At 57.6% G+C, this 55,050-nt stretch carries 52 protein-coding genes; 37 read left to right on the forward strand and 15 right to left on the reverse strand.

The genetic code is table 11. The features are described from left to right. Positions 1–83 precede the first annotated feature (83 nt). Entirely contained in the window at positions 84–734 is a 651-nt protein-coding gene (locus ACP151_RS02645) for a YggS family pyridoxal phosphate-dependent enzyme (protein WP_424977289.1), read from the forward strand. 29 nt (positions 735–763) lie between these two features. On the opposite strand, the gene ACP151_RS02650 is transcribed toward ACP151_RS02645, so the two are convergent. Together ACP151_RS02650 and ribA are read right to left on the reverse strand one after the other, a co-directional pair. Continuing rightward, the gene (locus tag ACP151_RS02650) at positions 764–1,273 is read right to left on the reverse strand and encodes a L,D-transpeptidase family protein (RefSeq protein ID WP_424977290.1); all 510 of its coding nucleotides are present in this window, start codon (positions 1,271–1,273) and stop codon (positions 764–766) included. Further along, a complete protein-coding gene (ribA, locus tag ACP151_RS02655) occupies positions 1,273–2,361 on the reverse strand; it encodes a GTP cyclohydrolase II (protein WP_424977291.1) in 1,089 nt (362 codons plus the stop codon). The genes ACP151_RS02650 and ribA overlap by 1 nt, the downstream gene beginning before the upstream one ends. A 173-nt stretch (positions 2,362–2,534) precedes the next feature. Between ribA and ACP151_RS02660 the strand changes: the two genes are divergently transcribed. After that, on the forward strand, positions 2,535–3,221 hold the full coding sequence (locus ACP151_RS02660) for a response regulator transcription factor (RefSeq protein WP_424977292.1): 687 nt from the start codon (positions 2,535–2,537) through the stop codon (positions 3,219–3,221). A 229-nt stretch (positions 3,222–3,450) separates the two neighbouring features. Next, positions 3,451–4,239, forward strand: coding sequence for an exodeoxyribonuclease III (gene xth, locus ACP151_RS02665; protein ID WP_424977293.1), 789 nt, complete (start codon positions 3,451–3,453; stop codon positions 4,237–4,239). Between the two features lie 74 nt (positions 4,240–4,313). Here xth and ACP151_RS02670 read toward each other — a convergent pair whose 3' ends face one another. Continuing rightward, complete coding sequence (locus ACP151_RS02670) at positions 4,314–4,835, reverse strand: DUF6653 family protein (RefSeq protein WP_424977294.1); 522 nt, start codon at positions 4,833–4,835, stop codon at positions 4,314–4,316. Between the two features lie 74 nt (positions 4,836–4,909). Between ACP151_RS02670 and ACP151_RS02675 the strand changes: the two genes are divergently transcribed. Genes ACP151_RS02675 through ACP151_RS02685 form a run of 3 tightly spaced genes read left to right on the forward strand, consistent with a single transcriptional unit; the run spans position 4,910 to position 6,693 of the window. Next, positions 4,910–5,836, forward strand: a complete 927-nt coding sequence (locus tag ACP151_RS02675) for a tetratricopeptide repeat protein (RefSeq protein ID WP_424977295.1) — start codon at positions 4,910–4,912, stop codon at positions 5,834–5,836. 27 nt (positions 5,837–5,863) lie between these two features. Next, positions 5,864–6,508, forward strand: coding sequence for an LON peptidase substrate-binding domain-containing protein (locus ACP151_RS02680; RefSeq protein ID WP_424977296.1), 645 nt, complete (start codon positions 5,864–5,866; stop codon positions 6,506–6,508). Continuing rightward, positions 6,505–6,693, forward strand: coding sequence for a Trm112 family protein (locus ACP151_RS02685; RefSeq protein ID WP_424977297.1), 189 nt, complete (start codon positions 6,505–6,507; stop codon positions 6,691–6,693). The genes ACP151_RS02680 and ACP151_RS02685 overlap by 4 nt, the downstream gene beginning before the upstream one ends. 24 nt (positions 6,694–6,717) lie before the next feature. Here the strand turns inward: ACP151_RS02685 and ACP151_RS02690 are convergent, their stop codons facing one another. Beyond that, complete coding sequence (locus ACP151_RS02690; protein WP_424977298.1) at positions 6,718–7,944, reverse strand: FAD-dependent monooxygenase; 1,227 nt, start codon at positions 7,942–7,944, stop codon at positions 6,718–6,720. A 110-nt stretch (positions 7,945–8,054) separates the two neighbouring features. Here ACP151_RS02690 and ACP151_RS02695 point away from each other — a divergent pair, with 110 nt between their 5' ends. The 4 genes from ACP151_RS02695 (at position 8,055) to ACP151_RS02710 (ending at position 14,478) form a co-directional block, all read left to right on the forward strand. After that, a complete protein-coding gene (locus ACP151_RS02695) occupies positions 8,055–9,386 on the forward strand; it encodes an amidase (RefSeq protein ID WP_424977299.1) in 1,332 nt (443 codons plus the stop codon). A gap of 109 nt (positions 9,387–9,495) precedes the next feature. Next, positions 9,496–10,674, forward strand: a complete 1,179-nt coding sequence (locus ACP151_RS02700; RefSeq protein WP_424977300.1) for an aminotransferase class I/II-fold pyridoxal phosphate-dependent enzyme — start codon at positions 9,496–9,498, stop codon at positions 10,672–10,674. Positions 10,675–10,789: 115 nt separating this feature from the next. After that, positions 10,790–13,813 (forward strand): DNA translocase FtsK 4TM domain-containing protein, encoded by a 3,024-nt coding sequence (locus ACP151_RS02705; protein ID WP_424977301.1) that lies wholly within the window; start codon positions 10,790–10,792, stop codon positions 13,811–13,813. Positions 13,814–13,893: 80 nt separating this feature from the next. Further along, positions 13,894–14,478 (forward strand): LolA family protein, encoded by a 585-nt coding sequence (locus ACP151_RS02710; protein WP_424977302.1) that lies wholly within the window; start codon positions 13,894–13,896, stop codon positions 14,476–14,478. Between the two features lie 204 nt (positions 14,479–14,682). On the opposite strand, the gene ACP151_RS02715 is transcribed toward ACP151_RS02710, so the two are convergent. Beyond that, positions 14,683–15,270, reverse strand: coding sequence for a lytic transglycosylase (locus ACP151_RS02715; RefSeq protein ID WP_424977303.1), 588 nt, complete (start codon positions 15,268–15,270; stop codon positions 14,683–14,685). A gap of 325 nt (positions 15,271–15,595) precedes the next feature. Between ACP151_RS02715 and hspQ the strand changes: the two genes are divergently transcribed. After that, positions 15,596–15,922 carry a heat shock protein HspQ gene (gene hspQ / locus ACP151_RS02720; protein ID WP_424977304.1) on the forward strand — a complete coding sequence of 109 codons (327 nt, stop codon included), beginning with the start codon at positions 15,596–15,598 and terminating at the stop codon, positions 15,920–15,922. 29 nt (positions 15,923–15,951) lie between these two features. Here the strand turns inward: hspQ and ACP151_RS02725 are convergent, their stop codons facing one another. The 3 genes from ACP151_RS02725 to ACP151_RS02735 form a co-directional block, all read right to left on the reverse strand. Further along, the gene (locus ACP151_RS02725; RefSeq protein WP_424977305.1) at positions 15,952–17,526 is read right to left on the reverse strand and encodes a gamma-glutamyltransferase family protein; all 1,575 of its coding nucleotides are present in this window, start codon (positions 17,524–17,526) and stop codon (positions 15,952–15,954) included. A gap of 307 nt (positions 17,527–17,833) precedes the next feature. Beyond that, the gene (locus ACP151_RS02730) at positions 17,834–18,283 is read right to left on the reverse strand and encodes an ATP-binding protein (RefSeq protein WP_424977306.1); all 450 of its coding nucleotides are present in this window, start codon (positions 18,281–18,283) and stop codon (positions 17,834–17,836) included. Positions 18,284–18,318: 35 nt separating this feature from the next. Beyond that, positions 18,319–18,663, reverse strand: coding sequence for an STAS domain-containing protein (locus ACP151_RS02735; protein WP_424977307.1), 345 nt, complete (start codon positions 18,661–18,663; stop codon positions 18,319–18,321). Between the two features lie 95 nt (positions 18,664–18,758). Between ACP151_RS02735 and ACP151_RS02740 the strand changes: the two genes are divergently transcribed. The 20 genes from ACP151_RS02740 to ACP151_RS02835 all read left to right on the forward strand — a co-directional run bounded on the left by ACP151_RS02740 (position 18,759) and on the right by ACP151_RS02835 (position 46,393). Continuing rightward, a complete protein-coding gene (locus tag ACP151_RS02740; RefSeq protein WP_424977308.1) occupies positions 18,759–19,931 on the forward strand; it encodes an acetyl-CoA C-acyltransferase in 1,173 nt (390 codons plus the stop codon). Positions 19,932–20,025: 94 nt separating this feature from the next. After that, the gene (locus tag ACP151_RS02745) at positions 20,026–20,481 is read left to right on the forward strand and encodes a GAF domain-containing protein (RefSeq protein WP_424977309.1); all 456 of its coding nucleotides are present in this window, start codon (positions 20,026–20,028) and stop codon (positions 20,479–20,481) included. A gap of 198 nt (positions 20,482–20,679) precedes the next feature. Continuing rightward, a complete protein-coding gene (locus ACP151_RS02750; RefSeq protein WP_424977310.1) occupies positions 20,680–21,249 on the forward strand; it encodes a helix-turn-helix domain-containing protein in 570 nt (189 codons plus the stop codon). A gap of 9 nt (positions 21,250–21,258) precedes the next feature. Next, the gene (locus ACP151_RS02755) at positions 21,259–21,660 is read left to right on the forward strand and encodes a GFA family protein (RefSeq protein ID WP_424977311.1); all 402 of its coding nucleotides are present in this window, start codon (positions 21,259–21,261) and stop codon (positions 21,658–21,660) included. Further along, positions 21,653–22,024, forward strand: coding sequence for a GFA family protein (locus tag ACP151_RS02760; RefSeq protein ID WP_424977312.1), 372 nt, complete (start codon positions 21,653–21,655; stop codon positions 22,022–22,024). The genes ACP151_RS02755 and ACP151_RS02760 overlap by 8 nt, the downstream gene beginning before the upstream one ends. A gap of 15 nt (positions 22,025–22,039) precedes the next feature. After that, positions 22,040–24,487 (forward strand): GcvT family protein, encoded by a 2,448-nt coding sequence (locus ACP151_RS02765; protein ID WP_424977313.1) that lies wholly within the window; start codon positions 22,040–22,042, stop codon positions 24,485–24,487. A 45-nt stretch (positions 24,488–24,532) separates the two neighbouring features. Continuing rightward, a complete protein-coding gene (locus ACP151_RS02770) occupies positions 24,533–25,603 on the forward strand; it encodes a zinc-binding dehydrogenase (RefSeq protein WP_424977314.1) in 1,071 nt (356 codons plus the stop codon). Next, positions 25,600–26,496, forward strand: coding sequence for a homocysteine S-methyltransferase family protein (locus ACP151_RS02775; protein ID WP_424977315.1), 897 nt, complete (start codon positions 25,600–25,602; stop codon positions 26,494–26,496). The genes ACP151_RS02770 and ACP151_RS02775 overlap by 4 nt, the downstream gene beginning before the upstream one ends. A 19-nt stretch (positions 26,497–26,515) precedes the next feature. After that, positions 26,516–27,529 (forward strand): GlxA family transcriptional regulator, encoded by a 1,014-nt coding sequence (locus ACP151_RS02780; protein ID WP_424977316.1) that lies wholly within the window; start codon positions 26,516–26,518, stop codon positions 27,527–27,529. Between the two features lie 83 nt (positions 27,530–27,612). Next, positions 27,613–30,063 (forward strand): GcvT family protein, encoded by a 2,451-nt coding sequence (locus ACP151_RS02785; RefSeq protein WP_424977317.1) that lies wholly within the window; start codon positions 27,613–27,615, stop codon positions 30,061–30,063. 237 nt (positions 30,064–30,300) lie between these two features. Next, positions 30,301–31,419 (forward strand): DNA polymerase III subunit beta, encoded by a 1,119-nt coding sequence (gene dnaN / locus ACP151_RS02790; RefSeq protein WP_424977318.1) that lies wholly within the window; start codon positions 30,301–30,303, stop codon positions 31,417–31,419. A 63-nt stretch (positions 31,420–31,482) separates the two neighbouring features. Further along, positions 31,483–32,580, forward strand: coding sequence for a DNA replication/repair protein RecF (gene recF / locus ACP151_RS02795; RefSeq protein ID WP_424977319.1), 1,098 nt, complete (start codon positions 31,483–31,485; stop codon positions 32,578–32,580). 369 nt (positions 32,581–32,949) lie between these two features. Further along, on the forward strand, positions 32,950–35,367 hold the full coding sequence (gyrB, locus tag ACP151_RS02800; RefSeq protein ID WP_424977320.1) for a DNA topoisomerase (ATP-hydrolyzing) subunit B: 2,418 nt from the start codon (positions 32,950–32,952) through the stop codon (positions 35,365–35,367). 466 nt (positions 35,368–35,833) lie between these two features. Continuing rightward, on the forward strand, positions 35,834–37,609 hold the full coding sequence (locus tag ACP151_RS02805; protein ID WP_424977321.1) for an ATP-dependent nuclease: 1,776 nt from the start codon (positions 35,834–35,836) through the stop codon (positions 37,607–37,609). A gap of 6 nt (positions 37,610–37,615) precedes the next feature. After that, positions 37,616–39,049 carry a UvrD-helicase domain-containing protein gene (locus ACP151_RS02810; RefSeq protein ID WP_424977322.1) on the forward strand — a complete coding sequence of 478 codons (1,434 nt, stop codon included), beginning with the start codon at positions 37,616–37,618 and terminating at the stop codon, positions 39,047–39,049. Positions 39,050–39,158: 109 nt separating this feature from the next. Continuing rightward, a complete protein-coding gene (locus ACP151_RS02815) occupies positions 39,159–40,670 on the forward strand; it encodes an RNA-binding domain-containing protein (RefSeq protein WP_424977323.1) in 1,512 nt (503 codons plus the stop codon). Between the two features lie 308 nt (positions 40,671–40,978). Further along, positions 40,979–41,686: a hypothetical protein gene (locus ACP151_RS02820; protein ID WP_424977324.1), complete on the forward strand. Its 708-nt coding sequence runs from the start codon at positions 40,979–40,981 to the stop codon at positions 41,684–41,686. After that, the gene (locus tag ACP151_RS02825) at positions 41,683–43,647 is read left to right on the forward strand and encodes a Mu transposase C-terminal domain-containing protein (protein ID WP_424977325.1); all 1,965 of its coding nucleotides are present in this window, start codon (positions 41,683–41,685) and stop codon (positions 43,645–43,647) included. The genes ACP151_RS02820 and ACP151_RS02825 overlap by 4 nt, the downstream gene beginning before the upstream one ends. Next, complete coding sequence (locus ACP151_RS02830) at positions 43,644–44,618, forward strand: TniB family NTP-binding protein (RefSeq protein WP_424977326.1); 975 nt, start codon at positions 43,644–43,646, stop codon at positions 44,616–44,618. Before ACP151_RS02825 ends, ACP151_RS02830 begins: the two co-directional genes overlap by 4 nt. Before the next feature lie 2 nt (positions 44,619–44,620). Beyond that, positions 44,621–46,393, forward strand: a complete 1,773-nt coding sequence (locus ACP151_RS02835; protein ID WP_424977327.1) for a TniQ family protein — start codon at positions 44,621–44,623, stop codon at positions 46,391–46,393. 68 nt (positions 46,394–46,461) lie between these two features. Here ACP151_RS02835 and merA read toward each other — a convergent pair whose 3' ends face one another. Genes merA through ACP151_RS02855 form a run of 4 tightly spaced genes read right to left on the reverse strand, consistent with a single transcriptional unit; the run spans position 46,462 to position 48,851 of the window. Next, on the reverse strand, positions 46,462–47,889 hold the full coding sequence (gene merA / locus ACP151_RS02840; RefSeq protein ID WP_424977328.1) for a mercury(II) reductase: 1,428 nt from the start codon (positions 47,887–47,889) through the stop codon (positions 46,462–46,464). Between the two features lie 4 nt (positions 47,890–47,893). Next, a complete protein-coding gene (merF, locus tag ACP151_RS02845) occupies positions 47,894–48,139 on the reverse strand; it encodes a mercury resistance system transport protein MerF (RefSeq protein ID WP_424977329.1) in 246 nt (81 codons plus the stop codon). Positions 48,140–48,148: 9 nt separating this feature from the next. Continuing rightward, on the reverse strand, positions 48,149–48,445 hold the full coding sequence (locus ACP151_RS02850; RefSeq protein ID WP_424977330.1) for a heavy-metal-associated domain-containing protein: 297 nt from the start codon (positions 48,443–48,445) through the stop codon (positions 48,149–48,151). A gap of 10 nt (positions 48,446–48,455) precedes the next feature. Next, a complete protein-coding gene (locus ACP151_RS02855; RefSeq protein ID WP_424977331.1) occupies positions 48,456–48,851 on the reverse strand; it encodes a mercuric transporter MerT family protein in 396 nt (131 codons plus the stop codon). A 75-nt stretch (positions 48,852–48,926) separates the two neighbouring features. Here ACP151_RS02855 and ACP151_RS02860 point away from each other — a divergent pair, with 75 nt between their 5' ends. Next, entirely contained in the window at positions 48,927–49,358 is a 432-nt protein-coding gene (locus ACP151_RS02860; protein ID WP_424977332.1) for a MerR family transcriptional regulator, read from the forward strand. Positions 49,359–49,490: 132 nt separating this feature from the next. Here ACP151_RS02860 and ACP151_RS02865 read toward each other — a convergent pair whose 3' ends face one another. Continuing rightward, on the reverse strand, positions 49,491–49,763 hold the full coding sequence (locus ACP151_RS02865; RefSeq protein ID WP_424977333.1) for a hypothetical protein: 273 nt from the start codon (positions 49,761–49,763) through the stop codon (positions 49,491–49,493). A gap of 98 nt (positions 49,764–49,861) precedes the next feature. On the opposite strand from ACP151_RS02865, the gene ACP151_RS02870 reads away from it, so the two are divergent. Both ACP151_RS02870 and ACP151_RS02875 read left to right on the forward strand, forming a co-directional pair. Further along, entirely contained in the window at positions 49,862–50,017 is a 156-nt protein-coding gene (locus ACP151_RS02870; RefSeq protein WP_424977334.1) for a hypothetical protein, read from the forward strand. Beyond that, positions 50,014–50,205: a hypothetical protein gene (locus ACP151_RS02875; RefSeq protein ID WP_424977335.1), complete on the forward strand. Its 192-nt coding sequence runs from the start codon at positions 50,014–50,016 to the stop codon at positions 50,203–50,205. The genes ACP151_RS02870 and ACP151_RS02875 overlap by 4 nt, the downstream gene beginning before the upstream one ends. An 897-nt stretch (positions 50,206–51,102) precedes the next feature. Here the strand turns inward: ACP151_RS02875 and ACP151_RS02880 are convergent. Next, positions 51,103–51,909 carry a DUF3592 domain-containing protein gene (locus ACP151_RS02880; RefSeq protein WP_424977336.1) on the reverse strand — a complete coding sequence of 269 codons (807 nt, stop codon included), beginning with the start codon at positions 51,907–51,909 and terminating at the stop codon, positions 51,103–51,105. 73 nt (positions 51,910–51,982) lie between these two features. Between ACP151_RS02880 and ACP151_RS02885 the strand changes: the two genes are divergently transcribed. Continuing rightward, on the forward strand, positions 51,983–52,204 hold the full coding sequence (locus tag ACP151_RS02885) for a hypothetical protein (protein WP_424977338.1): 222 nt from the start codon (positions 51,983–51,985) through the stop codon (positions 52,202–52,204). 26 nt (positions 52,205–52,230) lie between these two features. On the opposite strand, the gene ACP151_RS02890 is transcribed toward ACP151_RS02885, so the two are convergent. Next, positions 52,231–52,797 carry a hypothetical protein gene (locus ACP151_RS02890; protein WP_424977352.1) on the reverse strand — a complete coding sequence of 189 codons (567 nt, stop codon included), beginning with the start codon at positions 52,795–52,797 and terminating at the stop codon, positions 52,231–52,233. A gap of 275 nt (positions 52,798–53,072) precedes the next feature. On the opposite strand from ACP151_RS02890, the gene msrP reads away from it, so the two are divergent. Then, positions 53,073–53,978: a protein-methionine-sulfoxide reductase catalytic subunit MsrP gene (gene msrP / locus ACP151_RS02895; protein ID WP_424977339.1), complete on the forward strand. Its 906-nt coding sequence runs from the start codon at positions 53,073–53,075 to the stop codon at positions 53,976–53,978. A 17-nt stretch (positions 53,979–53,995) separates the two neighbouring features. Next, the gene (gene msrQ / locus ACP151_RS02900) at positions 53,996–54,610 is read left to right on the forward strand and encodes a protein-methionine-sulfoxide reductase heme-binding subunit MsrQ (RefSeq protein ID WP_424977341.1); all 615 of its coding nucleotides are present in this window, start codon (positions 53,996–53,998) and stop codon (positions 54,608–54,610) included. The last annotated feature ends 440 nt before the right edge of the window (positions 54,611–55,050 follow it).

Here is a 55,050-nt window from a genome sequence, read left to right on the forward strand (position 1 = left end):
TTGGAACCCGCCCTTTTCTTTTGCCTCTTAACATTTCCCTGCAAACAGTGTTTTTTGCGGCCAAACAGTGATGAGGCCGGACCATGCCGCTTGTAGAGATCAAATCCAGAATTGCCGAGGCCGAAAACAATGCGGGCCGTGTGCCGGGCAGTGTGCAGCTGATAGCGGTGTCCAAGGTACAGCCGAACGAACGGGTTGAGGCGGTGCTGGAAGAAGGTCACCGGTGCTTTGGCGAGAACAAGGTGCAGGAAGCGGCAGGCAAATGGCCGGGTTTTGCCGCGCAGTTTGACGGCATTGACCTGCACCTGATCGGGCCGCTGCAAACCAACAAGGCGCGTCAGGCAATGGACTTGTTTGACAATATTCATTCTGTGGACCGGCCCAAGCTGGCCAATACGATTGCCCGGCTTGCGCAGGAACTGGGAAAGTGTCCGGGACTGTTTGTACAGGTGAATACCGGCGAAGAAGAGCAGAAGGCCGGGGTGATGCCGTCTGATGCGGATGCCTTTGTTGCCGAGTGCCGCAAGCTGGATCTGCCCGTGAGAGGGCTGATGTGCATCCCGCCGGTGAACGAAGAGCCGAGCCTGCATTTTGCGCTGTTGGCCAAGATCGCCGAGCGCAATGGCTTGCAGGGGCTGTCGATGGGAATGAGCAGCGATTTCGAAAAAGCGATTGCTCTTGGCGCGACGCATGTAAGGGTCGGATCGGCGATCTTTGGCGATCGTACGTACTGACTTATAGCTTTGCCTAAGGTCTGGAGGCGTCAGTACGCAGCCAGGTCTGGCACTATGACCCTGGTGCCAACCTGCACCCGTGACGCAATCCAGTGAAGGTCAGTTCTGGAAAAGGCGATGCACCCTTCGGTCGGGTAGCCGGGACGGCGCCATTGGTGGATGAAAATGGCTGATCCCCTGCCGGGGATCGCATCGGGCCAGTTCCAGTCGATGATCAGGATCAGATCATACAGCGGATCTGCCCGGCGCAGTTTTTCGTGGCTGAAAGCGCAGGGCGCCCGGACTTTCAGGTTATAGAAGTCATGGCCAACATCATCTGACCACAAATCGCCTGGTCCGATAGGTTCCGCCCAGGGGGCCGGGCGGGGTATCCGGTCGGGGCGGTAAAGCATGCCGGCAATTCTATGGGTGCCCACGGGTGTTGCGCCATCGCCTTCGCGTTTGTCTGCGGTTATGCCACCTTTCCCGATGGTGCATGGGACCACCCTGCCCCAAAAACGGACGCCGGTCGGTGTCAGGACCAGATCTGTGGGCGTCATTACAGCATATGTCCCGATTTGCGGGCCTTGGTGGCAAGGTATTGCTGATTGTGGGCGTTCTCCCCCACTTTCAACGGCACCCGTTCCATCACTTGAATGCCGGTTTTCTCCATCATTGCGATTTTGTTCGGGTTATTGGTCAGCAGCCGCACCTGCGAAAAGCCCAGCTCCTGCAGAATGGCCGAACCCAACCGGAAATCACGCTCGTCGTCTTCAAAACCCAGCCGGTGGTTGGCTTCCACCGTGTCAAAGCCCTGATCCTGCAGCGAATAGGCCCGCATCTTGTTGGCCAGACCAATGCCACGGCCTTCCTGGTTGAGATAGAGAAGAACACCGGCACCTTCCGCGCCCATCTGTGCCAATGCGCCGTGCAGCTGGGGGCCGCAATCGCATTTCAGTGAGCCGAGCACGTCGCCGGTGAAACAGGCGGAATGCAGTCGGGCAAGGACAGGCTTGGTTCGGTCCGGGCGGCCGATTTCCACTGCATAATGTTCTTCTGCACCGTCTTCTGGACGGAAGATGTGGAGCCGTCCAGCTTCCGCTGCCGTCATTGGCAGGCGGGCGGCAGCGACCGGGTGCAGCGGCGAGCTTTCGCTGAGAAGCGGAGCCGCGGTATTCCGGGAAATGGCGGTAAGCCCATGATTCGCGGCGAATTTATCGGCCTGGTCAAGCGGGATCAGGGCTGCGGCAGGCAGCAGCCGTGCGGATTTCACCAAGGCAATTGCCAGCCGGTGCAATTCTGAACTGCCGTCTCGCAAACTGGACAGCGGACCTTTCATTGGTGTGTTCAGATCGTTTGCCGGATCCGCCAGGGATTGAACCCAAGCCAGCCCCTCGGACATGGGAACATTCATCCGAGCAATATCCGTGTCATAAACCCGTGCCTTCAGTGTTTCTGCACGGCGGGCCGTCAGAGCCAAAGTCAGCGGACCCAGGGCGCGCATCTCTGACAGGCGTGTCTCTGTCAGCGTCTCCACGGCTATGGCCAACGCGGCCTCCCCGCCATTGGTTAAAACCACTGGCAGGCCCATGCGCAGATCGACCCGGGCGCGGGCCAGCAGTTCGATCATGGTGGGCATCAGGGTCATGAGGGGGATCCGGTGTTATTTTGTAACAAAGGCTCGCTGTCTTTACGCCTTAATGCAACGGATGTGAAACATTTTCCATGCCATGGACACGTCGGCGTGAGAGTTTTGCAGCAAATCTTGCCGTGGACGTAAGGGATGCGCATGTGTTGTCATGAGAACAGGAGAGCGAGCAAATGGCGCAACTGAAGAAAATTCTGCTGGTTGATGACGATGAAGATCTGCGCGAGGCCTTAAGCGAGCAGCTGGTGATGACTGAGGACTTCGACGTGTTCGAAGCGGAGAATGGTCAAACCGCGATGGAGCGCGCCAAGGAGGCCCTTTACGATCTGATTATTCTGGACGTTGGCCTGCCCGATACCGACGGACGGGAGCTGTGCCGTCTGATGCGTAAGCAAGGCGTGAAGGCACCGATTCTGATGCTAACGGGCCATGACACCGATGCGGACACCATTTTGGGTTTGGATGCCGGTGCCAACGACTATGTCTCCAAGCCGTTCAAGTTCCCGGTTTTGCTGGCTCGGATCCGGGCTCAGCTGCGGCAGCATGAGCAGTCAGAGGACGCGGTTTTTGCGTTGGGTCCGTATACCTTTAAACCTTCGATGAAGCTGTTGATCACCGAGGAAGAGCGCAAAATCCGGCTGACCGAGAAAGAGACCAATATCCTCAAGTTCCTTTACCGTTCCAGCGACGGGGTTGTCCCCCGCGACGTGCTGCTGCACGAGGTTTGGGGGTACAATGCAGGTGTGACAACCCATACTCTGGAAACCCACATCTACCGTCTGCGGCAGAAGATTGAGCCGGATCCGTCGAATGCGCGCTTGTTGGTGACGGAATCGGGCGGTTATCGACTCGTCGCCTGATGCTATTGGCTTGAGCCAGACCAAAGTGGAACCTCAGGTTCATCTTTGGAATACTCGTATCCCGCGCATATCCGGGTCATGATATGCACCTCCCTGTTGGACTTGGCCGGGTTTTATGCCCGGCCTTTTTTGTTCCGGCAGGCTCGGGAACTGGCAAAACACCGCTGGCGCTTCCGGGGCCGGGCGGGCAGTATCGCGCCCGAACCTGGATCACACAGCGAGGCGCGCGATGCCATTTACTCTTGCCACTTGGAACATCAACTCTGTCCGCCTGCGCGAACCGATAGTGCAGAAACTCCTGCAGGAGGAGGGGCCGGATGTTCTGTGCCTCCAGGAATGCAAGAGTCCGGTGGAAAAGATCCCGATGGAGGGTTTTGCGGCACTTGGCTACACGCATATGGTTGCCCGGGGCCAAAAAGGGTATAATGGCGTAGCGATCCTGTCGAGGTTGCCCATTGAGGATGTTGGCGACAAGGATTTTGCAGGTCTCGGCCATGCCCGCCATGTGGCAGGGCGGTTGGAAAACGGGGTTGTTGTTCACAACTTCTACGTTCCGGCCGGTGGCGATGTGCCGGATCGGGAGCAGAACGAGAAATTCGGCCAGAAACTGGATTACCTCACGGATATGAGGGACTGGTTCAATGCGGAAAAGCCTGAGAAAGCCATTCTGGTCGGGGATCTCAACATCGCCCCGCGTGAAGATGACGTCTGGGACCACAAGAAACTGCTGAAGGTTGTCAGCCACACACCCGTGGAAGTCGAGCATTTTGCCGATGTCATGGAGGCGGGCGGCTGGTCTGACGTGACCCGGAACGACATCCCGGATGGCCGTCTTTACAGCTGGTGGAGTTACCGCGCCAAGGATTGGGACGCAGCTGACAAAGGCCGCCGCCTGGACCATGTGTGGGCAACACAGGATATCAGGAATGCAGCGCACTCCAGCCGTGTCCTTCGTGATGCCCGCGGTTGGGAAAAACCCAGCGATCACGCGCCGGTTTTTGCAACTTTCGACCTATAATCGCAAATAGGGCACTCCCGCCTGATCTGGGCATCCAAGAATGTCCAGATCAGTTTCACGTGGCACAGTCCTGCTCAGCGCAGCCAGTGGGCATAGTCAGGGTGTTTTCCCTGCATGTCCTGATAAAGCCACACCATCCGGTCCACGAACCACAGTTTGCCGCCAACCATCAGGACCAGCCCGGCAAGGGTGAATCCTGGGCTCAATGCCCACAGGCCAAGCGCCCAGGGCGCCACGCCGATGCCGGAAACCCAGGCGAGACCTTTCGCCCATTTTTCGTGATGCGGCGGGACCGCAACCTGTGCCCGGTTCAAAAACACTCTTTCACCGAACGTGCCGCGGGAAGCCCAGTTGTCTGTGCTGGCAGGGGCGGCAAAGGCGCGGGGGTTCCACCAGGTCCAAGCCAGTACCAGCAGAACCGGCAGCAGAGCGCCCCAGCCAAACCAGACCCGCGACCAGACAGCCAGGGTCATCAGCGGCAGCACCGACATCCGGCTGAAAACGCTCCAGGGGTTTGCGTGCCGTGCCCAGGCTGCGTTGTCCATCTTCATCAGTCGCTCTGACGCAGCAAACAGATCGAACCGGCGGCGGGCCATTGGCAAACTCCTCTCTTGGTTTCCTGCGCTCAGGATTCCATATAGGGGGCAAGTTCCAAGCGGAGAACAAACAGATGACCGAAATTCTTGGTAATGCCGCACCGGCAGATGACCTGATAAAAGACGTGACCGAAGCGACCTTTATGCAGGATGTTGTCGAAGCATCCATGCAAGCGCCGGTGATTGTGGATTTCTGGGCGCCCTGGTGCGGCCCTTGCAAAACTTTGGGCCCGATGCTGGAGGCTGCGGTTACCAAGGCAAAAGGCGCGGCCACAATGGCCAAGATCAATGTGGATGAAAACCAGCGCTTGGCCCAGGCATTGGCGCAGCAGGGGCTGCCGCTGCAATCGATCCCGACAGTTGTGGCTTTCGTGCAGGGGCGCCCGATCGACATGTTCCAAGGGGCTCTGCCTGCATCGGAAATCGAAGCTTTTGTCAAAAAAGTAATCGAGGCTGCGGGCGGCTCTGCTGACGGCGGTCTGGCAGAGGCTTTGGAAGCGGCAGAGCAGATGCTTGCTGAAGGCGCCGTTGCAGATGCTGCACAGACCTTTGCCGCGATTCTGGGTGAGGACGACAAAAGCGCTGCAGCTTATGGCGGTCTGGCCCGTGCACATATCGCGCTGGATGAACTGGATCAGGCCGAAGCGGTCCTGAACGGTGCACCGGCGGAGATTGCAAACGCAGCTGAGATCGAAGCGGTTTTTGCCCAGATTGAGCTGGCCCGCCAAGCTGAAAACGCTGGCCCGGTGGCAGAGCTGCGGGCTGCAGTGGAAGCCAGCCCGGATGACCAGCAAGCCCGTTTTGATTTGGCGCAGGCATTGCATGCGGCGGGTGACGCCGATGCGGCCGTGACGGAGTTGCTGGAGCTGTTCCGGCGTGACCGGGAGTGGAATGACGGTGCCGCCAAGGCGCAGCTGTTCACGATCTTTGACGCGCTCAAGCCGAATGACCCGGTGGTGCTGAACGGTCGCCGCAAACTCAGCTCGATGATATTTGCCTAAAACCGGGGCTGCGCTACTCTTTGTTCCATGATTCAGCCTGCTGATCTGCCGGACACGATCGCCGTGTTTCCCTTGCCCGGGGCGCTTTTGCTGCCCCGGTCCCGTCTGCCGCTGCATATTTTTGAGCCGCGGTATCTGCAAATGTTTGAAGATATACTGAAAACGCGTCAGCGCCTGATTGGCATGGTGCAGCCCTGTCCAACGCCGCAGGGTGACGGTGAGGAATTGCACAGTATTGGCTGCGCCGGGCGCGTGACCCAGTTTTCCGAAACTGAGGACGGCCGTTACCTGGTTACGCTTTCTGGAATCTCCCGGTTCCGGATTACCCGTGAGGCCAATGGTTTTGCACCATACCGGCGCTGTGATGTCAGCTGGACCGGGTTCGACCGGGATTTGGGACGCTCAGAGGCGGATGACACGCTGGACCGCCCGTCCTTCCTGGATCTGTTGGAACGGTTCTTTTCCGCTCGCAGCCTGTCGACTGATTGGGAAGCACTAAAGGATGCGGATGACGAATTGCTGATCAACTCGCTGGCGATGCTGCTGGAGTTCGATCCCGAAGAGAAACAAGCCTTGCTCGAGGCGCCCTGTCTTGCCACAAGGCGGGAAACGCTTGTCACTTTGATCGAGTTTGCCCTGCGCGGCGGCTCTCAGGAGGAAACTCTGCAATGACCGAAACACAGGCGCCTGCCTTTGACCGCCATATGCTTGAAGCGCTGGTCTGTCCGCTGACTCAGACAGTGCTGGAGTACAATGCCCAGGCGCAGGAGCTTGTTTCCCGTGCGGCTAACCTGGCCTTCCCGATCCGCAACGGTATCCCGGTGATGTTGGTCGATGAGGCGCGCGAGCTGGATTAATCCGGCCCGCTGCACTCAGTTCCCCTAAATCGGCTGCCCTTTCAGCAGCCGGGGCATGTCGCCGGTCAGCCCTGCCGCTTCGCGGACAAAGCTGCGGCGCAGACCTGGAACCACACCTGCAAGCCCCATGCCAATGTCACGGCCTAGCCGCAGCAGCGGATTGTCATTGGAAAACAGTCGGTTGAATACATCCGTTGCTGCCGCCAGCGAGGCCGTGTCGAACCGGCGCCATTGCTGGTAGCGTTCCATCACCAGGGGTGAACCGATATCTTCGCCACGCCTGGTGGCTTCGGTGATCACCTCAGCCAGTGCGCCAACATCGCGCAGGCCTGCATTCAGGCCCTGGCCGGCAATCGGGTGCATCCCGTGTGCGGCATCGCCGATCAGCGCCATACGGTCACCGATAAAGCTGTTGGCTATGGTCAAGTTCAACGGATAGGTAAATCGTTTCCCGACCAGGGAAATCTCCCCCAGGAAACTGCCGAACCTGGGCCGCAGTGCCTGGATGTATTGCACATCATCCAGTGCGTGAATCGCCTTGGCGGCTTTGGTGCTTTCGCTCCACACTATCGATGACCGGTTGCCCGGCAGCGGCAGGATGGCGAGCGGGCCGGGCGGCATAAAGAACTGATGGGCAATGCCGTGGTGCGGCCATTCATGGTCGATGGCGCAGACCAGTGCAGTCTGACCATAATCCCAGCCTGTCCGTTTGATGCCCGCGCGTTGCGCGGTGCCGCTGCGGCGCCCGTCTGATCCGACCAGAACCTGGCCGCGCAGTTCACCGCCATCGTCGAGCGTGACCGTCACGCCGGTTTGGTCGGGCGATTGCGCCACAACAGTGCGGCCCGAAACCAATGTCACGCCGGGCGCGTCTTTCATCGCTTGCAGGAAGGCACGGCGCAGGAAGCGGTCTTCGACCATATAACCCATCGGGCCTTCTTCCAGCTCGGCGTGATCAAAGTGGATGAAAAACGGGGATGGGCCCTGCCCTGCGTGGCCGTCCGTTACCTTGATCTCCAGCATAGCCTGCGCGTTTTCGCCGATATGCTGCCAGACGCCGGTCTGCTGCAGCAGCCGCTGCGAGGCCAGCGCCAGCGCATAGCCACGACCGTCGAAATCCTCTTCAGCCAATTTATCCGGTGCCAGCGTATCTACCACAGTAACGCTGTGACCGGTCTGTGCCAAAGCAAGGGCCAGCGCAGGGCCATTCAGCCCACCGCCAACGATCAGGATATCGGAGGTGTTTTTCATGCCCCGCAATATGCGCCTGCTGGCGGAATTGTCCATGCAGGAAGCGCGGGATTGTGCCTGCGTCCCGCTGCCGCTACCGTCACCGGCAGCTGCCAAGAGGAGGGATGCTGATGCAAGGCTGGCTGACGATGACTGCCGCGGAGCTGGGGCGCGGGATTGAAGCCGGTGAAATTGGCCCGGTGGCACTGACCCGCTGCTATCTGGATGCCATTGATGCACATCCGCTCAAAGACCGGATCTATACGCAAGTGACGCATGACCGTGCGCTGGCAGAGGCAGAAGCGGCGCAGAAACGTGTTGAACTGGGCCTGCGTCTCTCGCTGCTGGACGGGGTGCCAGTCAGCTGGAAGGATCTGTTTGACAGCGCAGGCACCGCAACTGAATCCGGGTCGGATCTGCTTAAAGGGCGGGTGCCGGACCAGGATGCCGCCGTGCTGTTCAATGCGACGCTTATGGGGACGGTCTGCCTCGGCAAAACCCATATGAGCGAACTTGCTTTCTCGGGCCTTGGCTTCAACCCGGTCAAGGAAACACCGCCTTGCGTGAATGATCAGGCGGCAGCGCCCGGGGGCTCGTCTTCCGGGGCTGCAGCCTCAGTGGCATATGGGCTTGCAGCTGGCGCAATAGGCTCTGACACGGGCGGTTCTGTCCGCATTCCTTCTGCCTGGAATGATCTTGTGGGGCTCAAGACAACCTCAGGCCGGATCACGCTGGAGGGTGTTGTGCCCTTGTGCCTGAAGTTTGATACCATCGGCCCGCTGGCCCGGTCAGTGGAAGATGCAGGTCTGCTGTTGGGGGTTCTGGAAGGAACCGCTGGGCCAGACCTGCGCAATCCCGGAAATCTCAAGGGATACCGATTTGCCGATTTGCAGAATGTGGCACAGGACGACCTTGACCCGAAAGTGGCCGCGGCCCACCGTGAAGCGTTGGCGAAGCTGAAAGACGCTGGGGCAGAAATTGTCCCACTGGAAGTCCAGGCTCTTGGCGAAGCCATGAAGCTAAGCCCGGTTCTTTATACCACCGAAGCGTACGGATTATGGAAGGACGTGATCGAGGCGGCGCCGCAATTGATGTTCCCGGAAATTCTGGAGCGATTCCGCTCAGGCGCGCAGTTCAGCGGATCGGAATATGTTGCTGCCTGGGCCAAACTAGAGCAGTGCCGCATGGCCTGGGACCAGGCGGTTGCCGGGTTTGATGCGGTTCTCAGTCCTGTCTCGCCGATTCTGCCACCCAATCTGGAGCGGCTGCAAAGCGACCACGGCTATTATGTCAAATCCAACCTGCTGGCATTGCGCAATACACGCATTGGCAACCTGATGGGGGTGTGCGGCCTGTCGCTGCCCACGGGGGTGCCGAGCTGCGGACTGCAAGTGCTGGGGCAACCCGACTGCGAGGAAGCGCTTTTGCGCATAGGGCGCGCGATTGAGACCGCCTTGGCCTGAAAGCCACATACAGCCTATCGGCAGCATCACCGGGTGGACGCATCGCTCTGCCCCCTGTAACCTGAGGCGCAAACGGGGCGCCAATGATCCCGTGATTGAGGCATAAGATATGGATTTTCCTGAGCGGTTTTCGAACCTGCCAGCCTATGCGTTTCCGCGCCTAAGAGCGCTGTTGGACCATCACACCCCGGGAGGGGATGTGGTGCATATGACCATTGGCGAACCGAAACATGCGTTTCCGGCCTGGGTCACAGATGTCATCGCGGAAAATGCCGCCGGGTTTAACCAGTACCCAAACAACGATGGCACGCCGGAGCTGCGCGGCGCCATTTCAGACTGGATTGCCCGCCGTTATGGCGTGACCGCAAACCCTGAGACCCAAATCATGGCGTTGAACGGCACTCGCGAAGGGCTATACAACGCGGCCATGGCGCTGTGCCCGGAGCAGAAGAACGGGCAGAAGCCGGCAGTGCTGATCCCGAACCCTTTTTATCAGGTCTATATGGTGGCGACGCTCTCTGTCGCGGCAGAGCCGGTTTTTGTGCCTGCGACCGCCGCCACCGGCCACCTGCCGGATTACGAGAACCTGCCCGAAGACGTGCTGAAACGCACCGCCGTGGCCTATATCTGTTCGCCTGCCAACCCGCAGGGGGCGGTGGCCTCGCGCGATTACTGGACGCGGCTGATCAGACTGGCCGAGAGGTATGATTTCCGCATCTTTGCGGATGAATGTTATTCTGAAATTTACCGCGATGAGGCCCCCGTGGGCGCGCTGACTGTTGCGCAGGATCTGGGCGCTGACCCTGAACGGGTGGTGCTGTTCAACTCGCTGTCCAAGCGGTCGAACCTGCCGGGGCTGCGCTCGGGTTTGATCGCGGGTGGGCCGGAGACCATTAAACGCGTGAAACAGTTGCGGGCCTATTCGGGTTCGCCTTTGCCTGCACCGCTGCAGGCGGCTGCGGCCAGGGTCTGGGCGGATGAGTCGCATGTGGCGGAAAACCGCGCGCTCTATCAGGAAAAATACACCATTGCCGACGAGGTCTTTTCCGGTCTCAACGGCTATATGGCGCCCGAGGCGGGTTTCTTCCTGTGGCTTCCAGTGGAAAACGGCGAACAGGCCGCACTGAAGCTGTGGAAGGAAACCGGTGTGCGAGTGCTGCCCGGTGCCTATCTGGCACAGGGGGCACCCGGCCAGAACCCGGGCGAGACTTATATAAGGGTGGCGCTGGTTGCCCCCGCCGAGGACACCCGCAGGGCGCTGAGCACGCTGCGCGGCTGTCTTTACTGAATTCTGCTGAGCGGCCCTTGGCTGGGGGCCGCGCAGCCAAAACCAAGAACGGACAGGCCCGTGACCCCGCGGTGAACAGCGGGGCAGGGGCAAATGAAACGGAACTGAGGTAGGCATGGCATTTCAAACCCGCAGCCGCGATCCGCTGCTTGACAGCAACATGCAGGCGGCCATTGAAAAACGCGGCAAGGAACTGATCGGGATTGCCCTGATCCTGACGGGGCTGATGGTTGCCGCCATGCTTGGCTCCTATACGCCGGAGGATCCGAACTGGACCGTGTCGACTGACGCGCCGGTGCAGAACTGGCTGGGCCGTCCGGGCGCCTCTGTCTCCTTCATCTTGATCACCCTGTTCGGCAAGGCCAGCTGGGCGCTGCCGCTGTTCCTGTCGGCCTGGGGTTTGCGTTTCCTGCTGCACAAAGGCGAGGACCGGGTGGTCTGGCCGCTGTTGCTGTCGGTGCCGTGGCTTCTGGTGGTGGCGCTGCATATGGAAACGCTGAATGCCAGCGCCAGCTGGCAGCAGAATTACGATTTCGGCCTTGGCGGAATGGTGGGCTACACATTCTTGGGCGCTTTGCTGGCGCTGTTGCCGGTCGGGCTGCATTTCATGGTCAAAATTATGTCGCTGCTCAGCGCAGCAGGCATGCTCGTGCTTGGCAGCGTGGTGCTGGGCTTCACTTGGCCAGAGATGAAAAAGGGTCTGCACAAGGTCATGATTGGCCTGGTTCTTGGATACGGTGCCGTAGCTGCTTTGCTTGGTCGTGGCGCCTCCAGCGGGCTTCAGGCTGCGATGGCCTACCGCAAGGAGCGGGCCGAACGCGTGCATGACGACGGTATGGATGCCTATGCGGTGGCTGGCGATGACCCCGACATGTTCGAGGATTATACAGAAAATGCCTATGCAGCTGACAGCGCTGAGGAAGAGCCGGACATGCCCGCAAAGGGCGGGATTCTGTCTCGCGTTCCGGGGCTGATCCGCCGAACTGCACCGTCTGCACCGGTACCTGAGGAAAGTTATCCCGAGGACCACCCTGTGTCCGGCGACGAAGTATATGACGATGGGGCAGGCGGCGAAGACCGGATCTCGCAAAAAATCGCCAACGCCGTGCGGATCCGCCGGGCTGCCGAGACGCCGCCAGAGCTGGACCCGAACCTGCCGCTGACCAAAGGCCGCGGACAGCGTCCGGCACCGTTGATTTTCAACCCTTCAGCGGCACAGGACGGCCTGCCCTCCGAGCCGCCTCTGACCGCTGTTCAAGCGGAGGAAAAGCCGTTCAAAAGTGAACCGCCGCTGTCCTTGGAAGCACTTGGAGAGGGTGAAATTGACCGGCAAGCACCGCAGGCAACTCTCCAGCATGATGATGCCACTGGCGGGTTTGGCGAAGCGCCTCAAATGCTGACCCCGGATCACGTTCCGGCCGAAACTCTGCCCGATGCGGCCGTGCCGGTCCAGGAGACACCACAGGCAGTCAAGACGCCAGGGCCACGGCTGACAGTCGACCTGCCGGTGGCAGAGCCGCGTAAGCCGGTGGTGGAAAAACCGGTGCGTAAGCCAGTGCAGCCTTCGGCGCGGGCCAAGGCCGAGGCCCAGCCCAATCTGGCGTTTGATGACAGCAGCAGCACTGATTTTGAATTGCCGCCGCTGAACCTTTTGACCAACCCGGTGAGCATCGAACGCCACCACCTGAGTGATGAGGCGCTGGAAGAAAACGCCCGGATGCTTGAAACAGTTCTGGATGATTATGGAGTTAAGGGCGAAATCGTCTCTGTCCGCCCTGGCCCGGTTGTTACAATGTACGAACTGGAGCCTGCACCTGGCCTCAAAGCCTCCCGCGTGATCGGCCTGGCGGATGACATCGCGCGGTCGATGTCAGCGCTGTCGGCGCGGGTTTCCACAGTGCCTGGCCGCACCGTGATCGGCATCGAACTGCCGAACGAGAATCGTGAAAAAGTGGTTCTGCGGGAAATCCTGTCGTCGCGTGACTTTGGCGACGGCAACCATGCTTTGCCGCTGGCGCTGGGCAAGGACATTGGCGGTGATGCGATGGTCGCCAACCTTGCCAAGATGCCCCACCTGCTGATCGCCGGCACCACCGGTTCCGGTAAGTCGGTGGCGATCAACACGATGATCCTGTCGCTGCTGTACAAGCTGACGCCGGATGAATGCCGCCTGATCATGATCGATCCCAAGATGCTGGAACTGTCGGTCTATGACGGCATCCCGCATTTGCTCTCGCCTGTTGTGACCGACCCCAAAAAGGCGGTTGTGGCCCTGAAGTGGGTCGTGGGAGAGATGGAGGACCGCTACCGTAAGATGTCCAAAATGGGCGTGCGCAACATCGCCGGCTACAATGGCCGGGTGAAGGAAGCGCTGGCCAAGGGCGAGATGTTCTCACGCACGGTGCAGACCGGGTTCGACGATGATACTGGTGAACCGGTGTTCGAAACCGAAGAGTTCGAGCCCAAGACGCTGCCGTATATCGTCGTGATCGTCGACGAGATGGCTGACCTGATGATGGTTGCGGGCAAGGAGATTGAGGCCTGCATCCAGCGTTTGGCGCAGATGGCGCGTGCTTCAGGCATTCATTTGATCATGGCCACTCAGCGTCCCTCTGTGGACGTCATTACCGGCACCATCAAGGCAAACTTCCCGACCCGGATTTCCTTCCAGGTTACATCCAAGATCGACAGCCGCACCATCCTGGGAGAGATGGGGGCCGAACAGCTCCTGGGTATGGGCGATATGCTGTATATGGCAGGCGGTGCCAAGATCACCCGTTGCCACGGTCCATTCTGTTCGGATGAAGAGGTCGAGGAGGTTGTGAACCACCTCAAGCAATTTGGCCCGCCTGATTATGTGGGCAGCGTGCTGGATGGTCCGGCCGAGGATAAGGCCGACAATATCGATGCGGTGCTGGGGCTGAATAGCGGTGGCAACACTGACACCGAGGACGCGCTTTATGACACGGCTGTCGCCATTGTGATCAAGGACCGCAAATGCTCGACCTCATACATTCAGCGTAAGCTTGCGATCGGTTACAACAAGGCAGCGCGCTTGGTGGAGCAGATGGAGGATGAAGGTGTCGTCTCTGCTGCCAACCATGTCGGGAAACGGGAAATTCTGGTTCCTGAACAGTGAACTGACGAAAAAATGCCGATGCCGGGGGCTTCGAGGCTCCGGCATCTTCACTTCTGCAGCTGCGCGCTTATGTTGAGCCCATGAAACGGATTGCACTTGCGCTTGCGCTGACCCTTCTGGCCCCCGCATCCTGGGCGGCAGAGAAACTGAGCCTGAATGAGATTTCCCGCTATTTGAATGGGATTTCCACGGCGTCGTCGCCTTTTACCCAGATCAATGATGACGGCAGCCTGTCCACGGGCAAATTGTATATGCACCGGCCGGGCCGCATGCGGTTTGAATATGAGGGCAAAGGTGGCGGAACCGTGGTGGCGGGTGGCGGTGCCGTCGTGATCCATGATCCGAAATCCAACCAACCGCCTGAGACCTACCCTTTGAAGCGCACACCTCTGTCGATCATTCTGGACCGCAAGGTTGATCTGGGGCGGGCCAATATGGTGGTGGGACATGGTTTTGACGGCACGTCCACTATTGTGCGGGCGCAAGATCCGCAGAACCCGGACTATGGCAGCATCGAGATGATGTTCACAGGCAACCCTGTAGAACTGCGAAAATGGGTGATCCATGACAGCGCGGGTGGCCAGACAACTGTCATTCTTGGGGCGATGGAAACCGGTGTGAAGCTGTCTTCCAGCCTGTTCACGAATAGCGGCAGATCCCGCTGAACTGCCAAAGTTGTTTTCCTATGGTTCGGCTGGATGAAAAGCTCTGCCTCGTCTGAAAACTCCTGACGCCTCGGGCGCGTGCCAATCCGGCATTCGCGGTTGCTTGGCAAAGCAACACTTCTGGCGCCCGGGATCAGCCGGGCTACCAGTCGCTCTTTCCAGATAGCTGGAGGACAGAGTGTCAATTTCCGGCTTGCGCCGGCGTCAGCGGAATTGTCTGCAGGTGGCGAGCTGCGCTTGGTAGGTTTGTGCCCGCGTCTCAACCTGGCCTGCGACACGCATCAGCCAGGCTTTGGAACGGTAGCTGCCGCGTGAATAACCAGTGTGGCCTTCGTGATATGCGAGATACTGATTGCGGGCATCATAAAGAGGGATGCCGTTCTTCTCGAGGCTCTGGCGCATATACCAGCCCATGAAATCTGCCGCATCGCTGATCCGGTCGCGTTTGGCCCGGCGTCGGCCAGTATCGCGGCGGTAGTCATCCCAAGTGCCATCCAGTGCCTGGCTGTAGCCATAGGCGCTGGATTGCCTTCCGACCGGAATTACGCCCAGCAAGTACTGGTGCGGTGTGCGGGCATCGCCACGGAACCGGCTTTCGTGATAGATCGTCGCCATCTGCACATGCACCGGCACGCCCCAGCGGCGCTGGGTTGCACGAAAGGCCTTCAGGTACTCTGGCCGCTGCTGGATGATGCTGCAGGCATTATCCAATTTGCGCGGCGGCGCTTTGTGCCCGCCTCCGCAAGACGCAACCGCCATGAGGAGAACGAGGGCGCTGATTAATCTGCTCATTGCCTCTGCCCATTTTGTTTTGGGTATCTTTTGCGGCAAGTTTAGCGGATTGCAGCAGGCGAGGAAATCATAATTCCAAAACCGGAAACCGCCGCAGCGAAGATCCGAGCTTGGACAAGACAGCCTGCGGCTTGACTATTCTTTACCAACAGATGAAATCCCACGTGGGTGGCTTGGTGGTTGTCCAGATGAATCCACGTTGCCGGACAGAATTTTCGTCACTGTCAAGACGAAGTCCACAGTTTGTTTCCCCGAAAATTTGCTTCAACGGTTGGACATTTCACCGGCGTACGCGCTATTTAGATAGGGTAAGGGCAACAAGGCCATGATGAGAACACGCGCGAAATACAATCTTGGGCAAGTCGTCCGCCATCGGAAGCATCCTTTCCGCGGCGTCGTCTTTGACGTCGATCCGGAGTTCTCGAACACCGAAGAGTGGTATGAGGCCATTCCGGAGGACAGCCGTCCTGTTAAGGATCAGCCGTTCTATCACCTGCTGGCAGAGAACGACCAAAGTTACTATGTGGCTTATGTCTCTGAACAGAATCTGGTTGCGGATTACTCGGGTGAACCCGTGGAACATCCAGATGTGCCCGAAATGTTCGGGAATTTTGATGGCGCCGCCTATGCGCTGCACTATCAGTTGAACTGATTCCCTCTCAGACTGGCAGGCTCTTCCTATCAATATCCCAGCGCACAGCCGTCCTTGCGCGGGTCGCTGGCGCCTTCCAAGATACCTGAAGCATGTATGCGAACCGCCTGTGCACCGCCCAACGGGGTGTCCGGAATCTCAATTTCATGCCCCCATGCGGCAAGCTGCCGGCGGACCTCATCTGAATAACCTCGTTCTATCTTCAGCTTGCCGCCGTCGGCAAAACTGCGGGGAGCATCAATTGCAGATTGCAGGTCCATGCCGAAATCCAGAAGGTTCGTAACCAAGCGGGCATGGCCTGTGGGCTGATATCCGCCGCCCATTACTCCAAAGGGCATGATCACGTCGTCATTCTGCTTCAGCATTGCAGGGATGATTGTATGCATCGGCCTTTTGCCGGGCCCCAGCTCGTTTGGGTGGCCTGCCTCCAAGGTGAAGCCCGCACCGCGGTTTTGCAAAAGGATACCGAATTTTTCTGACGCGATGCCGGAGCCAAAGCCATGAAAAATGGAGTAGATCAATGAAACTGCCATGCGGTCTCTGTCCACGACCGTGATGTAAACCGTGTCCTTGTGCACTGCTTCTGTCAGTGCGGGAAAGGCGGGCGTGGCGCGTCTGGGGTCGATCAGGGCTGCAAGCTGAGCAGAGACTTCCGGCGCCAGCATGTGCGCCAGCCGTGAAGTATGATCCGGATCCGCCAGAAACCGGTTTCGCGCATCATAGGCCAGTTTGGCGGCCTCGGCTTCGATATGCGCCCGCTCTGCGCCAAATGGATCCATAGCTGCGAGATCGAAGTGTTTGAGGATGTTTAGAAGCAAAATCGCTGTGGCGCCCTGCCCATTTGGGGGATGCTCGGCTAATCCCGCGCCCCTATACTGGCCTTCGACGGGTTTCGCGGCAATGCTGTCAGCTCTGGCAAAGTCGTGCAAAGTATGTGTGCCGCCTTGCGCTGACAGCGCGGATACCATGTCTTCAGCCACTTCTCCGGAATAGAACGCCTCGCGCCCATGCGCTGCAATCCTGCGCAGAACTTCAGCCTGGCCGGGCGCGCGGAACATGTCTCCGCAACGCAAGGGTTCACCGTTTTTCAAGTAATGGTGGCGCGCGGCACCCTGTAATGTTCCGGAACTGACTTGCCAGTCAAAGGCGATACGGGGGGAGACTGGCACGCCTTCTTCAGCGTAGCGGATGGCTGGCTGCAGCAGAACATCCAGCCCAAGGCGGCCTTCGGTGTCTGCCAGGCGGCAGAACGCATCAATTGCGCAGGGGATCGTGACGGCCTCTGCGCTGTCCAGCGGAACCGTCTTCAGGCCACGTGCCCGAAGAGCGGCCGCATCGGCTGTCGCGGGGGCGCAACCGGATCCGTTCAGGGCCCGGATTTCTTGCCCGGGGCGTGAATGGAGGACGAAGCAATCGCCGCCAATCCCGGTCATCTGCGGTTCGCAAATTCCCAGTAGAATGGCGCCTGACAGAGCTGCATCCATGGCATTTCCGCCGTGCTTTAGCATGTCCAGTGCCACGTCAGCTGCCAATGGATGCGAGGTGGCGCACATGCCATTGGCTGCGAAGACAGCCGAACGCCCTGGCAAATGAAAATCCCGCAATCGCTTGCCTCCTGTTTCAATACGCCAAGCCTAGGGAAGGGGTGCATTGGAAGGCAATCATCAACAGGGGCCGTCCTTTGGGAACGGAGCGTCACATCTGGAATAGAGGGAGAGAGCTGAAGTAGATGTCCCCGGTGCCGTGTTCTGGTGGGGGCAAGAACACACGGCACCGGGGGAAGCTTGTTTCAGCTACAAGTAAGGTTTCGCCTATACATTTGGCTGCGGCGGGTCAGGAATGGGGCGCAATCGTGGCAAAGCGTTAAAGTTTCGCCTAAATGGTTCCCACGCTGGGCAGACAATAGCGGCTTCAGGCTTCGGCAGGCGGATTCGTAACCTGGATCTCAAAACAGAGCGACAGATTATTGTTTCCCTTGGAACGCTCATACTGCACCTGGCTTGCCAGCTCCCGGATCAGGAACCAGCCAAATCCGCCTTCGGGCAGGTTTGAGACCGGTACATTGATATCAGCTGCGGTTCCATCAGGCAGCTGTTCATTTGGATAAGGGGCGCCTGCGTCCTGAATGTCGATCCGCAACTGCTCAGGGGAGAGTTCCGCCTTGATCAGGACGTCTCCCGGGGCTGCATCGGCATAGGCATGCTCGACCACATTGTTCACGGCTTCAGTCAGGGCAATTTGCACTTCATCCACGCGGGCTGCAGGGACCCCAAGGGTCTGCAGCTGGGACACAACAGATGAGATGCCGGTGCGGGCATCCAAATTTGTGGCCGTGAACGAGCAGGCAAATGTTTTTACCATCAATTTCTCGCTTTGCGCTGCCAGCGCCGTCGTCTTCAGGAATTCGCGCTGGCTGGGGCGGTTGCTTCACTCAGCGAACTGTACAGATCAAAGATCGTGTCCATGCGGGTCAGCCGGAAAACTTTTTCCACCATCGGGGTAGGCCCAGCCAAATCAAGCTTTCGCCCTCCGCCAAGCTGCTTCATGGCGGCGACAATCGCACCGAGCCCGCTGGAGTCGATGAACTGCACTTCTGACAGGTCCAGAATCACCCGTTCTGACCCGGATTCAGTTTCCGTGCGCATGTCTTCCTTGAATTGGATGGCCATGGCGGCATCAATGCGTTCGGCATTGACTTTGACGATCTGCGCACCGTCCGTCATGGTGGTCGTCAGGCTCATTTTGGTCCCCCGGGATGTAACGTCATTGGGCAGCACTCTAGACCGCAAAGATTACTTTTCTGTAGGTTTATTTTTGAAGATTGGAGGAAAATTGCATGAAAGATGTTGTTATCGCCGGAGCAGCCCGGACGCCCATGGGCGGGTTTCAGGGCATGTATGACGGGGTGACGGCGGCAGAACTGGGCGGCGCAGCAATTCGGGCAGCCCTGGAAGAGGCTGGCGCAGCCACCGTGGATGAGGTGCTGATGGGCTGCGTTCTGCCTGCGGGGCAGGGGCAGGCGCCTGCACGTCAAGCCGGCTTTGCGGCCGGTCTCGGGGAGGACGTTCCCGCTACGACGCTGAACAAGATGTGCGGTTCTGGCATGAAGGCGGCGATGATCGCCTTTGATCAGATCACGCTGGGGCACACTGGAACTATGGTAGCGGGCGGCATGGAGAGCATGACCAACGCGCCGTATCTGCTGCCTAAGATGCGGGGCGGCGCCCGTATCGGCCATGGCCAGGTGATCGATCATATGTTTCTGGACGGGCTGGAGGATGCCTATGACAAAGGCCGCCTGATGGGGGCCTTTGCCGAGGATTGCGCCGAGAAGTTCCAGTTCACGCGCGAGGCGCAGGATGAATACGCTCTGCAATCTTTGGCCAATGCGCTGGCGGCGCAAGACAGCGATGCCTTTAACGGTGAAATCGCGTCAGTGACGGTGAAGACCCGCAAGGGCGATATCGTGACAGATACGGATGAGCAGCCTAAGTCTGCCCGCCCGGAAAAGATCCCCACTTTGAAGCCTGCCTTTCGCAAAGACGGGACCGTGACCGCTGCCAATGCGTCTTCCATTTCGGACGGCGCTGCTGCGCTTGTGCTTGCCTCTGCGGAGGCGGCTGAAGCGCAAGGTTTGAACGTTCGGGGCCGCATTCTAGGCCATGCAAGCCACGCCCAGGCGCCGGGCTGGTTTACGACCGCGCCAGTTCCAGCAGCCCGGAAATTGCTCAAATCCATTGGCTGGAAAACCGAAGATGTTGATCTGTGGGAGGTCAACGAAGCCTTTGCTGTGGTGCCGATGGCCTTCATGCATGAGATGGGTGTCTCTCGTGACAAGGTGAATGTGAACGGCGGGGCCTGTGCTTTGGGTCACCCGATTGGAGCTTCTGGGGCCCGGATTATGGTCACATTGTTAAACGCGCTGGAAAAGCGTGGTCTTAAGCGCGGCGTTGCTGCCATCTGCATCGGCGGCGGCGAAGGCACTGCAATTGCAATTGAGCGTGTCTGAGTTTCTTCGCTGAAAGATGCCTTCAAAGGGTGAATTGACCGTGAGGACAAGAGGGGGCAGACAGCCCCCTCGATACGTTGAAGGAGAGCTGTTCATGCAGGCCGATTACGAAACCCTCGCAAAAACCATTGCAGCACTGACCGAAGGCGAAAGTGATGAGGTGGCGCTGATGGCGACCGTAGTGTGCGAAGTGCATCATTCGGACAGTCGCTTTGATTGGACCGGCTTTTACCGGGTGGTGGCGCCAGAGCTTCTGAAGATTGGTCCTTATCAGGGTGGTCATGGCTGTTTGCAGATCCCCTTCTCCCGCGGTGTTTGCGGTGCCGCAGCGCGCAGTGGCGAGGTGCAGTTGGTGCCGGACGTGGATGCCTTCCGCGGACATATCGCCTGCGCCTCTTCGACCCGCTCGGAACTGGTGCTGCCGGTCTGGAACGGACGGCGCGAACTGATTGGTGTTTTTGATATCGATAGTGATCAGCAGGATGCTTTCACTCAAGACGATGCAGACCACATGACCGCCATTCTGCATGCGGTTTTCAATCGCATCTGATTCGCACAAATACAGGCTCTGACGCAGGCCTTGCGGTCTGGCGCCTGAAATTTTGGACCTGAAGGAAGAAGCCCGGTGCCTGAAGGCGCTGGGTTTTTTTGTTGTGGTGGCAGCTTCGTGAAAAAATGCTTGGAAATTTCACGAGTTCGAGGCATCGTGAAAAACAGGGCGAAATTTTCACCAGCGGGGAGAGCGGCTGTGAATGAGCAGACACTGACAGCGGCCACATTGGGAGCGGACATTCGTGCGTTGCGCAAGGCGCGCGGGCTGACGCTTTCGGAAATCGCTGCGATGCTGAACCGCTCTGTTGGCTGGCTGAGCCAGGTTGAGCGCGACAAGTCTGAACCTTCGATTTCCGATCTAAGACAGATTGCCGAAGCGCTGGGCGTGCCGATGTCGATGCTGTTTGCCCATACCGGCGCCCCGGCACCGGAGCACGGTTATATCGTGCGCGCCGGCTCCCGCCGTCCGATGGGCTCCGGTGAGGAAGGCCTTATCGAGGAACTGCTGTCACCTGATCTGACCGATGATTTCGAAATGGTGCATTCCACCTTCCAGCCGCAGTCGAAAATGCAGACACCGGCCAACAGGCCCACGCAGGAGGTCGGTTATGTTATCTCCGGCAAGCTGGATCTGGTGATCGGCGGCCGCAGCTTTACTGTCGGTCCTGGCGACAGTTTCCGGATCAAGCATGAACCCTATCAGTGGTCGAACCCCTATGACGAGCCCGCCGTGGCCGTCTGGGTCATCGCCCCGCCGGTCTATTAGGAGAGTCTGATGATCATAGGTTCCTGTCTTTGCGGCGCGGTGGCATTTGAACTCACGCCGCCCTTGCGTCCGGTTTATGCCTGCCATTGCACCCAATGCCGTAAGACCTCCGGGCATTTTTGGGCTGCCACCTCGGTGCCGGATGCGGCGCTTGTGCTGACCCGGCAGGACGGCCTGCGCTGGTTCCAGTCGAGCGCGACCACCAAACGCGGGTTCTGCGGAGGCTGCGGCTCCAGCCTGTTCTGGGTGCCTGAAGGCGAGGAGCGCATGGTGGTGGCCGCGGGCGCCATCGATACCCCCGCGGAGCTGCAAACCAAGGCGCATGTCTTCATGGCGGACAAGGGCGACTACTACGAGATCGCCGACGGGCTGCCGCAATGCGCCGGCTTCAAGGGAGATGAAGGTGCTTAAGGGATCCTGTCTCTGCGGTGACATTCGCTTTGAAACGGTGGCCAAACCACAGAGCGCCTCGATGTGCCATTGCAGCCAGTGCCGTAAACAGTCGGGCGGTATCTGGGCCTCTGCGCAGGTGCGTGACACGGACATTTCCATCAGCGGGCCGGTGAGCTGGTTCGAAGCAACGTCGACAGCCAAACGCGGCAGTTGCCCGCGCTGCGGCTCTTTCTTGTTCTGGAAGGGAGCGGGGGAAGACACCATCAGTTTTGCTCTGGGCGCGATCGACGGGAACTCCGGGCTTCGCGTCGAAAAGCACATATTTACCGCCTCCAAGGGCGACTACTACGAAATCGCGGACGGCGTGCCGCAAGAAGACTGACATTAGGGAGCAATCATGTCCGATTTTCCAACCAAGGCCCGCGTGGTCATCATCGGCGGCGGTGTCGTCGGCTGTTCGGCACTCTATCATCTGGCCAAGAAAGGCTGGACCGATTGTGTGCTGCTCGAAAAGAACGAGCTGACTGCCGGTTCGACCTGGCATGCGGCGGGCAACGTGCCGACTTTCTCGACCTCCTGGGCGATCATGAACATGCAGCGCTACTCGACCGAGCTGTATGCAGGTCTGGCTGAAGAAGTCGATTACCCGATGAACTACCATGTTTCGGGTTCGATCCGTCTGGCACATAGCAAAGAGCGGATGCAGGAATTCGAACGCGCGATGTCCATGGGCCGTTACCAGGGTATCCCGATGGAGATGTGGACCCCGGAAGAAACCAAGGAACGCTATCCGTTCCTGGAGACCCATGACCTGGCAGGGGTTCTTTATGACCCGACCGATGGGGACATCGACCCGGCACAGCTGACCCAGGCTCTGGCCAAGGGCGCGCGCGACCTGGGCGCAAAAATTCTGCGCTTCACTCCGGCGACCGATGCGACCCAGCACGAAGACGGCACCTGGACTGTGCAGACTGAAAAGGGCGGCATCGACTGCGACTATGTGGTGAATGCCGCCGGTTACTACGCGCAGCGCGTGGGTGAGATGTTCAAGCCTTACGGTGGCCGAACCGTGCCTGCCATGGTGATGGAGCACCAGTATCTGCTGACCGAACAGATCCCCGAAATCGAAGCCTGGTCGAAAGAACACGGCGGCAAACTGCCCCTGATCCGTGACGTGGACGTGTCCTACTATCTGCGTCAGGAAAAGCACGGCTACAACCTCGGCCCCTATGAGCCGAACTGCAAAGGCCACTGGCTGACCGAAGACGATCCGATGCCCGAGGACTTCTCGTTCCAGCTGTGGCAGGAAGATCTGGACCGGATCGAAGACATCGTCACCGATGCCATGGAGCGGGTTCCGCTGATGGCGTCCTCCGGTGTCTCCAGCGTGATCAACGGCCCGATCCCCTATGCCCCCGACGGCCTGCCGATGATCGGCCCGATGCCGGGTGTGACAAACGCGTTTGAGGCGCACAGCTTCACCTTCGGCATTGCCCAGGGCGGCGGCGCCGGCAAGGTGCTGGCAGAATGGATCGTGGATGGCGGGACCGAGTGGGACATGTGGGCCGTCGATCCGCGCCGCTACACCGACTACACCGATCAGGACTACTGCAACCAGAAAGGCCTGGAGGTCTACGGCAACGAATACGCCATGCACTTCCCGCACCACGAATGGCCTGCTGCACGCGACAAGAAGGTCAGCCAGGTGCATGCGCAGATCAAAGCGCTGGGCGGCGTGATGGGGGCCTATAACGGTTGGGAACGTGCCAACTGGTTTGCCCAAGCCGGTGATGACACTTCGGAAGAGGCCACACACACCTGGGGTCGCTCCGGCCCGTGGCAGCAGCGCATCAAGGAAGAATGCGAAGCGGTCCGCGACGGTGTTGGCGTGCTGGACCTGCCGGGTTTCTCGCGCTTCAACCTGGAAGGCGAAGGTGCCGCAGAATTCCTGCGCGGCCTGGTGACCGGTGGCCTGCCCAAGGTGGGCCGGATGAATCTGGTCTACTTCTCGGACGACCGCGGCCGCATCCTGACCGAGATGTCCTGTGTCCGTCACGGCGAAGATCACTTCACCATGATCACAGCAGGCTCGGCCCAGTGGCACGACTTTGAGATCCTGAAGAAGGCGCTGCCCGCAGGCCTCACCCTGACTGACCGCACCACCGAATTCGCGACCATGATTGTTACCGGTCCGAAATCGCGTGAGCTGTTCGCAGGCATCTCCGACGCCGATCTGTCGCTTGGTTGGCTGACCCACCAGGAAGCCACCGTCGCAGGCAAGTCCGCCTTCCTGGCGCGCGTCTCCTACGCCGGTGAACTCGGCTGGGAAGTCCACTGCGCCAACGAGCATCAGGCCGACATCTATGCGGCCCTGATCGAAGGCGGCGCCAAGCCGTTCGGCATGTATGCGCTGAACTCTCTGCGCATCGAAAAAGGCTACCGCACCTGGAAAGGCGATCTGTCGACCGACTACTCGCTGCTCGAAGGTGGGCTGGAGCGTTTTGTCAAGCTGGACAAGCCGCAGGACTTCCCGGGCAAGGCTGCAATTCAGAATGAAAAGCAGCAGGGCGTGAAGAAGACTTTCGTCACCCTGATCGTCGAAGCAGGCGATGCCGATGCGCCTTATATGTCCTGTATCTGGAAAGACGGCGAGATCGTGGGCGAGACCACTTCCGGCGACTGGGGCTACCGTGTGAACGCCTCCATCGCGCTGGGCATGGTGCGGCCTGAACTGGCTGTTCCAGGCACCGAACTGGAGGTCGAAATCTACGGGCAGAAATGCCGTGCGGTGGTTCAGAAAGACGAACCGCTGTGGGATCCCGCCAACGAACGTCTGCGCGCCTGATCTGCTAGGGTCAGCCCGCCACGCTTAACTCAGGAGGCTTCAGGAATGGCCCAAATGATGAAAGGCGTCTATTTGACCCGGCATGGCGGGCCGGATGCGTTGGAATGGCGTGAAGATATACCTGTCCCGGTTCCTGGACCGGGGCAGGTGCTTGTCAAAGTTCTGGCAGCTGGCGTTAACAACACGGACATCAACACCAGGATCGGCTGGTATGCATCCGAGGTGACAGGCGCAACAGATGCGGTCAGCGATGACGCCGGGATCAAGGCTGGCGGCTGGGGCGGCGCCCTGCGCTTTCCTCGGATACAGGGGGGGGATTTGTGCGGTGTGGTTGTTCAAGCCGGCTCAGATACTGGAGCCATATGTGCGGGGCAACGGGTCACCAGCCAGATCAATATCCCAAGGCCGGAACCTGGCAACCCGTCGGGTTTTGTTGCTCTGGGCTCGGAACTCGACGGGGCTTTTGCGCAATACTGCCTGGCTGAGGCGGCGGAGCTTTTCGATGTCAGCGCTTCTCCTCTATCGGATACAGAGATCGCGGCAATGCCCTGCGCCTATGGAACCGCCTGGAACCTGCTGCACCGTGCCGGGGTGTCTGCCGGCCAGCGAGTGCTGGTCACCGGTGCGTCTGGCGGGGTTGGGCTGGCCGCAGTGCAGCTGGCCGCGCATCTTGGCGCAGAGGTGACTGGTCAGACATCGCCCGCCAAGGCGGATGCGGTTGCTGCAATGGGGGCGGCCAGAACTATTGGCCGCGACGACACACCCGAACAAGACCGCTTCGATGCTGTCATTGATGTGGTTGGCGGTCCCGGCTGGTCTGGCCTGATACAGGCACTTCGGCCCGGTGGGCAATACGCGGTTTCCGGTGCCATCGCGGGCCCGGTCGTGACAGCGGATTTGCGCCACATCTACCTGCGTGACATCACCATACATGGCTGCACATTCTCTCCCCGTGCTGTCTTTGCCAAGCTGGTGGCCCTGATCAATTCCGGCGCAGTCCGCCCGCTGGTCTCTGCGACCTATCCCCTGCAAGACATCGCCCGGGCGCAGGCGGATTTCATGAGCAAAGCTTACCCGGGGAAACTGGTCTTAATTCCCCCGCAGGAGGACGCATGACAGATATTATCCTTCTTGACGGCTCAATCGGGCAGGAAGTTGTCAAACGGTCTGGCGACAGGGCGACACCTTTATGGTCCACGTCCGTAATGATCGACAAACCGGGCATCGTCGGCGCCATTCACGCCGACTATTTTGCCGCCGGAGCGACGATTGCCACTATGAATACCTATGCGGTTTTGCGCGACCGCTTGGTCCGCGCAGGGATCGAAGGGCACTTCGAAGACCTGCTGGCCAAGGCTGCAGAGCAGGCAAACGCTGCGCGGGTCGCACATGGGTCGGGCCGAGTTGCCGCTGCGCTTGGCCCGCTGATTGCCTCTTACCGCCCGGACATCTGCCCGCCGCATGAGGAAGCTGCCCCTGTCTATGCGGAACTTGTTCAATTGCTTGAGCCGCAGGCAGATCTTTTCCTGATCGAAACCGTGTCCTCAGCCGAACATGCCAGAGGGGCGATGCTGGGCTGCGTTGGTACGGACAAACCGGTATGGCTTGCAGCTTCTGTTTCTGATGAAAACGGAACTTTGCTGCGTTCTGGCGAGCCGCTGAACGAACTCGCGCCTCTGGTTGAGGAGTTTCAGCCAGAAGCCGTCCTGCTCAATTGTTCGCGCCCGGAAGCCATCGGTGCAGGTTTGGAAATCGTGAAGGGTTTTGGCAAGCCATACGGCGCCTATGCCAACGGCTTTACTCGAATATCGGATGGTTTCCTGAAGGATGCGCCAACGGTGGACGCACTGGAGCAGCGCCAGGATCTGTCGCCTGAAGCCTATGCTGAGTTTGCCATGGGCTGGATCCGCCAAGGCGCCACCATCGTCGGCGGCTGCTGCGAAGTCGGTCCGGACCACATTGCCGAACTGGCCCGTCAGTTGCGTGCGGCCGGGCATAGGATCATCTGACCTGGGGAAGGGGACCAGCATGGCGACTCCGGATAAATTAAAGGCTGCGGACCCGGCCCGGGTCTGGCATGTCGACATCATTGTCACAGAAGGCTTTGTGCTGACTGAGATGTCGGCGATTCTGGAAGTGCTGCGGATTAGCAATCGCGTGCTGGCGCAGCCGCCTTTCAAATGGACCGTTCGGTCTCTGCAGGGCGGGCGCGTGGGCTGCCGCGCGGGCCTTAGCGTGGACACCGAGCCCTTCGCGGCCAAGCCGGATGCGGATTTTGCTTTCTTTCTGGGTAACTCGGACCCGGATCATCCCGGCCTTAGCATGGGGCGGGTGATCTCCAGCTATACCTGCCGTGGTAACAAGGTCTATCTTCTGGCTGAGGCAGCTGCTCGTTACATCCGCGATCAGGGCGGCGGCGACGGGCGGTTGACGACTCATTGGGAAAACTCCGCTCTGCTGCGTGAGAGGATGGGTCTGAATGACTCGAGCCACGCATTGGCCAGCGAAGACGGTCTGGTGGTGACATGTGCGGGCATGGGGTCCACCGTTGACATTATCCTGGCACTGGTCGGGCGGCTCACCTCGGCGGCGGCACAGATGACTGTCGGCAACATCCTGCTGCACGAACAGGTGCGCGACTTCTCCTCCCTGCAGCCTTTTGCCGGTGCCAAACCGACGATCACCGGCGACAGCGATCTGGACCAATGTATCCGCATCATGCAGGACAACATCGAGGAGCCTGTGCCGATCAGCGATATTGTCGATGAGCTTGGCATCTCTACCCGGTCGCTGGAGCGCAAGTTCAAGACTTTTCTGGGCACCACCCCCAATGGCTTTTACCGCGAAATGCGCCTGTCCAAGGCCAACAATCTGCTGCTTAACACCACCATGAGTGTCCGCGAGATCGGTCTGGCCTGCGGTTTTCCCAATGGTTTCTCCAGCCTTTATAAAAGTTTCTTCGGCATTACTCCGTTTGCGCTGCGGAAACGCCGCCGGATGGGCGGGGATGGAGCGGAAAAACCCCTTGAGGCCGGAGAATAGCGCTGGAGACTTGGCGTTTTTGATGCATTTTTCGCCGCCTGTACATGATAATCAGGCGCAAACCTTCATTCAGGAGCGATGACATGAGCGATCTTCCTAACAAAGCCCGTGTAGTCATTATTGGCGGCGGCGTGATCGGCTGCTCGGTGGCCTATCATCTGGCGAAACTGGGCTGGAAAGATGTTGTGCTGCTGGAACGCAAGCAGCTGACCTCCGGCACCACCTGGCATGCTGCGGGTCTGATTGCCCAGCTGCGCGCCACCGCCAATATGACCAAGTTGGCGAAGTACAGCCAGGAGCTCTACGGTTCGCTGGAAGAGGAAACCGGCGTTGCCACTGGCTTTAAGCGTTGCGGCTCGATCACCGTGGCCCTGACCGAAGAGCGCAAGGAAGAGATTTTCCGCCAGGCCGCCATGGCGCGGGCCTTTGGCGTAGAGGTTGAGGAAATCTCGCCTGGGGAAGTCAAAGCCCGCTACGAGCATTTAAACGTCGGTGACGTGACCGGTGGTGTGTGGCTGCCAAAAGACGGCCAGGGCGACCCGGCCAACATCGCATTGGCTCTGGCCAAAGGCGCCCGCCAGCGCGGCGCACTGGTCAAGGAGCGCATTAAGGTCACCGGCATCTCCAAGGAAGGCCGCCGCGTCACCGGCGTCGACTGGGCCAGCGACGACGGCCAGTCCCGGGGCCATATCGAGGCTGACATGGTGGTGAACTGTGCCGGAATGTGGGGGCATGAGGTCGGCCGCATGGCTGGCGTCAACGTGCCGCTGCACGCCTGCGAGCACTTCTATATCGTGACGGAAGGTATTTCCGGCCTGACCCAGATGCCGGTGCTGCGCGTTCCTGACGAATGCGCCTACTACAAGGAAGACGCAGGCAAAATCCTGCTTGGCGCCTTTGAACCCAACGCCAAGCCCTGGGCGATGAACGGCATCCCCGACAGCTTTGAATTTGATCAGCTACCCGAGGATTTCGATCATTTCGAGCCGATCCTGGAGGCCGCCTGCAACCGGATGCCAATGTTGGCAGAGGCGGGTATCCACACCTTCTTCAATGGCCCGGAATCCTTCACTCCGGACGATGCCTACCACCTTGGCCTGGCGCCCGAGATGGACAACTTCTGGGTCGCCGCGGGCTTCAACTCAATTGGTATCCAGTCGGCCGGCGGCGCCGGCATGGCGCTGGCGCAGTGGATGGAAGACGGCCAGAAACCTTTTGACCTGGGCGATGTGGACATCTCCCGGATGCATCCGTTCCAGGGCAACAAGACCTATCTGTTCGAGCGCTCGAAAGAGACCCTGGGCCTGCTCTATGCGGACCACTTCCCCTACCGTCAGAAGGCGACCGCCCGCGGTGTGCGCCGCACCCCGTTCCACCACCATCTGCTGGAGCAGGGCGCTGTGATGGGCGAGATTGGCGGTTGGGAACGTGCAAACTGGTTTGCCAACGAAGGTCAGGAACGCGCGTACCAATACAGCTGGAAGCGCCAGAACTGGTTTGAGAATTCCGCGGCTGAACATAAGGCTGTGCGCGAAAATGTCGGCATGTATGACATGTCCTCTTTTGGCAAGATCCGCGTCGAGGGCCCGGATGCCGAGACGTTCCTGAACTACATCTGCGGCGCCAACCTGTCGGTGCCGATGGGCAAAATCGTCTACACCCAGTTCCTGAACTCCCGCGGTGGCATCGAGGCAGATGTAACCGTCACCCGCCTGAGCGAGACAGCCTATCTGGTGGTGACACCGGCAGTGACCCGCCTGGCGGACCAGACCTGGATGATGCGCCATGTGGGCGACCACCGTGTGGTGATCACCGATGTGACGGCAGGCGAGGGCGTGCTGGCGGTGATGGGCCCGAACGCCCGTGAGCTGCTGCAGAAGGTGTCACCGAATGACTTCTCCAACGAGGTGAATCCTTTCGGCACCGCGCAGGAGATCGAGCTGGGCATGGGGCTCGCCAGGGTGCACCGGGTGACCTATGTCGGCGAACTCGGCTGGGAAATTTATATCCCGGCAGAGATGTCGGGCCATGCTTTCGAAACCCTGTGGGAAGCGGGGCAGGATATGGGGCTGAAACTGTGCGGCATGCACATGATGGACAGCTGCCGGATCGAGAAGGGCTTCCGCCACTTCGGTCATGACATCACTTGCGAGGACAATGTGATCGATGCTGGTCTGGGTTTTGCAGTGAAGACCGACAAGGAGGATTTCATCGGCAAATCCGCAGTGCTGGAGCGCAAGGAAACCGGTCCGAAATTCCGCATGGTGCAGTTCAAGCTGACCGACGCAGAACCGCTCTTGTTCCACAATGAGCCGATCATCCGTGACGGCGAGTACGTCGGCTACCTCAGCTCGGGCAACTACGGCCACACCTTGGGGGCGGCCATCGGCATGGGCTACGTGCCGTGCGAAGGCGAGAAAGCGGCTGACGTGCTGGCCTCAACTTACGAGATCGACGTTATGGGCACCAAGGTGAAGGCCGAAGCCTCGCTGAAGCCGATGTATGATCCGAAATCAGAGCGGGTGAAAGCCTAAGCACCTCTCCAGTGCTCTAACCCGCCTCTGTCACGCCCCGGCCTCAGCGCCGGGGCGTTTGCTTGCGGGTACTTGGGCAACGAATTCCCGGCTTTGGCCGGTATGGCGCCCGCCACCTCTTGACCCCGCCGGAAATCCCTTGGAGAAATCCATAAAAAGCCTTGTGCGGCAGGGGTAAACAGGTAGGTTGCTTGTCCCGGCTACTGACACGGGCGCCTGACGAAGAGGATTTGGGACATGAAGATCAGCATCGAACGCGGCACGCTTCTCAAGGCTGTGGCGCAGGCACAGTCGGTGGTCGAGCGCCGCAACACCATTCCGATTCTGGCAAATGTGCTGATCGAAGCCGAAGGCGATAGCGTCCAATTCCGAGCCACCGACCTGGATATCGAAGTGGTGGACAAGGCCCCCGCGCAGGTGGAGCGTGCCGGCGCTACAACTGTGGCGGCAACCACATTGCACGAAATTGTCCGCAAGCTGCCCGACGGCGCGCTGGTCACGCTGACGGCCGATGCCGCAACTGGCCGTCTGACGGTTGAGGCAGGCCGGTCGAACTTCTCGCTGGCGACGCTGCCGCGCGAGGACTTCCCGGTGATGGCTTCGTCCGAGTACCACTCGAATTTCGCCGCCAAGGCCGCCGTGCTGCGCCGCCTGTTCGACAAGTCCAAGTTTGCGATCTCCACTGAAGAAACCCGCTATTACCTGAACGGTGTATATCTGCATGTGTCTACTGCCGATAGCGGCAAGGCGCTGCGTGCCGTGGCCACCGACGGTCATCGCCTGGCTCGCATCGACGCAGAGTTGCCGCTGGGCGCCGAGGATATGCCGGGCGTGATCGTGCCGCGCAAGACCGTGGGTGAGCTGCGCAAGCTTCTGGACGACGATGACATGGACATTGCAGTCTCGGTTTCGGAGACCAAAGTGCGCTTTGCCACCCCGAACATTACTCTGACATCCAAGGTGATCGATGGCACCTTCCCGGATTACACCCGGGTTATTCCGGCAGGCAATACTCGCCGCCTGGAAGTCGACGCAGCCGAGTTTGCGCAGGCTGTGGATCGGGTTGCAACCGTCTCCTCCGAACGCTCCCGTGCGGTGAAGCTGCAGTTGGAAGAAGACCGTTTGATCCTGTCGGTGAACGCACCCGACAGCGGCGCTGCGGAGGAAGAACTGGCTGTCGCCTACAACGATGAGCGGCTGGAGATTGGGTTCAACGCAAAGTACTTGCTGGAAATCGCCAATCAGGTGGACCGCGAGAACGCCGTGTTCATGTTCAACTCCTCCGGCGATCCGACCTTGATGCGCGAAGGCAACGACGAAAGCGCTGTCTACGTCGTGATGCCAATGCGGGTCTGACGCGCCCGCCAGAGCTGCTTGCGGCACGAGTAATTTGACAAGCTGATATAGGGAGCGTGCTGCGTGCTGGCTCTGACTGCCTTGACCCTGTCCCATTTCCGCTCGCATTTGCGGGCGGAATTGCATTTGGACGGGCGGCCGGTGGCTATTTGCGGCAACAACGGCGCGGGCAAGACCAACATTCTGGAGGCTGTGTCGCTGTTCTCTCCCGGTCGCGGTTTGCGTCGCGCCAGCGCAGCTGACATGGCACGCAGGCCGGAGGCGTTGGGGTGGAAGCTGAAAGGCGAGATAAAGACGCTGAAGCAAGCCTATGAGGTTGAAACCTGGTCTGAAGGCGGCAATGCCCGCCAGGTCAGAATTGACAACAAATCCGCCAACCAAGTTGCACTGGGTACTGTCGCGCGAGTGGTCTGGCTGATCCCGGCAATGGACCGGCTGTGGATTGAAGTGGCGGAAGGGCGGCGGCGGTTTCTGGACCGGATCGCACTGAGTTTCGAACCGTCCCACGCCGAGGCATCACTGGCTTATGAAAAGGCCATGCGAGAACGCAACCGGCTGCTGAAAGAGCAGGTCCGCGATGCCGCCTGGTACAGGGTGCTGGAAGACCGGATGGCTGCATCCGGGCACCGAATTCATGCGGCACGGGTGCAGGCCGTGGAGCAGTTGCAGCGGGCACAGGCAGAAGCCGAAACGGCTTTCCCCACAGCAGAGCTGGAGCTGATCCAGTCCGAAGGCAGCATGCCGTCCACTGCGGCTGATTTTAAGGAAGCGCTGGAAGAGAGCCGGTTTCGCGATCTGGCTGTGGGCCGCACTTTGGTCGGGCCGCACCGGACCGATCTGATTGGCACCTACCGGACTAAGGGCGTCCCGGCCAGGGACTGTTCCACCGGCGAGCAGAAGGCGTTGCTGGTGTCGTTGATCCTGGCAAATGCGCGGGCATTGGCGCAGCGCGAAGGCGCCCCGCCGATCCTGCTCCTGGATGAGGTCGCGGCGCATCTGGATGCCGCCCGCCGCGCTGCTCTTTATGATGAGATTTGCGCCCTGGGGACGCAGGCTTGGATGACCGGAACCGGTTCGGAGCTGTTCGAAGGATTGGGTGACCGGGCCCAGATGCTGGAAGTGACTGAGCAAGACGGCGCATCGGAGGTGGCACAGAAATGACCGTCACGCCGTAAGAGCCGACGCATTGTCCATCCTGTTTCAGAAAAACAGGTCCAATTTGACTTACTTTGATGGCCTACCTAGCTTTCAGCGGCATAGCCACTGGCCGCGATTGCAGTCGCAGGCAAGTCTTGGGTGAGGGCCGAAATTGAAGGCATCATGCCCCTGCCGCACTGGGGAGGCTTACGCGCTTCACCACTTTTGCGCCTGCCGCGGATGCACCGGAGGCCAAGGTCAAAACCAGGCTGGCGGCAGCGGGTGGACCGGGCGCCAAGGTGGCCTGATTCTGCCAAGAAAAAAGGGGGCTTGCGCGTGACAATCCCCCCCGGGGTCCGTATAAATTCCTGAAGCAAAGACAGGAAGATGTGAATGTCCGGAAACGAGCAGGCCCCCGCAGAATATGGCGCGAATTCCATCAAAGTTCTCAAAGGGTTGGAGGCGGTTCGAAAACGCCCTGGCATGTACATTGGGGATACGGACGACGGCTCGGGCCTGCATCACATGGTGTATGAGGTCGTAGACAACGGCATCGATGAGGCGCTGGCAGGCCACGCCGACCATGTGACTGTCAAAATCCACGCCGATTCCAGTGTTTCTGTCAGTGACAATGGCCGCGGAATCCCGGTTGGCATTCATGAAGAAGAAGGCGTTTCCGCAGCTGAGGTCATCATGACCCAGCTGCACGCCGGTGGTAAGTTTGACTCGAACTCCTACAAAGTGTCAGGCGGTCTGCACGGCGTGGGTGTGTCGGTTGTGAACGCGCTTTCCGACTGGCTGGAACTGCGTATCTGGCGTGACGGCAAAGAGCATATCGCCCGGTTTGAACGCGGCGATACCGTCAAGCATCTGGAAGTGGTTGGTGACTGCGGCGATCAGACCGGTACCGAAGTCCGCTTTATGGCGTCGACCGACACTTTCTCGAACCTGGAATATTCCTTCGAGACACTGGAGAAGCGTCTGCGTGAACTGGCCTTTCTGAACTCCGGCGTGCGGATCATCCTGGAAGACGAACGCCCCGCCGAGAAGCTGACGAGCGAGCTGTTTTATGAGGGCGGGGTCAAAGAATTCGTCAAATACCTCGATCGCCATAAAACCCCGGTGATGGAAACTCCGGTCTATATTGTCGGTGAAAAGGACGAGATCGGCGTCGAGATCGCAATGTGGTGGAACGACAGCTACCATGAGACGGTACTGCCCTTTACCAACAACATCCCCCAGCGCGATGGTGGCACCCATGTGGCGGGCTTCCGCGGCGCGCTGACCCGGACCATCAACAACTACGCCCAATCGTCGGGCATCGCCAAAAAGGAGAAGATCTCCTTTACTGGCGATGACGCCCGCGAAGGCCTGACCTGCGTGCTGTCGGTAAAAGTGCCGGATCCGAAATTCTCCAGTCAGACCAAAGACAAGCTGGTCTCTTCAGAGGTGCGTCCGGTTGTCGAAAGCCTGATGGGCGAAAAGCTGGCTGAATGGTTTGAGGAAAACCCGAACCAGGCCAAACAGATTGTCGGCAAGATTGTCGAAGCTGCATTGGCGCGCGAAGCTGCCCGCAAAGCGCGCGAGCTGACCCGCCGCAAGACCGCGATGGATGTGAATTATCTGGCGGGCAAGCTCAAGGACTGCTCCGAGAAAGATCCGTCCAAGACCGAAGTCTTCCTGGTTGAGGGTGACTCTGCCGGCGGTTCCGCCCAGACCGGCCGGGACCGAATGACCCAGGCGATTCTGCCGCTGCGTGGTAAGATCCTGAACGTGGAACGCGCGCGTTTCGACCGGATGCTGTCTTCCCAGGAAATCGGCAACCTGGTGATGGCGCTTGGCACCGGGATCGGCCGCGATGAGTTCAACATCGACAAGCTGCGCTACCACAAGATCGTCATCATGACCGACGCGGATGTCGATGGCGCCCACATCCGCACGCTGCTGCTCACTTTTTTCTACCGGCAGATGCCGGAACTGATCGAAGGCGGCTATCTCTACATCGCTCAGCCGCCACTTTATAAGGTGGCGCGCGGCAAGTCCGAGGTTTATCTCAAGGATCAGGCGGCGCTGGACGACTATCTGATCAATCAGGGCGTTGACGGTGCGGTTCTGAAGCTTGGCAATGGTTCGGAAATCGCCGGTGCCGACCTCACCCGTGTGGTGGATGAGGCGCGCCAGTTGAAACGCGTGCTCGATGCCTTCCCGACCCATTACCCGCGCCACATCCTGGAACAGGCTGCCGTGGCCGGGGCCTTTGTCCCCGGTGCGGTCGATTCTGACCTGCAGGGTGTGGCCGATAAGGTCGCCGCCCGTCTGGACGCCATCGCGTTGGAATACGAACGCGGCTGGCAGGGTCGGATCACGCAGGACCACGGCATCCGCCTGGCCCGTATCCTGCGCGGGGTTGAAGAGGTCCGTACCCTGGATGGACCGATGCTGCGCTCCGGCGAGGCCCGCAAGACCGGCAGCTTCACTCAGAGCCTGCAGGAGATCTACGGCACGGCAGCCCAGCTGATCCGCCGCGACCGCATCCAGATGATCCATGGTCCTTTGGATCTGCTGAAGGCGATCCTTGAAGAAGGTGAAAAGGGGCTCACCCTGCAGCGCTACAAGGGCCTGGGTGAAATGAATCCTGATCAGCTGTGGGAAACCACGTTGGACCCCGATGCGCGCACGCTTTTGCAGGTGCGGGTGGATGACATGGTGGAGGCGGACGATCTGTTCACCAAGCTGATGGGCGATGTTGTAGAGCCGCGTCGGGAGTTCATCCAAAAAAATGCGCTGAGTGTTGAAAACCTGGATTTCTAAGGGTTGTAGGATGCCCCATAATCGTTCGCGACGCCCATAAGTGTTCGCGAGACACCCAAAGTCGTTCGTTCTGATGATATTAGGCGAGTTTCGAGGCAGGCAAAAAAATGCACCGAAATTCGCCAATATCTGGAGATTTGGCGAACGTGGATGTCAGCTTTGCCGACATCGCCATTTTTCACTACTTTGTCGAACTCTCCTTGGGTTGTCTCCCTATGGAATATCCGCGAATTGGTGCCAGGTTTTCTATCAATACCGTTAGCGTTCACTGACCCAGTCTGCGTGAACGATCCTTTGCGGTCATTGACAAAAGGTCCCATTTCACAGGGCAGCATCTCTTTAACCAACATCGAAGGGCGCTTGGGGCGCCTAAAAAGAAACCTCATTTCGGCTAAAGCTGCGCACCAAACACAACTTTAAGGAATGTTCTGAGCGTGCTATCCCCCTTAAAACACTGGGGTGGGCCATGGCAGTTATACGGGAAATTTCGATCACTAATTTCCGGGGCATTCAATTCCTGAAGTGGTGGCCAAACCCTGGCATCAACTGCTTGATCGGGCCAGGAGATGGCGGAAAATCAACAATTCTTGATGCCATAGAGCTTACCATCGGAACAAGACAAAGCGCTGTCTTCACAGATGCTGACTTTCACAGATGTCAGGTTGCTGACCCAATTGTGATTGATGTGACGCTGGGCGCTCTTCCAGAAGAATTGTTGAGCCTTGAAGGCTATGGCCACTTTCTACGCGGATGGAACCCGCACACTGGTGCCATCCACAACGAGACATCTGCGGCTCTGGAAACCGTTCTGACTCAACGATTGATCGTAAGAGATGATCTGGAGCCGCAATGGTTGCTGTTTTCGGAAGGCCCATCCGCAGAGGGCCGGGAACGGAACCTCCAGTGGAAGCACCGGCAGCTTGTCTCGCCAACACGGCTTGGCACGGTCGCGTCACACCATATGGCGCTCGGTCCGCGGTCAGTCCTTGGTAAGCTCTCCGCTGACAAAACCCAGGCTTCATCCGCATTGGCAGCGGCATCCAGACAAGCTCGCCAGGCCTTCGCTGACAAAGGCTGTGATGGTGTCAATGATGTGCTGACGACCTCTAAGACCATCGCCAACAACATGGGGATCCCCTTGGAAGATGTGAGTGCACTATTGGACGTGAAAGGGGTGACGTTTACAGGGGGCGCAATTGCTCTTCATGACGAAAATCAGGTTCCACTAAAGAATCTTGGTTCAGGCTCCATGCGCCTGCTCGTGGCTGGTCTTCAAAAGGCCGCGGGTAAATCAAGTATCTCGATCATCGACGAAGCAGAGTTTGGCTTAGAACCCTATCGTATCATCAGATTGCTTGACTCTCTCGGTGCAAAATCAAACGACGTTTCACAGCAAGTATTCATGACGACGCACTCGCCGGTCGTATTGCGGGAACTGTCCTCAATTCAGTTGCATACTGTGCGGACGACCCGGCTCACATCCCCCACAGCAACACATGCAGGTCAGCCCACAACAGTGACGACGTCGAATGCAGTGCTTCCGCTTGGGGGATCTGAGGATGCTCAGAAAACGCTGAGGGCGTGCGCAGAAGCTTTTCTCGCTCCAAGTGTCATTGTCTGTGAGGGTAAGACAGAAATTGGCGTAATCCGGGGCCTGGATTTGTGGGCCCAAAGCCAAGGTCGGCGGAGCATACTCGCAGACGGTTGCCATTGGGCCGACGGCGGTGGTTCGTCAATGATGGAACGCGCAAGAATTTTCGCCGGCTTGGGTCATCGAACCGCCTTGTTTATGGACTCCGATGTCGCTTTCGATGCAGCAAAGTATACTGAATTGGCAACACAAGGCGTCAGCGTATTTCGGTGGCAAGATGGGTATTCGACAGAAGCTGCAATCTTCGCATCCGCCCCTGCCGCGCAAATACCGAAACTTCTTTCCGTTGCATGCGAATGGCGATCCGAAGACTCCATTGATGGAAAAATCCGTAGCGCCAGCGATGGTCAACTCAATCTACAGCAATGCCGCGACCACTTCGTCGATGCAATGCGGCCAATGTTGGGGCAATGTGCAGGTGATGGTAAATGGTTCAAAGACATTGAACCCGCAGAACGGGCTTTGAAGGAAGCCATTGCTCCGGTCTGGCAAGGGACGGGAGCAATATTGACGACGCCACTGAACTCGCTTTGGCACTGGATAAGATCATCACCAACAACACAGCCAGCCAGGGCCGCTGAAAGCCAGTAAAATCAGATGGTTGACGTGCCCCACATTCTTCAGGCGCATCGCGGGCATGTCATTGCTCCCGCTGGATGCGGCAAAACGGAGTTAATTGCAAAGACCATTGCTCAGTCAGAGGGCAAGCCGGTCTTGGTTCTTACACACACCACCGCAGGCGTCGCCGCATTGAGGCAGAGGTTGCAACGAGATGGTGTGTCCGCGTCCAACTATAGGCTCAACACGATTGCTGGATGGGCACTGACAATTATCTCCATGTTTCCGGAGCGCGCGGGATACCTACATGATCCAAAGAATGCGCCCGACTACACTGCTGTGCAGAACGCGGTTGGTGAACTTTGTGCCTCTGGAGCTATCCATTCAGAAATTGCCGCAACGTATTCGCGGGTCTTGGTCGATGAATATCAAGACTGTTCGGCGAGCCAACACCTAATCACCTCCGGCCTCGCGAGCGCAATTCCAGCCATTGTGTTCGGCGATCCCATGCAAGCGATCTTTGGATTTGGTAACGATCCCCTTCCGGATTGGACGACACAAGTGGTTCCAACCTTTCCCGAACTCGGACGGTTGAATACTCCTTGGCGCTGGAACAACGCCGGGGCCAATGATCTCGGGGGCTGGCTACTCACAGTTCGCGGGGCATTAGAAGCCGGGCACCAGATAGATCTTCGGACCCTTCCTGACCGTGTGGCGTGGCATCCGCTTTGCGCAGATCACAACGCCAATGCAGTGGCCCAGATAGCGGTGCAATACGAAATCGCCAAGGCCAATCCGCAAGAGACAATCTTAATAATAGGTGACTCCATTCAAGCGGATTCCCGGCACAACTTTGCAAGTCGGGCGAAGGGGGTCGGAGTCGTTGAGCCTGTGGACTTCCGTGATGTCGTAGACTTTGCAAACCAGATGGACGGCAAATCGGGGCAAGAGCTCTTAGTTGCCGTCATAGGGTTTCTGATTAGTGTCATGACGAACGTATATGGTGAAAAGCTTAATGCACGCGTTCAGTCGATCCTTGGAGGCCGCAACCGCACGCCTCCCACGGCCCCAGAGGTCGCCGCAGTCTCTTTGGTTCAAGGTGGCGGCTACGCCGAAGCCGTGAATTTTCTCAAAGCCATGGCTGGCGACCGCACCAGACGAGTCTATCGACAAAATGCGTTCAACATAATGATTGAAGCGTTGCAAATCGCCATTGCAAAGCAAGATGGCAATCTGCCCGCCGCGATCGCAGGCATTCGTGAGCAACGTCGTCATGCGGGACGGGTCATTCCGCCGAAAGCCATAGGTTCGACTCTTCTGCTGAAAGGTTTGGAAGCCGATCACGTTGTGATCCTTGATGCAGATCGACCAGGAAATGCTATGTCAAAGGAACATTTATATGTCGCCCTCACAAGGGGAGCGAGATCTGTCAGTGTTTTCTCGCGCAGTCCAATTCTACCCAAAAGAAGCTGACGCGCAAATGCAGCGAAGGTCGGCTTCCCACCCTTTCGCCCTTGCCTTGACAGCACGAATAGCTCAGCCTCGCCGCAATTTTGGATTGAATTTCGTGAGGTCGCGAACAATGGCGCGAAGTATTACCGACGAAGAAATTGGATTGATCAAAGCTCTCTTGGCGAGAGGCGAACGAAACGTAGATATTCAGTTCTATTTCAATCGACAGGATCGGCCAGCCAACTCGGGCCGAATAAGTCAGATACGGAATGGCACCTACGGCCCGGAAGTTCCTCAGGCCAGTGACGAGGCCCTGGATGCTTTCCTCGAAAATTTCCAGGCGGCACAGATTGGTGTTGTTGTAGCTGGTGGAGGAGGACAACCAAAGCCGCCAACAATTTCTGACCGCGCTATGGAAAGGTTTGAGCAACGTGAGGATGGCAACTGGTATCTTCGCGATGGAGAAACCGCTGCACAGGAATGCAAGCAGTCATTTGATCCCAAGAAGATGACGCCCATCCTGAAGGCTATCGCTGCCCTTTCAAATAACAAAGGCGGCTTCATCTTCATCGGCGTGGAAGATGCGCAGTGCCAAGCGGTTGGAATGCCCAGCACTGTGTTCCAAGACACCGATATTGTTCATATAAGCCAAAAGGTGAAAGCCTATCTGACGCCGACCCCTGATTTCATCAAAACATGCATCAACGTAGGTGGTGTTGAGATAGGTGTAATCTACGTGGAGAAATACGATGAACCGCCAGTCATCGTTAGCCGAGATGGTGATGGTCTTGAAAGTGGCACCATTCTCTTTCGTTCGCCGGGACAGTCCGCAAAAATCAGCGCCGGAGATCTGCTCATTCTGCTCCGTGAACGCGATCAAGCCAACCAATCGAAACTGCTGAAATCGGCGCAACGTGTTGCAGACATAGGTCTGCACAATTCACTGATTGTAGATACCAAAGCCGGAACCATTGAGACGGAGGATACGCGTGTCACGATTGATCGCAGCCTTGCAGATCAACTCGAGTTCATCCGTGAAGGTGAATTTGAGGAAGTCGAAGGTGCGCCCGCTCTTCGTCTCATTGGAGATGTTCGTGCTGTTGGCGCTGATGGGGAAGTCCAGGAACGGATCGAAAACCGTGCCCTGACAGCCGATACCGTTTTGGAGGCATTTCTATCAAGAGAAGATGTTCGCTCCCCTCTCGAGTTCATCCGGGAGTCCGCACTCGTTCAACGCCAGTGGTTGCCACTGTTCTATTTCGCGCAGTTGAGCGGGCAACCTCTGGATCAAATTTCGGCCGCGCTCGGCGAAACCGAAGCTGTGTATTCGAACAGCAAAGCGAGAGCACTTGAACGTCTCTCGGGACAGAGAACCGCTTATTCTGAAGCAAGAGGGCAAGCAGCGCCTGTGTTGCAAGCAATCATTGACGGAGACCTCGACGGAGTTGAAGAGAACTATGAAGACCGGGTAATTGCTCGGGCACTCGCAGGGTTGCCGGATGATTTTGAGAACTTCCAAGCGGTCTTTGATCTCCTTCAAGGGCTCTTCGAACGAGTTGACGGGGATGCGAACTTGAAGGGGGCGATATTCAAAGCATCCGCCAGATTGGATGAGCTGGCTTATCAAAAACAAGTTGGGTAATTGATCGCTTGTGGCACAATGAACTGAGGATGGTGCCCATTTTTATGCCATTCGAAAAAATGTGCCGTCTGTTTGTGGTTCAGCTGACAGCTGACTACTCGGATCAAAAAAACGAGCGAATCACAGTTTTTTGCTGCCCAACCAGCTTCCGCACACCGTGGCCAGCCAACCGCACTCGAACGCACTTTGCGAGAAGAATGAGCCAAGACGGAAGTTAAGACCCTCTTAACTTCCGTTAGGTCTCTACAACCGACTGTTCTTCAACATTTTTATTGATCTCAACTCAGGCGATGTGCGACTGAGCAGCCATGAAGATCGACCCAGAAGCACGACCAGCTGCACGACGAATTCAAAAACGTGGCAAGGTGCAAAAAGCGCACCACATCGCGGGCGGAAAGGCGCGTGGGATCGTTCAGCTTGAGAGCATCACAGAGGTTGATTGCCACAATCTATGTTCTCTGGATCCCCGGGTGCACGAAATTTACCCGCAGCCAGTGACATTTGATCTCAATACCGGGCAACCCTTCGCGACCAAAGAGGAGCTGCTGGCGCGCTTTCAAGGCACCGGCTACAAGCCTTGGGTCTACACACCCGACTTCAAGGTTGTCCTGATTGACGGCACCATCTTCTTTCTCGAAGCAAAGTCTGAATACACGCTTTCCAAGCAACCCGAGTTCCTTGAATACCCGAGTGTCTTCGAAAGCTTCGGACAGCAGCTTTTATTGATCACCGAGGATGAAATTTCTCCGGAACTGAAAAAGAACCTTGGGCTATTGCGCCCATATATCGGGCGTTCAATGCCAGAGGGCTTATTGCCAAGACTGGAGGCATCGGCTTCTAATCGTTTCACATACAGAGAAGCCATCTCTGAATTGGGGTTCACCCAGGGCGAGCTGTTCACTGCGATCCTGACTGGGCATCTGTTTTTGGATCTCTATTCCACAGCGCTGAAGAAGGATACAGAACTGCTGGTGTTCAAGGGCTGCACCAAGCACCTGGAGCTCTTACCCCTATGACAGATCTTACCAAAGAATATGATGGCCGCCTTCTTGAGATTGGTGACGAACTGCATGAGGTCCGTGGACATATCCATGGGCGGGCAGCAGTCAGTTTGAAAGCGCCAGATGGCACGATCCACGAGATTTCGAGCGAGGATTTTCGGCTAAGGGTCGCGACAGGGTTCATCGTGGACCGGCATGGCCAAGATGCTGGCGTTCGCATCCCCTCAGAGACTGACAACCTGGAGGTCGCTTTTCGGAAGGCTGTGTTGAGCATGTCGGCAAGGTTGGAGCGCGAAGGCTTTGGCTGGCAAGAGAGGCACCGGGTGATGAAGGATCACTTCGAAAGTGTCCCTGAGTTCAGAAGTCGACAGAAGCCATTCCCAGGGATCCGGGCCATACAGAAATGGCGGAAAGGCTTCCAGGAGCAAAGCACGAACGCGTTGCATGACAAGCGATATCTGTCTGGAAACCGCCTGCCTCGTCATTCCAATTTATTTGAAGATATCGTCCTCAATATTCTGGACCTTCAATACAAAAAACACGACCGAATGACCTCAAAGGCGGTTTGGCAGCAAGCACGTGCGGAATATCTCGAAGCGTGCAGGCGCCAGAGAATTACTCCAGGTCCACACGGCCAAAAGGTTGTGAATAGCCTGATCAAATCCTTACCTCACCACGACGTGGTTAAATCACGCATTGGTGGCCGAGAGGGCAGAGAACGCCTGATCGAAGCCAATAGGTTCGTGACAGTCAGCTATCCGATGGAACGTATCGAAATCGACAGCACAGAGGCCGACATTTTCATCGTAGTTGATGAAGACGGGCATGTGGGGCGCCCATGGGTGTGCGCGGCCATTGATTGTGCAACAGGTATGATCGTCGGATTGAAAGTTAGCCTGGCGCATCCTACTTCCATAACCACGGCGTTGGTTCTTAAGGAGATTTTGACTGCAAAAGACCCTGACTTCTTTGATGAATTTCAAATCAGTAACGTGATTGATACTTGTGGGCGACCGGTCCAGATCGTTGCCGATCAAGGCTCTGAAAACTCTGGTGATGTTATAGAAAGCTGCGTCAAGTCAGCCTGTTTGCTGTTGAGCCCAAACTTGCCGGCCCATCCAGAAAAAAAGCCGTATATTGAGCGGTTCTTCAAGACGCTGAATGGTTTTCTCACAACACTCCCTGGCGCTACGACAACCAGGGAAATGCCAAACCGGTCTCGAATTGAAAAGGGGCAGAAGGAGGCCTGCTTGACCTTTGAAGAGTTCATCAAGGTTCTTCAGCAATGGCGGTTTGATGGTTATGCAGTGAGGCCAAGGCGTTTGGTCGAAAATCCACTGAAAACACTTGAAAGTCCGACAAAGGCTTGGCGGCGGCTTGACGACGAATTCGTTATTCCCCTCCCTCCGCCGCCAGAGGAAGTGGCTCAGCTCTTCTATGGTGGAACCGTCAAACGGAAGCTCCACCACTACGGAATTGAGTTTGAACGCGTGCAGTATTCATCTGCCGACCTGTCGCGACTGCGTCGCGCGATTGGCACAGGTGAAGAGCTGACAATTCGTTATGATCCCACGGACATTCGAATGATTGGTGTGGTCAATCCAATGACCAAAGACACACTGTTTGTCCCAACCAAGGATGAAGGTTTTCCTGCGATCTCTGTTCATGATCTACGCCGTATTCGCAAAAAACTTGCGCCAAGTCCCGACGAGTTTCTCTCGGCGGAACGCACAATCGCGGCCATTCACGACCGGGTCCATCACGAGAGGATCCACGGAACACCCGCCAGGAAAGCAAAAAAGCGCGCGGCTCGGGCACAGGAAGACCGCAGAATTGCTGAACAGAGCCTCAAACCGCTCGAAGTTGAAAATGAAATTTCAGCTCGAGCTCATGGCATCGCTTCGCAGACCACCACGATCTTGAAGAACTCGAAGCCGCGACAAGCACTCAAACTCAAGACGAAGAACCCTGAATGACAAACCACACTGATCTTCTCAATGTGTTGATCCCCCATGAAGCCTTCCAAAGAGCATTAAATGCACTGGAAGACGCCGTTTTGATGGCCCGCGAGCAAGGTGGCGGCATCATTCCAATCCTCGGTCCCACTCGGTGTGGAAAGACTGAACTGTTGAAGGAGGTTTGCTCTACCCTGGGTAAAGAAGCTTCAGGTCCGGGCTGGATAATTCCCATGCCAACTGCTCGCCGTGGTTTTGTTCCTCCAAAGCCGAGCGACAAAGATCTCTACATTTCTATCCTTCGCGCACTGGGTCATAGCTGCAAACCTCAAACGTCAACGGATACAATTAGGTCGAGGATTGAAACCGCCATTGCTGACGAGGGGATCCAGATCATTGCTTTGGATGAATGCAATCATTGCATTGAATCCGGGGCGAATCTGACGCTTCGAGCGACCGGCGACCATTTCAAACGGCTGGTCGATGAAACTGGCGTAACCTTGATCCTGAGCGGCCTGCCAAACTTTCAGAGAGTCATTGATGGCAACGAACAACTGAAAGCACGGGCCATGAGCACGATTTCCTTCAAGCCATACAATTGGGCAAACGAGGATGATCGTGAAGCTTTTGCCACGGCAGTTTTTAACCTCTTTGATCACCTCGAAGACAACAATGTCACCTTGGATTTCGACAAGGACGATCTTGCTACTCGGCTATATTGTCTCTCGGGTGGGCGTGTCGGACTTGTCCTTCGTTTGCTTCGAGGGGCGTTGTCGCGGACAAAGGAAGACAGCTTGACCCTGGGCGACATTCGAAGCGCTGCGTCCATTCTATTTCAAGAGCGGTCGAAAGTAGCGATCCTTTACGAAGAAGAAATGCCAAATGATCTGCAGCAGGTTCGCTCTTATGTTGAAGTGATGCAGGATGCTGGTTTGGAATTGGAGCCGTCAACGCTTCTTGAACTCGGGGCCCTTTCGTCTGAGCCCGCATGATAATGAGATCTGCGCCACCACTCCAAGGAGAAAGCCTGGTTGGTTTTCTTCGCCGTTTGGCAAGTCTGAACGCTTTCTCCCACGTTGCAGAGTTCTACTTACACATTGGACAGCCCTATGGCCGCCCAATGCTCGAGAACTTGCCAGGGCTGGCTGAAACGCTCGGCGTGGATGAAACATCACTCTGTGCGATTGCGCCGAAGATCCAGCCATGTGACCCAGCTCTTGAGTGGCGATTTCAGCGATCACAGACCGACCCAGTCTGCCCGAGCTGTGTGGCTGAAGGAAAGCCATGGCAGCAGCACTGGCGGCACAGTTTGGTATCGGCATGCGACGTGCACAAAACCGTTCTTCTGGATCAGTGCCCCCGCTGCAAGGCGACCTTTTCTACAAACGTTGGCGGGCTCAAAAGCTGCGAATGCGGCCTACTCTTCGAAACGATGGTCGCGCCGCACGCGACAGAATTCGAAACTTGGATCGCTCAATTGATAGCTCGCGCTCAGCAAGCTCAAGAACGTGTTGGCACGTTTGGTCCCTGGTCAGAAGATGCCCCAAGCGATTTCGCTTCCTTCCTCTTTTTCCTTGCCAGTAGTGAGCAGAAATCGCGATCTGGCAAAGAGGGTAAGACACCGCTTCCAGTAACCATTCCCGATACCCGGGTGTTCCTCGCTCAAGCTGAACCATGGCTAAGATCATGGCCAAGAGGGTTTCAGGGGAAACTGGCTCATCGCCTATCCGAGGGTGACCCAAACGCTTCCTCCGCTCCAGCGCGACTTGGCAAGTGGTATCAGCGGTTGATGCGCTTCAGTGGCGATGCGTATGCGGACATCCACAACCAATTGTCGGCGGGTATTGCAGAGCACTTCCAAGGTCCATACGCGGGACGATCTGTCGAGGATAGAGCTTGGATATCAGCGACCGAAGCCGCCCGTGTTTTGAACGTTCGGGGAGAGCGGATCGTTGCCGCTGTCGCCTCGGGTAAATTAGAAGGCCACCAAGCTCATTCCGGGCAAGGCCACAAGCACACTATGGTTCCACGAGCGGCGGTAGAAGGGCTCAAGGCCGAACGCGCGGGATACCTGACCGCGAAATCAGCAATGGAAATGCTTGGTATCGGCAAGACTCAGTTTCGCATTCTTCAAGATGCCGGGCTGGTTTCGCGTTTGCCTACCTCAGATTTGCCGCCTTTGGTCGAAGGTCCCTTCTTGTCCGATGATCTTTTGGTGCTTGTTGACGGCATCAGGGGCAATCAAAAAGCGGCAGGCTCCTCAGCGGAAACTCTGCGCTTCTCGGATCTCAATCTTCGGCGCACCACGCAGAAGTCGAAACTGATCGCAGTATTCAAGGCCATTCAGACCGGAGCGATCCAGCCAGTTTCAGCGTCCTCTGAACAGCCATTGGGATTGTTCGAGTTTGCTTGCGAAGACATCGACGCACGTTTCACCGAAGCCTCAAAACCCGGATTGTGGACAGCACATCAAGTCGCCGATTTGACCGGATGGAAGGCGGAGGTTGTTACCCATTGGTGCCGTGAAGGTCTTCTTGAGGCCTGCCAGGAAAACGAAGGCCGGCAGGTCAGGTATCTGATCACTCCTCAGGCGTTGGTTGCGTTTCAGCGAACCTTTATCCCACTTGCTGATCTTGCGCGCTCTAAACAGACCTCCAGCCGAGCGTTGCGAAAACAGTTGGCTGAAAACGGCCTAAAAACTTGCGGTGAGAAGCTTGTTGGGAAGACAAGTAGAGGGGCATTGGTGCGGATAGCGGAGTTATTTTAGACGCAACCGCTTCAAATTTGGTCTGGGTTTGCTCCCCAGTCGACCGGCAACCCAATCAAACCAAGTTCCTACCCGGCACAACAAGACAGTTTCGCCACATCCTGCTCAAAGGTTTGTGCTGCCAGCTTCAAACCTTCGACGGTTGTAAGGTAGGGAAAGATCATCGCGCCCAACTCCTCGTATGTCATCCCCGCGCGAATGGCCATTGCTGCGGTCTGGATGCTGTCGGCGCCTTCCGGTGCCAGAATGTGTGCGCCCAGAAGCCGCTTGGTTGCGCCATCTGCGACAAGTTTGATCAATCCGCGCGTATCTCTTGCAGCCAGGGCGCGTGGCACATGCTCAAGAGGCAGAACAGAGGTTTTCACAGTGTGTCCCGCGGTAACGGCCTGCGCTTCAGTCATGCCCACACTGGCAACCTGGGGATCGCTGAACACGACGGCGGGCATGGCAGAATTGTCATAGGACAGCGTGTTGCCATTCAGGGCATTCTGAGCCGCCAACTTGGCTCCGTAAGCCGCCATATAGACGAACTGATCGCGCCCGGTGGCGTCTCCCACCGCATAGACCCCCTCGCGGCAGGTCATGAGCGCATCATCAACCTGGATTCCGCCATTTCCATTGGTTCGCACACCCACTGCGTCGAGGTTCAGACCCTGCGTATTGGGCACTCGGCCTGTGGCCAACAGCAATGCCTCGGCGCGAAGGGTTTCGCTGCCTACGGGGGCAGTAATACTCAGGGCCACCCCGCCACCATCTTGATCCACGCGTTCGTATTGCAATTCCGAACGAACAACGATGCCCTCTGCTTCGAAATATGATGTCAGAGCAGCGCCGATCTCAGGCTCCGCCTCAGGCAGTAGGCCGCGCCGGGAGACGATCATCACCTTCACACCAGCGCGGGCGAATACCTGGGCCAGTTCCACGCCGATATAGCCGCCACCCATGACGATGAGCGAAGCAGGCAGCGTCTCAAGCTCAAGAATAGACGTGCTGTCATGGAAGGGCACACTTTCCAAACCTGGAATTTCCGGAACATGCGGACGCGATCCGGTAGCGATGATGGTCTTGCGAGCCTGGACGGGGTTGCCCGCAACAGACAACTCGCCATCGTCGGAAAACTGAGCAGCGCCCTCCATGTAGGAGATGGCGTTGTAATTTGGCAGGACGTCCGTGTATTTGGCTGCTCGCAGTTCTTCGACCAGCGCCTGTTTTTGGCGAACGACCGCAGCCCAGTCGGTTATCCGGGAAGATACTTCTATTCCATCGAACCGCCGCGCTGCTGTTGCGGAATGAACGGCTTCCATAGCCCGGATCATCGTCTTTGAAGGAACACAACCGACATTGACACAGGTGCCGCCGATCGTTCCCTCCCCGATCAAGGCTACGCGGGCGCCCTGATCCGCAGCGGTGATCGACGCAGAAAACCCGGCAGAACCTGCACCGATCACTGCAAGGTCAAATGGGGCGTTCGAGTCTGGAGAACAGCAATCAGACATGAGGTCAGCTTTCTTTGGAGCCGCTTTTTGGTGCGGTCTGGGAATTGGAACGGCGAACCAGGGCCAAGATCGTGATGCCGATGAAGAAAAGAAGCGCTGGGATCAGGACAAAATCCAGAAGCCCCAACAATGCGGACAGCCCAACCGCGCCCAGCAACACGCCTAAGACCGGAGTGAAGCAGCAAACAGCGGTAACGAGAGTGCCGACGATGCCGGTGGTCAGCAACTTACTGTAGGAGTTGCGCGACAAGTTCAGCCCTCAGGAGTCGTTGCTGTTTTCGATCAACTCCGCCGCATAGCCAGCATTAGTTGAGGCAAGCGCGATTGCGTCTGGCGTTGTCAGCGCATCGTCAAAAACAACACTTGCCGTGCGATCCTCAAGGCTCGTCTCTACCGATTGCACACCCTCAACCGCAGACATGGCCGATTGCACGAGATAGGGGCAGCTGGCGCAGTTCATCCCCGGCACCGAGAACGTGGCGGTTTGCTCGGCGGCAAATGCGTGTGAAGAAAAGGCGGCAAGCATTGCACCAAAGAGTAGGGGTTTCAGTTGCATGACATTCCTTTCAAAGTCCAAGCAGGATCGGAGCCACAACAGGTGCGATCCAGTTCCAGAAGAGCGCGACGAGGATTAGGAAGGTCGAAACCCAAAGGGCCGATTTCACCAACCGATTGGGAAGTGGACGCGCGCACGCCTCTCCTTCAGCGCAAGCCTTTGGTTTGCGATAGACCATCCAGTAGCCGTAGCCGAGAAATCCAAGCGTGAAGACTATGAAGATCGGCTTGTAGGGTTCCAAGGCCGTCAGATTGCCAACCCAGGCACCAGACACACCCAGGCTGAATAGGATCAGCGGCACGATGCAGCAGGTAGATGCACCGATCGCGCCAAGGACACCGCCTAATGCCATTAACCTGGCGGTTTTGCGGTCATCGTTCGCAACATGTTCAACGGTCTCGACCATGAAAATCCTCGTTTTAGCATTCGTTGCTTGATAAATTGGGATCTGTAGTAGCTACAGATGCAAGGAAGATTTCACATGGCGGGGATCACGAACACGCGAGCCTATGGCATCGGAGCAATGTCGCGGGAAACCGGGGTCAATATCGAAACCATCAGATACTATGAGAAAATCGGGCTGATGCCGGACCCTGGGCGAACCTCTGGTGGCAATCGACAGTATTCTTATGACCACCTCAAACGCTTGTCGTTTATCCGGCACAGCCGCGATCTGGGATTCAGCATCGAGGAAATTAGGGCTTTGCTTGGAATGGTCGACCAGCAAGGAGTAACTTGCGGTGACGTTCATCAAATGACAATCGAGCATCTCGCTTCAGTTCGCGCCAAAATTGCTAACCTCCAAGCGCTGGAGAAGGTTCTTGAAGAGATGGCGTCAGAATGTGCCCAAGGTGATTTGCCTGATTGCCCGATCATTGACACGCTTTTCGAGTCAAAAGGGGCCGACACCTAAGGCGCTGGCCAGGTGTTTCTAAAACGGCGGGTGTTTCTTCGGCAGCCAAAGAAAGAGCTGACACGAACAAAATGCTCCGCTCGAAAAGTCGGCGATGCCTCGTAGCGTCCCAATAACCGGAATGCGCCCAGGTTACTCTTCACTCTTTTTGTTAAGCCACTCAATGGAACCGTCAGCTCTGCACACCCGGCCGTCCGGCGAATACCAGCGGTCTCCATTCTCTGGAGGGTGTTTCTTCGAGAAGCCAATTTTTCTGCCAGCCAAGCCACCGCCCTTCACAAATGCATTCTCGCGCCGAAGGTCAGATGCTGAGACTTTGCCGCTTTCGAGGCGCCGCAAGTCTTCATCCCGGCTGCGAGCTTTCGCGTCAGAGCGCTCAGAGAATTTGAAAGGCTTCTCCTTCATGCATGGACCGTAGCAGTTTTCATTGTGACAGCGCAAAAGCGATCTGAACCCTCTCACCCCAACTTGCATAAATACCTACGGTGTGCGGGAATAGCGAAATGGACATCAAAACAGTGAATTTGATTGGGTTTGTGAGCTCGGGGATCGCATTCGGCGCCATCTTTTCGTGGAAATCGCGTCGCAGGCAAACCCCCAACAACCTCGAGATCGTCAAAGGCGCACCCTATAATCTGCTACAGGAGGCCGGAAAATGACAAGCTTCGAAATCGCATCAAGCGTATGCGTGCTGCTGATCACAGCGGCTATCCTCCTGTATTTGCGTCACCTGGTCAGAACTTCAGGGAGCGACCCAATCGACGACCCTGAGCGCGTAAAGAGATTTCTGGAAACTGCTCCCTACCACCTTCTTGAAAAATCCAGCGCAGGGACTCGCCAACTCTGACAGGCTATGTCTGAAGGCGCAATTGAACCATCCTCAGCTTGATCCTTTACTGGAGGGCCACACTTGCGCTGCGTGGACCCCAGTTCAAATTCATGCGCATCGACAGGAAGTTTCTCTACCCTACAACAAATACTTTGTGGGGTAAGAAGTCGCCTTACACATGCTGCCGTGGGTCAAAAAAGTGGCAACGAGGGCATCGCTGACATCGGAATCTGCCGATCACGCCTTCCGGCCGGGCAAAAATTGCGCCGAAATTCTCGATTTTGAGCCCGAATTTCGCGCTTCCCAAAAGTCACTGATTTTGCTATCAAAATCTCAGGACATGGGTTCGTTTCGCCGAGTCGAGAAATGCCTTTTTTGAAGGCCAACCGAACGAACTATTATGAGAGTTTCGCGAATTCTTTTGGGAACTCAGTGCGAACTTCTATGGGTTCCTTCTGCGGAAATTTTGCTTGGATTGCGGAAGCTGCCGCGAACGCGTTCGCGACGTCCTACAAGGGTTTGTAGGTTTCCCCATAGCACTGCGGATACCTCATAGTTTTGCGGTATCCGCCCATAGTTCTGCGGTTCGTGTTGGAAGCCTTCCTTGGCTTCTTGGCTTTTGATGCCTCCATCGGCGATTAGGACGGTTTCCGTGTAGTGGTACACAAATAGGGTTCCAGCGCACGTTGCGCCGGAGCCCACATTTTACTGTCGGAACGTGTTTGCAGATTTCTTCTTCAAAACCTTCCAGGACAACCTATAGGCAATGCGCAGGTCGGTCAGGAAGATGAAGTAGATGCCCGCCCTGCCCGGCTGGGCAATGTCACGGAAGGGGGGGCGAGCTACCTCTCGGTCAGAAGATCGGGTCGGTGACCGTTGACGGCGCCTGCGACACACGCAAATGCCATGACGCCATCAATGCGAGGAAAGGTCGCGTTCAATTTCGAGAACTGCGTTGTATTCGTTTTCGGGTTGCAGCCAGGCCTTTAGGATAGCGCCCTCTGATATGTCATGTCCTGCAAACTGTTCAGGTGACAGCAGTACGAGCCGCTGGTTCGCCATCAGCGCGCCACCCTGGGTGTCGCCAAAGACCACCTTCACGTAGGTTTTTTGGGGGGCAAGCAGGCGGAGATAGGGGTCCGCCGGGATGCCAACATTCAGCACTTCGGCTGTGTCCGCGATCCAATCCGGCCCGATGTCCCGGTAATCAGGACCGCTCATCGCGGCGAGCGCACTGCTGATCATCATGCCTGCAGATGTGGCTGTCACCAGGGCGCCAATGGTGAGCTGAAGCAGGCCTGCGCTAAGCCCAATCTGATCCGGCCAGCTGGCCAGCCGCATCATTGAACGGTCAGGCAGGTAAATCACTTCAACCTGATCGCCCGGCTCGATTTCCTTCCAGAGGGCAATGGGGGCCACTTCCTTTTCGGTCAATATCTTCCCGCCATTGCTGCGTTCGTACCGAAGATAATGATACTTGGTGGGCTTGGTGTGGTGCCGGTCATCCCGGTCAACATACCCTTTTTTCAGCCATTTCTGAGTGACCGTGGCATGCCCTTTCACACCGGATTTTTTGAGAAGCGCTGCCTTCACGTAGTTCCGAAAGCCGAGCAGAATCAGAAACAGGCCAAATGCGCAGGCCAACGCTGCAACGATCAGGGGTGACCAGTTGAAAAGAATATCCGCGACCGGATCGCCAGGCTGATATATTTCCTCGTTCACCGGTCTGACACTCCCATACCGACTGCGCCGCGGCGACTGTACGGGCGGTTTCAGTCATCGTGCAAGTTAAACCGTGAACGAGGCGATCAATGGTATCGGCTGCTGTGTCACTGCCTGCCAGCCATTCGTGCTTCCGCAGGATTTGCCATGCAAATCTCTTGCCGGGTTGCAGTTAGGTGGCCCTGTCGTAACGATCGTGTCCCATAGTGCTTTCTTCCATTCCGGCGAATGGGCGAACCACCAAACCGAGGGGGCAAGCAACGAGACCTTGATCCTGATGCTGGTATCGCTCTGAAGGGGCAGGGCGGCTTTGATTGAATCTTACTCCGCCGCCGCTTCCTTTGCTATCCGGCGTTCGTATTTCCTGCGCAGGACTTTCAGGCGGGGTTCCCAGTTGTATCGCGGGTCCTCAATGGTGGCGGACCAGTAGAGCTTGCCGCCATGGCGCCAGGGGTCAAGTACGATACCGTCATGGATGCCATCGCCTGTGGCGGCGATAACTGCGGTCGAGTGATCGATGCGGAACTCATTTTTCGGTTCGGCAATTGCGCGCAGCATCGTGAGCGTTTGAAAGTTTTCCTGATTGAGCCGTGCCTGCATGTCTTCGGCGTAGTGTACACAGATGCCGCGGTCCTTGACTCCGCTGTTCACCAGCGTGTTGTGAATGATCGGCGACGTGGTGACATTATACTGTTCGGCCAGCCGGGCAGAATGGCTGTAGGCGATTTCCGCCGCGCGGCGGGCCTCCTCAGCGTCCACCTGAGGATCAAGGGACCGGATGGCAAGCGACAGCGCCTCGACATCGTTCTTGGTTGCAGTAGGAGTGGCAGCACATCCTGCCAGCATTGCAGCGGCCAGGATCATCAGTGGAGCAATTAGGGTTTTCATCATGGACTGCCCGAAGCGGTTTTGAATTCCAGTCAGCATAGTCGAGCCGACCCGTCTGTGCAGTGGGGAAATGCCCGGCTGTAGCGGTTTCTTGGACCGTTGGGTGCCGGGGGCTTCACAATTCCGTCAGGCGGGGTGCCTGCGTGCGGGATTTCGCAGAAACTAGCCGGGTATCCAACGTTACACGCCTCTCGCGTAGTCGTGACGGGATATGTTTTGGGTTTTGCTCCCAAAGCCGTTACTTCAGGAAAGACCTGCAATTTTAGGAGCCGCAGATGGCACGCCGCTGGAACAATGATTTGACTCACGCTGATGCAACCCCGGAGGCGGAGTTCTGGAACCGCCGTCGGATCATTGCAGGCATGGCAGGAACCGGGCTGGCTGCCGCTGTTGGCGGTAAGGCTAGCGCGAGTGAGACGCTGGAGCCCAACAGCTGGGAAGAGGTGACCAGCTATTGCAATTTCTATGAGTTCGGTACCGGCAAGGAAGATCCTTCGAGATATGCCGGCCAGATGACCACCAAGCCCTGGAACGTCAAGATTGACGGTCTGGTGGACAGGCCTGGCGATTACTCCTTTGATCAGATTCTCGGAGAGATGACACTTGAGGAGCGTATCTACCGCTTCCGCTGTGTCGAGGCCTGGTCAATGGTGGTGCCCTGGCAGGGGTTTGAGCTGGCTGATTTGCTGAATATGGCGGGAGTGCAGGGCGGGGCCAAATATGTGGCCTTTGAAACCCTCCATCGCCCCGCCGAAATGCCTGGCACAGCTTACAATGTGCTGGACTGGCCGTACCGCGAAGGCCTGCGCCTGGATGAAGCAATGCATCCGTTGACCTTGATGGCCACGGGCATCTTCGGCAAGCCGCTGCCCAATCAGAACGGGGCCCCTCTGCGCCTGGTGGTGCCGTGGAAATACGGCTTCAAGTCAATCAAATCAGTGGTGCGGATTACGTTGACCGATCAGGAGCCGCCAACCAGCTGGAATATGGCCAACCGGCATGAGTACGGTTTCTACAGCAATGTGAACCCTGATGTTTCGCATCCGCGCTGGAGCCAGGCCAGCGAGCGCCGCATTGGTGGCGGTCTGTTTGCCAAACGTCAGCCGACGCTTATGTTCAACGGATACGGGGATGAGGTCGCCTCCATGTATGAAGGCATGGATTTGGCCAGGTTCTTCTGAGAGGGAGGGGCTGCTGGATGGGGGCCACAAACCGGATTTTGCGCCGCCTGCCTGTTTGGGTGGTTTACCTGGCAGGAGCGCTGCCGGCTCCCTGGCTTTTCTATCTGGGGCTCACCGGAGGTCTGGGCGTTGAGCCGATCAAGGCTTTGGAGCATGAATACGGTGAGCTGGCGCTGCAGCTTCTGATCCTGACATTGGCCATCTCCCCTTTGCGCCGGTTTCTGGGGGTGAACCTGATCAAGTTTCGCCGGGCCATCGGTCTTTTGTGTTTCTTCTACGTTCTGTGCCACCTGCTGGTTTGGCTGATCCTGGACGTGCAGATGCCGGGGCAGATTCTGGCAGACATCGCCAAACGGCCCTTTATTACCATCGGCATGGGCGCGTTTGTTCTGATGCTGCCTCTGGCAGCTACTTCCAACAACCTGTCCGTCCGAAAAATGGGGCGGGCCTGGCCCAAGCTTCACAAGTTGACCTATGCAGCCGGTCTTTGTGGGGCTGTTCATTTTGTACTTCTGGCCAAAGGCTTTCAGATCGAACCCCTGGTTTATCTTGCCTTGATCGTTTTCCTGTTGGCCCTGCGTCTGCCCGGCGGCCGCCAGGTAAAACTGGCGTCTCTGTTCCGAGGATCCTAGCCCGGCCCCTGACGCGCGCGCGTATCAAGGGAGCCTATGCTTGTTCCTTGCCTTTTCAGCCCGGCACTTTTGACCGATTCACGCCCTGACCTGTGGGTAAGTAGGCCTTGGTCTGTGGGTAAGTGTGTTTTGTTGTTGTTTGGGTGTTTTGAGTTTGGGGTTTGGGTGATTTTGGGATGTGTGGTGTGGTTTGGTTCCCTGGTTTCTTCATGGGTTAAGACATTGATATCGCGTCATTTTTGATTTTTCTTTGCGGATTTCTTGGATTTTGTTGATTTTGGGGTTGCGGGTATTGGGGGGTAACCGTAAAAGCCCCCTCACCGGCGGCGCTGAGGCGCAGCTGAGACACACCGGACGGGACGGCGGCGACGCGGGACGGGATGGGAAACGAGCCGGAGAGACGGTTGGACGCTCAGGAGAGACTGGGTCATTTTGGAGAT

The sequence above is a fragment of the Leisingera sp. S232 genome, from assembly GCF_049800895.1.
Classification (GTDB): Bacteria; Pseudomonadota; Alphaproteobacteria; order Rhodobacterales; family Rhodobacteraceae; genus Leisingera.

Bases quoted from the DNA above. Each gene is read 5' to 3' on its own strand.
- ACP151_RS02860 (WP_424977332.1), top strand. From the start codon at position 48,927: ATGGCGGGGATCACGAACACGCGAGCCTATGGCATCGGAGCAATGTCG.
- ACP151_RS02715 (WP_424977303.1), bottom strand. From the start codon at position 15,270: ATGAGCAGATTAATCAGCGCCCTCGTTCTCCTCATGGCGGTTGCGTCT.
- ACP151_RS02675 (WP_424977295.1), top strand. From the start codon at position 4,910: ATGACCGAAATTCTTGGTAATGCCGCACCGGCAGATGACCTGATAAAA.
- ACP151_RS02705 (WP_424977301.1), top strand. From the start codon at position 10,790: ATGGCATTTCAAACCCGCAGCCGCGATCCGCTGCTTGACAGCAACATG.
- hspQ (WP_424977304.1), top strand. From the start codon at position 15,596: ATGATGAGAACACGCGCGAAATACAATCTTGGGCAAGTCGTCCGCCAT.
- ACP151_RS02735 (WP_424977307.1), bottom strand. From the start codon at position 18,663: ATGAGCCTGACGACCACCATGACGGACGGTGCGCAGATCGTCAAAGTC.
- ACP151_RS02650 (WP_424977290.1), bottom strand. From the start codon at position 1,273: ATGACGCCCACAGATCTGGTCCTGACACCGACCGGCGTCCGTTTTTGG.
- ACP151_RS02690 (WP_424977298.1), bottom strand. From the start codon at position 7,944: ATGAAAAACACCTCCGATATCCTGATCGTTGGCGGTGGGCTGAATGGC.
- ACP151_RS02765 (WP_424977313.1), top strand. From the start codon at position 22,040: ATGTCCGATTTTCCAACCAAGGCCCGCGTGGTCATCATCGGCGGCGGT.
- ACP151_RS02875 (WP_424977335.1), top strand. From the start codon at position 50,014: ATGACAAGCTTCGAAATCGCATCAAGCGTATGCGTGCTGCTGATCACA.
- ACP151_RS02820 (WP_424977324.1), top strand. From the start codon at position 40,979: ATGAAGATCGACCCAGAAGCACGACCAGCTGCACGACGAATTCAAAAA.
- ACP151_RS02645 (WP_424977289.1), top strand. From the start codon at position 84: ATGCCGCTTGTAGAGATCAAATCCAGAATTGCCGAGGCCGAAAACAAT.
- ACP151_RS02730 (WP_424977306.1), bottom strand. From the start codon at position 18,283: ATGGTAAAAACATTTGCCTGCTCGTTCACGGCCACAAATTTGGATGCC.
- ACP151_RS02755 (WP_424977311.1), top strand. From the start codon at position 21,259: ATGATCATAGGTTCCTGTCTTTGCGGCGCGGTGGCATTTGAACTCACG.
- ACP151_RS02870 (WP_424977334.1), top strand. From the start codon at position 49,862: ATGGACATCAAAACAGTGAATTTGATTGGGTTTGTGAGCTCGGGGATC.
- ACP151_RS02890 (WP_424977352.1), bottom strand. From the start codon at position 52,797: ATGAAAACCCTAATTGCTCCACTGATGATCCTGGCCGCTGCAATGCTG.
- ACP151_RS02780 (WP_424977316.1), top strand. From the start codon at position 26,516: ATGGCGACTCCGGATAAATTAAAGGCTGCGGACCCGGCCCGGGTCTGG.
- ACP151_RS02660 (WP_424977292.1), top strand. From the start codon at position 2,535: ATGGCGCAACTGAAGAAAATTCTGCTGGTTGATGACGATGAAGATCTG.
- ACP151_RS02685 (WP_424977297.1), top strand. From the start codon at position 6,505: ATGACCGAAACACAGGCGCCTGCCTTTGACCGCCATATGCTTGAAGCG.
- ACP151_RS02710 (WP_424977302.1), top strand. From the start codon at position 13,894: ATGAAACGGATTGCACTTGCGCTTGCGCTGACCCTTCTGGCCCCCGCA.
- ACP151_RS02785 (WP_424977317.1), top strand. From the start codon at position 27,613: ATGAGCGATCTTCCTAACAAAGCCCGTGTAGTCATTATTGGCGGCGGC.
- ACP151_RS02775 (WP_424977315.1), top strand. From the start codon at position 25,600: ATGACAGATATTATCCTTCTTGACGGCTCAATCGGGCAGGAAGTTGTC.
- ribA (WP_424977291.1), bottom strand. From the start codon at position 2,361: ATGACCCTGATGCCCACCATGATCGAACTGCTGGCCCGCGCCCGGGTC.
- ACP151_RS02865 (WP_424977333.1), bottom strand. From the start codon at position 49,763: ATGAAGGAGAAGCCTTTCAAATTCTCTGAGCGCTCTGACGCGAAAGCT.
- ACP151_RS02680 (WP_424977296.1), top strand. From the start codon at position 5,864: ATGATTCAGCCTGCTGATCTGCCGGACACGATCGCCGTGTTTCCCTTG.
- dnaN (WP_424977318.1), top strand. From the start codon at position 30,301: ATGAAGATCAGCATCGAACGCGGCACGCTTCTCAAGGCTGTGGCGCAG.
- merA (WP_424977328.1), bottom strand. From the start codon at position 47,889: ATGTCTGATTGCTGTTCTCCAGACTCGAACGCCCCATTTGACCTTGCA.
- ACP151_RS02835 (WP_424977327.1), top strand. From the start codon at position 44,621: ATGAGATCTGCGCCACCACTCCAAGGAGAAAGCCTGGTTGGTTTTCTT.
- ACP151_RS02805 (WP_424977321.1), top strand. From the start codon at position 35,834: ATGGCAGTTATACGGGAAATTTCGATCACTAATTTCCGGGGCATTCAA.
- ACP151_RS02740 (WP_424977308.1), top strand. From the start codon at position 18,759: ATGAAAGATGTTGTTATCGCCGGAGCAGCCCGGACGCCCATGGGCGGG.
- ACP151_RS02670 (WP_424977294.1), bottom strand. From the start codon at position 4,835: ATGGCCCGCCGCCGGTTCGATCTGTTTGCTGCGTCAGAGCGACTGATG.
- ACP151_RS02825 (WP_424977325.1), top strand. From the start codon at position 41,683: ATGACAGATCTTACCAAAGAATATGATGGCCGCCTTCTTGAGATTGGT.
- msrQ (WP_424977341.1), top strand. From the start codon at position 53,996: ATGGGGGCCACAAACCGGATTTTGCGCCGCCTGCCTGTTTGGGTGGTT.
- ACP151_RS02850 (WP_424977330.1), bottom strand. From the start codon at position 48,445: ATGCAACTGAAACCCCTACTCTTTGGTGCAATGCTTGCCGCCTTTTCT.
- ACP151_RS02810 (WP_424977322.1), top strand. From the start codon at position 37,616: ATGGTTGACGTGCCCCACATTCTTCAGGCGCATCGCGGGCATGTCATT.
- ACP151_RS02815 (WP_424977323.1), top strand. From the start codon at position 39,159: ATGGCGCGAAGTATTACCGACGAAGAAATTGGATTGATCAAAGCTCTC.
- ACP151_RS02830 (WP_424977326.1), top strand. From the start codon at position 43,644: ATGACAAACCACACTGATCTTCTCAATGTGTTGATCCCCCATGAAGCC.
- ACP151_RS02745 (WP_424977309.1), top strand. From the start codon at position 20,026: ATGCAGGCCGATTACGAAACCCTCGCAAAAACCATTGCAGCACTGACC.
- ACP151_RS02855 (WP_424977331.1), bottom strand. From the start codon at position 48,851: ATGGTCGAGACCGTTGAACATGTTGCGAACGATGACCGCAAAACCGCC.
- ACP151_RS02695 (WP_424977299.1), top strand. From the start codon at position 8,055: ATGCAAGGCTGGCTGACGATGACTGCCGCGGAGCTGGGGCGCGGGATT.
- gyrB (WP_424977320.1), top strand. From the start codon at position 32,950: ATGTCCGGAAACGAGCAGGCCCCCGCAGAATATGGCGCGAATTCCATC.
- ACP151_RS02700 (WP_424977300.1), top strand. From the start codon at position 9,496: ATGGATTTTCCTGAGCGGTTTTCGAACCTGCCAGCCTATGCGTTTCCG.
- msrP (WP_424977339.1), top strand. From the start codon at position 53,073: ATGGCACGCCGCTGGAACAATGATTTGACTCACGCTGATGCAACCCCG.
- xth (WP_424977293.1), top strand. From the start codon at position 3,451: ATGCCATTTACTCTTGCCACTTGGAACATCAACTCTGTCCGCCTGCGC.
- ACP151_RS02770 (WP_424977314.1), top strand. From the start codon at position 24,533: ATGGCCCAAATGATGAAAGGCGTCTATTTGACCCGGCATGGCGGGCCG.